This window comes from Bradyrhizobium sp. WYCCWR15520 (assembly GCF_056174665.1).
The window spans coordinates 1-42,437 of the sequence record NZ_JBWBWM010000053.1 but is presented as its reverse complement, the minus strand read 5'-3'; the positions used below and the strand labels follow the sequence as shown (position 1 = coordinate 42,437).

Genomic DNA, 42,437 nt, shown 5'->3' with positions numbered 1-42,437 from the left:
GGCGCGTGAAGTCAGTCCCATAGAGCACCTCTTCTCGAATCAGGTGCCCATCAAAGAATCACAAGCGATTCTAGCGACTCAAGTTTTTCGGCTCAGTGCACCTCAAAAAAATGTGGGTAATCGTAAGACGACGAAGCCCCCGTCGGATGCGTACGCTCCATATCGTCGAGCATGCCGACCATTAGCCGGTTTAGCTCGCCACCAGCATTTGCGACTTCGATCAAGCGGGCGATTTCGCGAGGAGGTGTAGGCTTCGGGAAAGATTCAAGATGTGCCCGTGAGGGAACGAGCAAGGCAAGCGAACATATCTCCCGCGGCCCGATCCTGATGTTCGCGGCGGTCGTCTCAAGTCTATCTACTACTATCCGTTCGCGGTCGGGATCTTTAAGAGCGCTGGCCAGAGCGAGTAGCCCCTCCCGCCACGACGGAAAGGGAAGCGAAAGCGTCTCCGCAGCCACAACCGTCCCTCCTGTCCCCGGATTACGGTAGTTGAGACCCGATACTCGTTTGTAGCCGCACAGGTTCGAGGCCCATTCGATCATTGTGAGATCGCGCGCCGCGACGGCCGTCACTCAGGCCGTCCCGCTCTGCGGAGATCGTCGATAAATATCTGAGCCTACTAATGACGCTTCGGCACGAAATATTTAGGTATACGAAAAAGGGGTCAACATCGTGCCGACCTGGCATGACATGATCGGGCATGGAGCCGTAAGGACTGAAAATCATGAGTCCCGTAGATGGAATACACTCAACCCAGCGACCAGTATTTCTCCCGGGTCGGACCGATATGCAGCGCGGCGCGGTCATCGGTGAAGGCTGCTGGCCGTACTTCTCTCAATGAGACATATTGCTAGACTGAGACGTCGGTGGCTTTCCGAAAATGACTCCAATTGCGTCGACAAGCCGATTGATGATGGTCAATACGAGGGTCGTACTAAACCCAAAGACAAACGGCATCAGTAGAGTTGCGGCCGTCTTGGCATCAGTTGCGGCATCACTTGGTGTGTTATTACGAAGCGTCCGAATGAAGGATTCGAAATTCCCAAACCCGAATGGCAATGCCAAAATGAGGCCGAACATCGCGCCCAACAATATCCGGATTACAAGAAGCCTTTTGTTTCCAATATCGAATGTGATGTCCTTTTGAAGCGATAGCGCGTTCATGGAAATGTATGCAATTGAGCCGAGAGCGCCCAGTGCCATGAGCCACGCGATGTAACAATACAAGTGCCATCGCTCATCTATGAAACTGGTTGCGAAGAGAGATGCCACGGCTCCTACCATAATGACTAGCGGCATCCAAATTAACAGGCGTTTGCTCTGGCTGATATAAAACCCGCGCCTGCACGGCTCGCCCAGTAAGGAGTGCAGTTCTTGAAGACGGGTCTCCAATGCACCCCACTCCGCTTCTGTTGGAACACGACCTGTCTCGCGCGACCAGAAGCGCGGTTTTCGTAGTCGGCCGATCTTGCCTACTACAAGCAAGTGCGCCTTTTCAGGCGGAATACTGACACCTTCGCGCTGCATGAAATGACAGAGGTCAGTCAGTGTCGATTGCAACTGATTGAACTTTCGATCATTGATCACGTAGTTTCCATTGACCAGCGTTTCGCTGGGCCTTTGGATTGGATCAGGCTGCATCTGTACGACTACATCGGACATGGACGCCTCCTTTCGCTATTGCCCACAATAATGCCAAACTTCTCATTCAGAAATGTGATCCACCTCACATCCTATTCACCAATCTTTTCACAAACGAGCGAAATCAAGCATCGGGAGCGAATTGTCTTTCCCGCGAAGAGGATCTATGGGCCTTTTTTTCATGGAGCGGCGAACGCCCAGCCTATTAGAGAGCGGTGAACTGGGCGCTGTTCGGCTCATGCGGTTGGAGATGCCGCCGGTATAGCTGATCGCCAGCAACAACTGCGTCCGTGTTTGGGGTGGGCAAGATTAGATACGAAACTTGGGCTTACGACCCTCCGTCTCTCCGTATGGATGCTGGGGCCCAAGGAGATCTCATAACGCAAATCGCGGTTGGTGCCGCGAGCTTGACGAACCGATGGAGCCGCCAGACTCCTGTATGATGCCTGCTTCTTCCATCAGACACGGATGTCTGAAGCAAACCTTCCTTGCTTCCGACGCCCGTCATCTAATTCGCCATGCGCCTTGTCAACAGTACGCTGCCTTAGCCAACTGGTCTCGAGACATCCACACCTCTCTAGCTATACCTACTGTTTCCGTTGTCACGTTGGATTAGCGCTCGTCTTCATTCGTTTTTAACTGGCCGGACCACTCGCAGAACGCCCTGCAGCCAAGGAGATAAAGGATGAGAATGAGCGCAGCTATGATGGGAGTACCGAGCATACCCAAGGCTGGCACCAGTTGAACGAGATAGGCCCCGAGTGTCAGGCCCCCGGCGCCTACGACGGTTTCAGGCGTGGGCGCTTTACCGAGCTTGCTGACTTTCTTGAAGGCGTCATCAACCAGCTTCCGAATTTGGCGTTCGCCGCAGATGTAGTCTCGCAATACCTTCATCAACAATGCGAAGAACCCGCTCTCATGCTGTGCCTCCAGCGCGAGCTGATAGGGATCCGACATTGTCATCCCGCGCTCCGATAACTGATCGACCAGCCATTCGAGCCGTTTCCTCGCTTCCGGGTTCATCTCACCAGCCTCACTGAACTCCCTCGGCGGCTTGAGCTGCCACTCACGGTATGCCGATGTGCGGCGAGATCTCGCCTTCAGCTCTGAAGATACCGCAAAGGGCTCCTTAAGCAGCACGCCAATGAGCCGTCCCAAACGGCGGGCTGCCTTCTCCTTGTCCTTTTCCACGATAATTTCTTCCAGGCTCTGGTGGTACTCTTCCCTGGCAAGCTCATCCAGCTGCGCAGAGCCCGAAATCGAAGTAGCGCCTTGACCAGGAACGGTGAGGGCCTCAGTTAGACCCTCGCGACGGGCAACAGGCGCGACGGCTGCCGAATGATCTGTCGTAGGCTCGGCCGAATGGATCACGACGTCCGACACACGTGTGATCTCAATTTCTTCGTCATCCAGGCTCTCCCGTGCGTCGCGCTGCGGCATCTGATCCCACTCGGTGACCGGGCCGAAGCTGATGTCGAGATCGCGTTCGATCTGGCTGATGCGCTTTTGTCTTATCGAGAACCGCCCCGGATCGATGGCCTCCTCTCGCAAATTCTCGATCAGGTCACGCTGGCTGAGGACGAAGCCGATTGCGCCAGGCGACTCGTTCCGGTCGCGCCAGATTACGATTTTGAAGAATGCCCAGGGTATGAGGGCGTCGTCCAACTTCTTGTCTCGATGGCCAAAAATCGGACCATTGAAGATGGACAGGCGCCTCTGTTGGCCGCCTTGCTCCGATATGAAATTCTCCAAGTCTCCCCACAGATCAAGGTCTGCGCCGGTGAATTCAGTTGATTGATTGAGCAGATAGTGTTGCGGAGCGGCATTAGTGTAGTGAAACGTATCCCAGTTCGCCGCCAAGGCATCATCCTTGTCGCGCCCCCATGCGGCGTCGTCACGTCGCGTAAGGTGCCCTTTGTCGTAGTCATTGTTTAAGTAGTAGGGCGCGCCCAGCTGATTCTCCGAGTCGATGCGAGCATCAAGGCGCCAAGACTTGCTGCCTTCGTCACGCCCGACTGTTTCTGGCGCGTTGAAATTCACATTGCAGGCCGAGAAGTAGGCAAGCCGGCGCTCTTCGTTCATGATTATGCTGAAGCGATGATAGCGAAGCTCGAACGTATCCCGCGGGCGCGCCGGCCGCGGAATTTGCAGGGCGTGTCCGAAGCGCGGACGCGGCTTCATGACAGGAAGCGGGACAGTGGTGCCGAGAAACCGCCGGTCATAGCCGTCGCGGTCAGCATATTCTTCCGGCTCAAGCCTCTCCTCGAGGATTTCGGCCCGCAGACCTGAGCTTCGGATAGGCGCCTGCGACGCCTCTAGGCGTCCAGCCAGCCGGCGCGGCTCGCCAATCGAGACCGATATTCGAAGTGGAACCTCGAGTTCAGCCATTGGTACGATGGCCGGCTGGTCAATGAATGTGGGCCGCCTTTCTTGAGAAAGAGCAGGAAGGCGGCGGCCGACCGGCTCGGCAACCTCGTGGGGCTCGATCGCTTCTTTGCCAACCTCACGGGCTGCCGGCGGTGTCTTCGCCAATACCGGATCTAGCAGCGCCTTCTGCTGTGGCGGCAGCTGCAGCTGGCTAAGGGCTGCGACAAGGGACGAGACCCGGACCCCCTCGTTGGCGCGCCAGGCAATTTCGGAAAGAGACTGGGTGCGTTCGTCCCAAACATGGCCTTCCTTATCCAGCCAGCGCCCGTCGGCGTCCTCGACCGGCACGCCCGTGTGATGAAGAGCGACGACTTCCCACTGGTCATTGAGGACCGGGGAGCCCGACGAACCCTTCTCGGTGTCGGCCTCGTAATGCGGAAACGGGCCAAGCGAGTTCGCTTCCTGGCTGCTGGTTGCGAGGTCGAGCAGCTTGTTATCCCGGACAACGACCTCTTTCTCGCGGCCGAGAGGATGCTGGACGATATTGACGAAGTCCTCCGGGTTGACGGCGATCTTTCCCTGGGCATCGTTGAGCGTAAACCAGCCATACTGCTCGATCGCCGCGCCATGATTGCTCTTCGGAGCAGCGGCGACGATCGCGAAGTCAAGGTTGCGATTATTCAGAAACAGCCGATCCGGCTCGAACGCGAATAGCTGCGGTTGGGGATTAGGCGCATAGCGATTCTGTTCATAATCCATTTGAATGAAGCAGGCTGCGGCCTGCTCCTTCGAACGAAGCACATGCTCATTTGTCAGAAGATGCCGCGCCCGATCAGAAAACCGGTCCCGCGGGCTCGCAGGCCCTGACCCGCGTCAATCAGAATCCGGCCGACGCGACGGCTGGCCTGAATGCCGCGGGCCAAGAACTCGACAGACAGGAAGTTACGAACACCGAGAACGACCTCTTGCACGAGTTGTTCATTGATGTCTTCCGCCGCCAAAGGCGTTGGACGCTTGATCAGCTCTTGCAGGATGGGGTTGTCAGGAGGCCGGCCTTCGCCGGTTGTCTTGCGCACTTCTTCGATGAGCCTGTTCAAACGGAGCGCCAGCCTTGGCGGCGTATCCGCTGCGAGTGCGTCGCCCTCCTCGACCGCCTTGGCCTTCTGGTTTCGGATTTCCGTTCGCTCGCGCCAACGCTTGGCCGCTTCGGATGCCCTCTCTCGCAGGCCGGCATCAAAGTCAGTGTCATTGTCCATTTCTGCTGCCATCATCGTCGCTCCCAGATAGGCTTTCTACGGATCGCTGGAGCAATGCTAAGGAGTTTCGCGCGACTGCTGGCGGTGGCGACGGGTGCTCGATAATCGAGATCGAGGCAGTCCAGGGCCACTGCTGCAGACCGTGAAGCGTTCAGACTGGGCTACCACCGGCGTCGCTGATCACCTGTCGAACCTCGGCCGGCGTCTCGGTAACGTATTGACGGTAACCCATGATCTTGATTGACGATTTTCCGCCACTCTTTCTTTGCCCAGCAGTAATTGGCAGCGGCCCTACGGCGCCAAGCGCATCAAACCAGATCTTTGAGCCGTCCATGGTGGTTAGGCTGGTGAACGGGGAGAGGCCCGTTTTCACAAGGGATGCCACTCGGTCAATGGGCTCCAAGACGAGTTGCATGATCTCCCAATCCACTCGTGTTTGAGGATTGCCGCCTTCATCTCCCTTTTCGCCGGAAGTAGTCCGGCGCGCACGAACAACACGCTTGGGTCAATGCTGACGGCCGTGCCGTCAGGCGCAGTCAGTGTAATCATCGTCCCGTTCCAAAATGCATTAAAAACTGGTTGTGAAAACCAGTATTCGATGTATCCTGCAAAAATACAACCATTACATATTTCCGACCTGAGGATTGCCGGTGACGCGCTCTTTGTCAGCTGCGCCCTTGATGGCGGCAGCCCTGTTTTGCCTTGCTGAGTTGTTCTTCGCGAATTTATCCGCGGCGAAAGAGCAGGAAAGCTGGTCGGCAAAGCACTGGCTTCTGGGCAAGCAGGACAAGAAATCAAAGGACGTAAGCGGCCTTTGCCGTCAGATGGGCCTTCTCGCGACGGCGAGCGTCGCCATCGATGGCAGCAAGTTCAAAGCCGTGAACAACCGGGACAAGAACTTCACACGGGCGAAGGTGGAACGGCGGCGTGCCCAGCTTGAGGAGAGCGTCGCGCGCTATCTGAGCCAACTTGACACGGCCGACAGGCAGGGGCCGACGGAGGCGCTGGCCGCGAAGGTGACGAGGCTCCACGAGAAGCTCACAAAACTGAAGGAGGAGATGGGCAAGCTTGCCGTCTACGAGAGGCAGATGCTTGCGTCACCTGACCAGCAAATCTCGCTGACCGATCCCGACAGCCGTTCGATGGCGACGAGCGGCCGCGGTTCCGGCGTCGTCGGCTACAACGTGCAGGTCGCCGTCGATACCGAGCATCATCTGATTGTGGCGCACGAGGTAACGAACAGCGGTTCAGATCGGGCGCAATTTGCCAATATGGCCAAGCAGGCCAAGGCTGTTCTCGAAACCGAGACGCTCGAGGCCGTTGCCGATCGCGGCTACTTCAGCAGCCTGGAGATCCTCGCGTGTCACGAGGCTGGCATCACGGTAACTCTGCCCAAGCCACAAACGTCGGGTGCCAAGTCAGATGGCCGCTTCGGCAAGCAGGACTTTGTCTATTTGCCAGAGGAGGACGCCTATCGCTGTCCAGCCGGGGAACGACTGCCATATCGCTTTACGAGCGAGGAGGACGGCAAGCGGCTAAGGCGCTACTGGACCACAGCTTGCCAAGCTTGTTCGCTCAAATCGCAGTGCACGACAGGGCCAGAGCGGCGGATTCCACGATGGGAGCATGAGCATCTGCTCGACGCTGTGCAGCGCCTCGATGCAAACCCACAAGCCATGCGCCAGCGTCGAGAGACAGTCGAGCATCCGTTCGGCACGATCAAGGCCCGCATGGGAGCGACACACTTCCTCACCAAAACGCTTCCAAAAGTAGCCGCAGAGATGGCTCTCTCGGTCCTGGCCTACAATCTGACACGGGTCATGAACATCATCGGGACCAAGCCGCTGATGGCTGCGATCGTGGCCTGAGACCGAGCCGGTCCTGCCTGCTCATCGTCTCCCCTCGGAGGGAGTTTTTACACAACCAAGACCAGCCGCCGACGGGACAAAAAGGACGTGACTTCGAGCGATCGACCAGGCTCAGGGAGGTCTTTGCGTCGCGCCCTTTGTCGACCAGCGGCTCGAAGAGAACGGCTTGACGATCGAGGGAATTGCGATCAGGGACGAGCGTCTGTCTGCCGGACTCCGCGGGCCCGTGCTGGATGGCAATCGCGCCGTTGTGGTCGCCGTCGACATCGATGTATTGTTCGGGGGTACGGGGACCGCTCACCGCCTTTTCCGGCTTTCCCTTGGCGACGGACGCGGCGTTCGTAATCTTGCAAGCTTTGGCGAGTGGATCCTGATCCTAGCGGGACCGGCTGCGGATGGCCCAGGCAGCTACGCGGTCTATGCGTAGGATGGCGATAGCGAAAACGTCACGCTCCTGTATGAGCTATCCTTTAGTCCTGCTCGAAAGCCGGAAGCTCTGCTGCCTCTGGAAAAACGTGGCTCCAAGCTACGCGTTCTGATCATGTTCGATGGCGACAAGGAAGGCGCTCCGACCCCGGTCAGTGTCTCGGCGCCATGACGTATCACGCGTAGAGGACTCACATGAGACTGCTTTATTTCATCGCAGCCGCACTCCTGGTTCAGGTCGAAGCCGCACTCGCATGGGGCCAGGAAGGCCACTGGATCGTCGCCGAGATCGCGGCGCGTCGTCTAGTACCGAGAGCTAAAGAAGTTGCAAGAAAAGGTCCGTCAAAGGGAAGCAAGGAATAAGTCCCGGCGGTCGATTGAAAGGCACTCGGTGAAGCTTCCCGAATTGCAAAAGGGCATGAGGTCGATTGGTGGATCGATCGTGCAGACATCGGCACGCGCTTTTGGTTTGAAGATGCAAAAGCAAAAAAGGCCTTCGCGGGTACCTGCGACAACTTCAGCGTTCGATGCCGAGACGACTAGCCCAAACCCCGGCGCTCGCGCGGAGACCTGGGGACGTTGGTCCGCGTTCAGGCCATGCTCGTACGAGCAATGTTCGAGCTGATGCTTGCTTGCTCATATACGGCCAAACAGATCCCGCTAATAGCGCGTAACGAGTGGGGCTTCCGCACGCCCAAGAAGAAACGGTCGGGAGGCACGGCGCTCGCACTTCGCTCGGTCGACCGTCTTCTGACTAACCCATTCTGTGCGGCTATCATAGTCTGGGGCGGACAGACGTATCCGGGCTAGCACGAGCCGATCGTTACAATCGACGAGTTCGAGCACCTGCGGCTGCTGTTGCAGCGAGCGGGTCGAGCTCGAGCGGCGCGGTAAAGACGGGCAGTGCCCGGCAACCGAACGCCGATACGCAGCCAAGCTTCCATGGCGATGGTCAGGGCTCTAGGAAGAAAAATTTGGATCGTGGGATTATGGGGCGAGGTTCTGCGATCTTCCAGATGTGCGATACACAGGCAACCAGCATCACTCCAAAATTTGGTAGGTTGAAATTAGTTGGTCTGAGACCTTTAATAACTAGTAATCAAGCGACGTGCAGTTGGAAGCAGGTTCGAAGGCTGAGATCAAACGTGCCGAAAGAACTGTCCGAACCCCGAGGTCTGTCGCTAACCTAAAATCGCATTGCTATCCATGATCTGAGACAGTTTCGGCCTGGCCATGAGTCTTCCCATTATTGTTGGCATAAGCGGCGCTTCCGGCATTTTTTACGGCATCCGACTTCTAGAAGTTCTGAAGCATAATGGGATTTCTACACATCTAATCATCTCTAGATCTGCGATGCAGACGCTGAAACAAGAGCTCGATGTTTCTATCGCGGACGTAGTAGCGTTGGCCGAAACCACCTACCAAAACCCTGACCTTGGCGCAGCAGTCTCGTCGGGCTCGTTTAAGGCCCGCGGAATGGTGATCATTCCGTGTTCAATCCGGACGTTGTCCGATATAGCGCACGGTACTACGGGTACTTTACTCAGTCGTGCAGCCGATGTTACCCTAAAGGAACGGCGCCGGCTCGTACTCGTCGTGCGAGAAGCGCCACTGCACTCCGGGCACCTGCGCAGCATGTTGGCAGCTACCGAGAACGGTGCAATCATTTTTCCACCTGTTCCAGCGTTTTACTCGCGTCCCAAGACAATTGATGATGTTGTCAATCACACAGTGGGGCGCTGCCTAGATCTTTTCGATATCGATGTTGGACTCGTGAGGCGCTGGCGCGGGACGTCTGATGCTTTATCAGCGCTGTGAAGGAAGACGACTGGACTTCTCATGAATGAAAATTGAGATCCGGGTGTTCCGCAGGAGCGTTGGATATGGGTCAAGTAAATCCCTGTTGCTTATTTGTATATTCACCAGGCCATTGGCGGCGAGATCAAGCGATGAAGGGGCCGCTTGACACGTGGTGCGTGCGATACACGGACAGGGCGGAGATCGAGTGCCGCTGCCGCGACCACGATCATCGTGTCGCTGCAAACGCAGCAATCGCTTGTAGTTAGAGACTAGCCACAACGCACCTTATACCCTGCCCGATTTGGGTGCAGGATAGAGCGAGAGCAGCATCCCTCGTTCAACAGAGGCTCAAGGCGGGGACCCGGGACGAATGACAAGATCCGCATGGATGCCTCGTCGGTCATTACATAACGGACTAGGCGGGCCGCTCCACAGAAGTGTCAGTGCTCGCGTTCCCGCGGCCGTCCCTCCGTTATGGTTGTAGACTTGGATCACTGATTGAGAAGGGGCCTCCAACTTGTCTACGACTCGTGATATCCACGCCTTCCTCACGATCTTGAACCGTCCCGAGCTCGTGCAAGAGGAATGCCTGCTGCAGCGGATCGTCGCTCCCAATGCAGACTGCCGCTACGGGCGCAGATACCGGTTCGGCAAAATCGTGACGGTCGGGGACTATCGCCGCAACGTTCCCATTGTGACCTACACGAATGTCGAGCCGTGGATCGCACGGATAGCAGCGGGAGAGCCCCGCGTCTTGACCCGTGAGCCGGTGCGCCTGTTCTTCAAAACGAGCGGCTCGACGGGCACGGCCAAGATCGTCCCGGTAACCGCAAGTTTCATTACCGACAAGTCGCGCGCTTTCGGACTGTACTGGAGCGCATTGTTTCACGGCCATCCGGCGGCTGCGATTGGGCGCGTCGTCGGCAATTTCTCCGACAGCGGCGGCGCCACGGGGACGCCTTGCGGGCTGCCGGTCACGTCGGAAGGCGCGTTCTGGAATGGAGTGGGGGCGGTAGCGCAACGGCGCGGCCGCTCACCGATTCCGCAATGTGTCAGCGCCATCAGCGATCCGGACGCCCGATACTACACAGTCGCGCGCATTCTGCTCGAAGAGAACATATCGTTACTGATGGCGCTCAATCCCAGTACGTTGCTCATCCTTTTCCGCAAGCTCCATCTGTTTGCCGATGACTTGCTGAGGGACATCGCGCGCGGCGGATTGAATGCCGGATTCCGGGTCGGCGCCGAGGTGCACGCGCATGTGAGCGAGACCTATCGGGGCTGCACGGCCCGCGCCGAGCAACTTCGTGAGCTTCTGAGCCGGCCCGAACCGCGCGCGACCGCACGCGAGATCTGGCCTTCGCTACAGCTCGTGGTTTCATGGCGGAGCCCGATGCAGCTGCCTTATCTGCAGCTGCTCGCCGACTATCTCGGCCCCGTGCCCCAGCGCGACTATCTCCTTATGGCCTCCGAGGGCGTCATTGCTGTTCCCATCGAGGACGAGATGAGTGGTGGTGTGCTCGCCACGCCCATTCATTTCTATGAGTTCATTGCAGAGGAGGATATTAGCCGCGCGGATCCGCCAACGCGGCTTGCGACGGAACTCGAAGTCGGCCGAAGCTATGTGGTGGTGCTCAGCACTAGCGCCGGCCTTTATCGGTATAATATCGGCGACGTTGTCCGGGTGCGCGCCATACAGGACCGCACGCCGGTCATCGAGTTCCTGCATCGTAGCGGCGCGACTTGCTCGCTTACCGGCGAAAAGCTGACCGAACACCAGGTTGTGGCGGCAATGAGAGCCGCAACCGATTTGCACGGAATCACGCTCGAGGATTTCACGCTGCATCCCTCAGTCGGTGGTTTTCCGCGATACATTCTGCTCATCGAGCCATCGGCTGGCAGCGATTGGATCCCGCCGGCGTTCCTAGCCGCGTTCGAACGCGAGCTTTGCGCGCGCAACATCGAGTATGACGCGAAGCGTCGCTCGATGCGCCTCGCTGCGCCCGAGTTGTGGGTGACCGACCCAGGAGCCTATGCCGAATTGCGGCGGCGGCGCATCAGCGCGGGCGCCAATGATGCCCAAATCAAGCCCGTCCATCTGACGCGGGATCCCTCCTTTTCGGCCGGCCTCGCCATTCGTCAGACGTTCGTCACATCCTGATGCCATGCCTTCTATGCGCCGTCGCACGCAGTGCGAAACGCGCGCTCAAAGCTAGGCAATGCACGAACGATGACATCGCTGTCGACCGCCAGTGAAATTCGTATGTGGCCCGGCATGCCAAACCCGGTACCCGGGACGGTGAGCACACCTTCGCGAGCGAGCAATCCGACAAAGGCGACGTCGTCGGGGATTGGTGTCCGCGGGAATACGTAGAAGGTGCCCTGCGGTTTTAGGCATTCGTAGCCGATCCGTCTCAGTGCCTCGTACATCAAGTCGCGCTTGTCGCGATAGGGCGCGACGTCGACTGAGAGATTGCCCACATCGGCGACGACCCACTGCCACAAGGCTGGAGCATTCACGAACCCGAGTACGCGATTGGTGAAGCTGCAGGCCTCGAACAGCGCCGGGGTCTCCGGCATACGCGGCGAGAACGCGACATAGCCGATGCGCTCGCCTGCGAGCGCCAAGGACTTGGACCAGGATGTCACCACAATCGCGCGCGTCACCAGTGTGGCGACTTCAGGCACCACCACGCCATCGAATACCAGCGTCTTATACGGCTCGTCGCTGATCACCACGATGGGCCGGCCAACGCGCTCGAGCATCGTCTCGAGATCGCGGAAGGTGGAGGCTGGATAGATGACGCCGCTGGGATTGTTCGGAGAGTTAATCAGAATAGCCTTAGTACGCGGGGTGATCGCTGCCGCGATCCGGCCGACATCTAGTGTCAGATCGTCGCGAGGTGCAACGACGACGAGGCGCCCTCGGTAATTCTCCACGTAATAGAGGTAGTCGAAAAAGAAAGGCGCAGTGACGATCACCTCATCACCTTCATCCAGCAACGCCCTCAGCACGACATTGAGGGCGGCGCCGGCACCAGCGGTCATGATGACGTGATCGGCTGTATAGACCAGGCCTGTTGCCGCACTCAAACGCCGCGCCACCGCCGCGCGCACAGCATCGTGACCTGCATTTGGCGTATAGGCATGCCGGTGTAGCTCGGTGCTGTCGAGCGCCCGCCGCGCCGCCGCCATCACCGAGGGCGGTGGCTCGATTTCGGGATTGCCCAGTGCGAAGTCGAAGACTTGGCCAAGCCCGCGCTCCCGCTTGAGCCGAGCCCCGTCCTCGAACATGCGCCTGATCCAGGAGGCCTTGCTGAGATTGTCGGCGACGGACCGGCAGATCATGGCCAAACCTGTGCGGCTTCGGCCGGTCTTTCTTGTGAGGCGCGGCCATCGCAAAGGTTCGGCGCGAGGAAGCGCTCAGTAGATGGTCTCATGGTGTCACCTCCGTGACAAACAACGTCAACTCTGGCAAGCTGCATGGCGGCGGCACAGCGACGCTGGTTAAAGAATCCACCGGCCCGGCGTCACCACCGATCTGCACTTTTCCCATCTCAGCGGCGAGTCGGTGCCGATCGATGGCTCTGTGGCATCCAGCGAGCTGACACTAGCACTGCCGAAGTCACGCTGACCGGCGAGTCCATTGCGATCGCTCGCGGACAGATTGGGAAGTGTTTCAGTCCGGCTTCGAGAGAGGACGCGTCCCCCGTGCGGTAGAGCAGCACGGCCAATGGCCGGCGGCCGAAGCAAAGCCGCGATCAGCCATACCAAGGGGTCCATCAACGGGACACGCTCAGGGGCACCGCCTAGCCAAGCGGCTAATCCCGGCCGACCAGGCTTCCGCGCTTTATCTAGTTGGGCCATGATTTTCACCCAGCATGGTGAACCTGGAAATGCGGTCACGCGAGACACGTACCCCGAGCCCGGATGCCGAGATCGGAGCGTGCACCGCCGCGTGCGGTTCCTCTAGAACGTCGTTGGCGAGAAGCCATGCATTCTGTCCCTTGCCGTCGAGCCAGTCGAAACCATGTACGAAGCGGCCGAACAGCTCGGCGAGACGTGTGAGGATACCGCTCTCCCCTACCATCGTTCCAAGATGGCAGCGCAGCCCATTCGCCTGCGCGCGCTCGACGAGACGCAACGCGCCGAGGAGGCCTCCGCATTTGGCCAGCCGGATGTTGAAGATGTCCGCGGCACGCTCCTCGATCAACCGATCCGCGTCCTCCCCTGTGCACAGCCCTTCGTCTGCGACCACCGGAATGCCGGTCTCCTGTCGGATGCGTCGAGCGCCGACGAAATCGTACGGCGCCAGCGGCTGCTCAACCGACGCGAGCGGGATCGCCCTCATGGAACGCAAACGACGGACTGCCTCGGCAGCCGATTCCCACGCGGCATTGGCATCGATTCGCAGCGGCGCGCCGAGCGCCTCGGCTACGATGGTGAGCCGCTCGACATCATCGACCAGGCCGACCTTCATTTTAACGTGCCGCGTATGGCGCAGCCGCATTACCGCAGCGTGTCGCGGCAGGGCCTCGGTCGTCACGTCAAAGCCAATCACCGTCCCGGCCGGCAGCGGCGGCCCGGCTTTTCTGCCAAGGACCTTACCGAGAGCGAACCCAAAGGCGTGTCCTGCCAGGTCGAGGAGCGCGGTCTCGAACCCGCAGAAGGTCGCCAGGTGACGACCCGCATGATCGAGCTCGCGATGAAGATGGGTGACCACACTGGTGCGATCGTCGAAGTGCCGTCCGGTAAAGCGCGCACCCATGGCCGGGCCGAGCGTGGTCAGCACGCTCTCGACGGTCTCGCCGGTCACATAGTCGCGGGGAAGGATTTCGCCAAAGCCCGCAAGTCCGGTTTGACAGCGCAGCACGACAATGATTGCGTGCGACTCTCTTCGCCGGTAGCGCGCATGGCTAAATGGTGCTCTCAGCGGCAGTCGAACAGGATGGAGCTCGAATCGCTCAACCTGCATGACGTACATCCGCCGGGTCGCCGACGATCGCGGTGAACGACGCAACTGCGTCGGCAAGCTGGTCCGGTGCCTCGAACTGCAACCCATGCGAGCCGCAGATCTCCTTGATCGTGACCGCGGATCGCCTGAGCGCAGCGAAAGTTCGGCGCGTATGGAAATTGTCAGTCGCCTCATCCGTGCCAGCGAGCACCAGCAGCATCGGCAGATCGAGTTGACCAAGGCGCAACTTGGCGCCGACCCCGAGTTTTCGCATAATGTTGTGGAACCTCGGCGTGATCAGCCGGCAGCGCAACTCGTCGGCCTCAATCGCCGCAAGATGGGGGCCGCGGGTGAACATGTCCTCGGTGATCGGGATCGCAAGGGCACCACAGTGCGGGTGACGCGCGATCGCATCCTGCCGTTTCATCGCTGCTGTAACTGCCTCAGAGGGATGAAGACCAGGCGCTATCAGGACCAAGCTTGCAAGCTCCTGCTGGCACGTGGCCGCCACGTTGACAGCTAGCACGGCGCCCCAGCACCAGCCGGCGAGATGCACCGGACGCCCCTCGCTCCGCTCGGCAGCAATGATGCGTCTCACATCGTCAACCAGCATCCTCGCGGATGGCGCATCGCCCCGGCCCTCCTCGTTGAGGCCCGAACCGCGGCGATCCGCACCGATGATCTTCAGGCCGGCCTCGCCGAGATGGTCTGCGAGCGGTTGAAACCAGCCGGAATGGCTCATCACACCGTGCAGGAGGATCAAGGTGGCGCGCAGGGCCTCGTCTGCCGGCCACACCCGATAGCGCAGCGAATAGCCGTCCGCGCCTACGACGGATCGCACGGAGGATCTCAACAACGTCGCGCGCATATCACCCCCATGGTAGGATACGCAAATCGCCTGCCTGCCCGAACCACGTCCGATCGGTGCGGCGTGTCTCCAGGCGGAGCTGGCCATCGTCAAGAGCGGCGAAGATATTCGTCAGCCAATCCGCATCATTCCTGTCCGGATAGTCCGCGCGATAATGTGAGCCGCGGCTCTCGGTGCGCAACATCGCAGCGCGGATGATGACCTCGGCTATATCGAGCAGGTTGCGGTGCTCCAGCGCGAGCATGCAATCCATCGGCTCGAACGTGCGAATGCCCGTGGCGAGCCGCTCGCGATCGTCGGCGACATACTGCAGGGCCCTTGCAAGACTCTCTTCGTCCTTCTCGACCAGCAGCTCCGCCCACATCTTTTGCTGAAGGGGGCGCAGCAGATCGCCCGGGCGCGCCGGCCCCTTGGCCTCAGCAAGACGCGCTAGCGGTTCGTGGAGCAACCGATCGAGCAGGCCCGAGTGGACACCGAGATCAGGCTCTTCGCGCGCCACTTCGGCGGCCTTACGGCCAGCGCGAAAACCGAACACCTGCGAGCCGCCGAGCATAGTGCCGCCGAGCCGATCCGCGCCCTGATAACCCATCGTCTCGCCGGCAGCGAACAGGCCGCGGACCCGTGTCTCTCCATGGGAGTCGACACGTGCGCCACCATTGCAGGTGTGGTGGTGATTCTGAACCTGCAACAGGTCCCGGTTGAGGTCGATATCAAACTGCGCCATGTAATTGACAAACATCTCGGGCAGGAAGGCGCGTCGCGCCAACGAAAGATCAAGGTACACGCCATCATGCGGGCCTGCACGCCCTGCGAGCGCCTCGCCGTGAATGGCACGGTCGAGGTGGATGGCGGCATCGCGGCAACTGACGGGCCAGTGCAGCGCCTTGCACCGCGATACCTCTTCGAGGGTGACACCGTCCAGCAGATACTGCTGGACGAAGGACTTGCCGTCACGATTGAACAGACGGAAGGGCTCCGGCATGTCGTAGAGCATCACCATCGCCTGGCTCGGCCAAGTCGTCGCTAGACCCTGCTGCATGAATTCCATATTAAACAGCTCGGCTCCGGCGCGCAGCACCATGGCGTAGCCGTCCCCGGTGTTGCCTGGCGGATTGAAGCTGTACCGGAAGAGCTGCCCGACCCCGCCCGTCGCAAGCACGACCGCACCGGCCCGGACCAGGAACGGCTCGCCCCAATCGTCAATGCCAACAGCGCCGAAACACCGGCCGGCCTCGACCAGCATGTCAATCACATTGGCATGCTCGAGCACGGTGGTCTTTGTATGCTCGATCACTGCCTTCTGAATAGCAACGATGTTGTTGGTGCCACTGGATGCCGCTACGGCCGGCATGACGGCCAGGACCTTGTTCTGGAACTGAACACCCATGGCGCGCAATCGCTTGATTGCTTCCGGCGCCTCGTCGACATAGATGCGACACAGCTCGGCATCGGCCATGCCCAAGCCTGCCTGGATCATGTCTTGATGGACCAGATCGGGTGGATTGAACAGCCCACCTTTTGGCCCGACCGTGCGGATGGTCCAGAAATCGGCCAGCGGGTTCGACGTCGCGCCCGCGCCACGCAACCCTGGTACGCCGAAGCGTCCCTTCACCGCTAGGATTGTCCGCGCGCCACTCTCATGGGCGCTGATGGCAGCCGCGGTCGCCGCCCCACCTCCGCCCACGATCAGAACATCGGTCGTGTAGGTTTTCACGATGCACATTCCCGAGCGCTGCGGACCGAGCGCAGGTGATGCACTGCCATGCCGTTGACCTCCCGCGGGTGGAGTTCGGTCGGCCGGCCGTACTGAACATATCCATAGGAGCGGGGAATGTAGTGAGCAGTCAGCGAGCTGCGTGAGTGCTGCGGGGCGTCGGGCTTCAGACTGCCGTGCAGCACCCGCGAGCTCCACAGCACCACGTCACCTTTTTGAAGGGCCGGCGAATAGAACGATACGCCCGCGAGACCTCGCGCCAACAACCGCGCGTGCTTGATGCGCAACGCCGCATTTGTTTCCTCGCTGTTATAGTTGAAGGTGCGCGCGGTGTGCTCCGATAGCTCCTCGTATTGCTTCCAGAAAGTGCGCAGAGGAGCAAAGCCTGGCGCGTCGGTACCGAGAAGCTGGCTCTGCGGCAAAAGATAGAAGCGGCCGGCGCCGGCATGAATGTCCTCAAGCGCGTACCAGCCTGCGATCATCGCACCGGGAATGGACGCATCCATGAAATGTCCGTCTGCATGGGTGATGGTCCCGCGCGCACTAGACTCGAAGTACATTGATTCAACGCAGGTGACCCGCTCGCCAGCGAGGATACGTAGGACGCGCTGAACGTTCTGGTGCGTCAGCACTGAGAGGCTGTCGCGACGGAACTTGGTGAACTGCTCATCGCTCAGATCCTGAACGCTGAGGATCGGATTGATCATATGACCATTGGCAGAGAAGCGATGTGCTTCCCTGCGCGTGGTGAGCTGGCGCAAGATCAGTCCGCGATACGGCTTGACCTCGGAGTGGAAGGCCGCAACGACGTCGTCGGCGCGCTCGGCAGGAATGAGGCCTCGTGCAATCACATAACCCTGATCTCGATAATGCGCGGCAAACGCCTCCTCGTCCCCCCAGTCTGCACCTCGGCCCGGCACCATTTCGATATCTACCGGCAAGCCTTCCTTTGTCTTCCCTATTGTAATCGTTTCCATGTGCAGCCTCGCTTTCTCTCATTCGAAATGCGCGGGCCCAGTTCAAGGCCTGCGTTTTAGAACGTCGCTGATGTCGACACTGGCCAGAACGTCCGAGGGCACCTGGTTAGGCTTGATCTGACGCGTCGGCGCGAGCCGACGGGTGGCATCGATTCCCATCTTCGACGTCCTTGCCGTCGGCGACGTGCAGGACGGATCGAGCAGCGTTCCCGATTCATCGGGATAGATATGGACGTCCCGCACTGGCTGCGTGTTCAGCCCAATCGCACGGAACACTCGGCGCGGATCGCGGATGTCGACATCAGCATCCACCACGATCAAATGCTTGGCTTGGATGTCGGTGGACAGCAGCGCGTCCATCACCCGCTTCGGCTCGTCCTCGGCCGTTTTCTCCAGCGCGACCACAGACGTGAACGGCGCGATAACCGCGAAGGCGGCGACGCTCGGGGCCGCTGCGCGGGCCCGAGCGAGCGTGCGGTGCTCGATCGCCGGGAGTTCGACGGTCAGATGCTCCATATGCCCGCTCACCACATCCTGGAAGATCGCGTCGCGCCTCATCGTCATGGCGCTGACCTGAAACAGCGGCGAACGCACGATCCCGGTGCTATAGCCGGACCACTCACCAAATGGCCCTTCTTCGACGAGTTGGTCAGGATCGATCACGCCCTCGAGCACGACCTCGGCGCGAGCAGGTACGAACAGACCTGTTTGAGTGACACACTCGACAATGGAGAGTGGCTCGCGTAGCAGACCGCCGATCACACCGTACTCCTCGAGTGGGCCCGAATAAACCGCGCCAAGAAGCCACGCCGGATGCGATCCAATAAAAAAAGCTATCGGCATGATGCGGCCGGCTCGACGGAAGGCCTGCAAGATGCCGTCCAGGTGCTTGCCGCGCTCAATAAAGACGGCTGCGCTCGTGCTATCGCGAACCATCAGACGATGCACGCTCAGATTCGTCCGGCCGCTATCCGGATCGCGAGCAACAGCGACGGCCGCGGTGATATAGGGCTTGTCGGCGTCATATTCGTGATAGACGAGTGCCGGAAGGCGCCCAAGGTCGATATCACGCCCGGTCGCACGTATCTCCTGGACCGGTGCATCGCGCGTCACCTTCGGCTGGATGGGAGCCGCCGCGGCAACAGCATAGCGTGCCGACACGTCCTTGATCGGACAGCTGAGTGCAAAAGCGATGCGGCCCATCGAGCCGCACACATTTGTCACCAGCGGTAGGGCCGCGCCGCGGACCGATCCGAACAGCAGGATAGGCGAACGCTGCTGCATCTCGAGCTTCGATAGAATCGCCGCGGTCTCAAACCGGCGATCTACCTCGCGCTTGATCTCGATAAAGTCCGACGGGCGCTGCGCCCTGACGAGGTCGAGGAAGCTCCGGAGATCACTCATTCCATCAGCGTCCCACCGCAAACATTGAGCGACTGCCCGGTTATCCCTGCGGCGAAATCGGACATCAAATAAACGGCCAGGCCGGCCACTTCGCGGGCTTCGATGAATCTCTTCATAGGACTCGCGGCAACGATCTCGTCCATATAGCTTTCCGCGGTCTTGCCGAACATTCTTGCGCGGTGCCCCATCGCCTGATCAACGAAATCGGTCTTGACGTGCCATGGGCAGATCGCGTTGGACGTGATGCCGAGGGCTGCAGTCTCGCGCGCGACAGAACGGGTGAAGCCCAGCACAGCAGCCTTCGAAGAGGCATAGGCACTGTTGTAGGCTGGCCCGTATTTCGCTGATACTGATGAGATATTGATGATGCGGCCCCAGCGCGACCGGATCATGTGCCGGAGTGCCGCTTGGGTGAGTGCGATCAGCGCGAAGACGTTGAGGTCGTAGATCGCCCGGAGATCGTCTCCCCTCTGCATGACTGTATTGGCGACGGCGGTGGCTCCGGCATTGTTGACGATGACGTCGATCCTGGCGAAGCGATCAAGCGTGGCCTTCACGAGATCAGCACTAGCGTGCACTTCTCGCAGATCGATTGGCATCGGGTGGGCAACCCCGCCGCTTGCAGCAATCGCTGAGGCAACCTGATCGAGTTGAGACTGCGTGCGCGCGGCCAGGACCACGGCGGCGTTAGCTGCGGCCGCCATCAGCGCGATCTCACGTCCAATCCCGCGTCCGGCACCGGTGACGATGATGACTTTGCCGCCGAGGTCGATCTTCATGGCATCACCTCATGCGCAACGTCGCCGCACGATGCCGCGGACCAGCCGCGCAGAGCCTCGCGCCGGACCTTGCCGGAGGCCGTCTTGGGTAATTCTGCGACGATATGGATCTCTTTGGGCACGCGCACATACGGAAGTGCGTTCAGGCAGTGCCGCTTGAGTTCTGCATGGCATGGGCGATGCCCTGTCTTGGTGACGATGTAGGCCACTACGCGCTCCCCAAGAAGCGGATCTGGCCGGCCAAGCACGGCCGCCTCCGCAATGCCCGGATGCGTCTGCAGTACCTGCTCGATCTCGCCTGGGAACAGGCGCTCGCCCGCCGTCTTGATCATTTCGCAGCTGCGGCCGGCAATGTACAGATAGCCGTCGGCGTCCAAATATCCGAGATCACCGGTTCTCAGCCGACCACGCCCATCAATCCGGCCGATCGTCCGTTCATCTCCCGACACATATCCTACCATGATTCCGGGACTGCTAGCGACCACCTCGCCAACTGTCCCAGGCGGCAGTGGCTCGTCTTTCGAACCGAGGATCTCGATAATAACGCCGGGAAGTGGGCGCCCGGACGATGCAGGCCGCGCCAGGACCTCGTGCGATGGGCCATGATAGGTCAGGCGCGGCGACGCCTCGGTCAGGCCGTAGTTGACATGGAGTGCGGCTTGGGGGACTGCCTCCTGGAGAGCACGCAAGGCGGACGGCGCCAATGCACCGCCAGTAATGATAAGGTGGCGCAGATCGGGCGGCGACATCTCTCGCAGCCGGCTGTGATTAAGCAGCATGGAGAAGTGATACGGCACTCCCGAGAGGGTTGTGATACGGTGCCGGACAAGATCATGCACGACGGCCTGGGCAAACCGAAAACCGCCCGAGAACACGGTCGTAGCGCCCAGCATCGTGAAGGTCAGGAGTTGGATGCGACCGTGGATGTAGTGCAGTGGAGCAACGAGCAGTAGGCGATCGTCGCTGGTCAGGCCCAGCCGGCTATTGAAGCTGGTGAGATTCGACAGCAGGTTCTTGTGGCTCAACATCACCCCCTTGGAACGTCCTGTGGTGCCTGAGGTATAGATGCACATAGCGACGCTCTCGGGATCCGATCGCGGCAATTCCACAACCGGGCCGCCCGCCTCACACGTCGTTTCGAACATGAGGAACAGGCAGCCGGCGGCATTCAGGGGCGCGGCGAGATCCGAGGCCTCAGCACCGCTTAGGACGATGGCCGGACACCAGTCGAGATCGTCGCTCATCATTCGCCGTAGCAATTGGGGCTGGATGACCATTGCGGCGGGCCGAGCCTCTGTAAGGGCCGCGAGCGCTGCCGGGCCCGCCACCGGCGCTATGTCGACGGTGGCGGCGCCGCTGCGCAGAACGGCCCAATAGCTGACGATCGCGGCAAGTGAACTCTCATGGAGGATTGCGACCCGGCTCGACGGGCCGATTCCCATGTGGGCAAGATGTTCCGCCAACGCAAGACTCATCCGGTCAAGCTGCGCAAAGGTCGCTGCTTCGCCGGGAAAGATGGCAGCAAGCTTGTCGGGCCAGCGCGCCGCGGCTTGCGTCAGCAGGTCGTGGAGCAGCATCAGCAGCCTTTGCGGTTTGTGTTTCTTGCGATCCAGCGGGCAAGCTGCCGGACGCTGCCGAAGTTGTCCGGGGTAATATCGTCAAGCTCGACAGTGAAACCAAAGACGCCCTCGATCCACACGACCAGCTCCATGATCGCCGTCGAGTCGACGACGCCTTCGAGACTGGTCTCCGGGTGCAGCTCGCATGCTGCGTCGGCGACGAAATCCGCCTTGATGTGCCCTAGGATCACGTGCTCGATCTCGTCCTCACTGTCGGCGGCTTGGCGTAGTCGGTCGGCGGAGTTTGACATGGTCAGGTCTCACCTTGGTTGCGCAGGCTGCGCGGCCGCATGTCGGTCCACACCTGCTCGATATGGGCGAGGCATGCCGCCCGGCTGCCCTTCTTGCCGGCGTCGGACCATCCTCGAGGAATTGCTTTCGTGACCGGCCAGATCGAATACTGTTCCTCGTGGTTAACCACCACGCGGTAGACCGTGCTGTCGTCAGGTCCGTCTAGGCTCATGACATCTCCTCCGCTTGGATCTCATCCAACCAGCGCGCCAGTTCGTCCGGATCCGCCTCGGCGGCTTGCATCTGAAGAATGACCACGGACAGCTCGGCCAAAGTCGGCGCCTCAAAAATGCGTTGAACCGGAAGATTGACGCCGAAACTGTCGCGGATGCGCGTGGCCAGCTGGACGGCGGTGAGCGAATGGCCGCCCAGAGCAAAGAAATTGTCGTGGACCCCGATCTTATTGCACAGCAGCAGATCGCACCAAAGCCGTGACAGCTCCTCCTCGAGGCGGTTTCGCGGCACTAGCTGGTGTTCGTCGTCGGCGTTGGAAAGAGAAGCTGGATCGGGAAGTCGGTAGCGATCGATCTTGCCGGTGCCGCCGAGTGGCAGGCTCGTCATCATAACGAACCGGGAAGGCACCATGTATTCGGGCAGCACCTCGAGCAACATCCGGCGCAGTTCGATCGTGCTCGGGGCGGCCCCCGGGATCGGCACGACATAGGCGACGAGATGGCGATTGCGCGCATCGGTCCCGCGGGCGCTGACGACGGCCGTTTGGACATCGGGATGCCGCGCGAGCGCGACCTCAATCTCACCGAGCTCAATGCGGAAACCGCGCACCTTAACTTGGTGATCGCCGCGGCCGAGAAGCTCGATCACGCCGTCTGAACGGAACCGAGCAAGATCGCCGGTCTGGTAGAGCCTGGCACCCGGGATTCCACTGAACGGATCGGGAATGAATCGCGCAGCGGTCATGCCTGGGTCGCCCACATAAGCCCGCGCCAAGCTCAGACCACCGGCGTAGAGATCGCCAACGACGCCGACCGGAACCGGCTCGAGTGTGGCGCTGAGAATATGGACGGTCGCATTGGCGATCGGTCGTCCCACTGGGGGCATGGTGGGCCACAAACGCGGATTCTCATCTAGCACGTGCTCGGTAACGAAATGAGTCTCGGTTGGCCCGTATTCATTATGAAGCTGACAGCCGGGCAACCCGGTAAAGAACCGGATGATATGCGTGTTGATCTGTAGCGGCTCGCCGGTCGATATCACCTGGCGCAAGCCGAGAGCGAGATCGGTTCGCGCAGCCGCATGCTCGGCAAGTTGCGCCAACGCCGTATAGGGCATGAAGAGTCGCCCGATGTGTTCCGCCGCCAGCAGATCAGCCAGCGCGGCGGCGTCTCGACGTATCCGCTCGGACGCGAGCACCAAGGTACCGGCAGTCGAGAGCGTCGAAAGCACCTCGAGTACGCTAACGTCGAAGCTGAACGAGTTGTATTGAACGGTACGCCCGCCGCGAGCTAACGGATTTATGCCGTTCTGCCACACGGTGAGATTGGTTAGGCTCCGATGACTCATGCCGACGCCCTTTGGACGCCCGGTCGAACCGGACGTGTAGATGATGTAGGCAAGATGATCGGGCCTGGTGATGCATGCCGGATCTTGTTCTGGTAGTCGATCGAGGACGCCTTTGGCATCGATACGGACCACGTTTCCAGCGTAGTTTGCAGGCAACACGCAGGTGAGTTGCTGTTGGGTGATCACAACCGGCGCCTGCGCGTTGGAGAGCATGTAGGCGAGCCGTTCGGCCGGATAGGTCGGATCGAGCGGCACATAGGGTCCACCCGCCTTCAGCACCGCCAGAAGAGCAACGATCATGTCGACCGAGCGCTCAAGACAAATGCCGACCGGCGACTCGGGGCCGACGCCGATGGCGCGCAGGTGATGAGCTAGCGAGTTGGCGCGACTGTTGAGTTCCAGGTACGAGAGATTCTCGTCGCCGCAGATCAGCGCGGTGTCATGCGGCGTAGCCCTGACCTGCGCCTCGACGAGTTGGTGAGCGCAGAGCTCTGCCGGGTACTCCAGTACAGTTGCATTCCAGGCCGTGCGCTGCTGGACCTCATCGGCGCTCAACAGCGGCAGATCAGCAAGGCGTGCGTCGGGGTTCGCCGCGATGCCTCGCAGCAGCGTCTGGAGATGACCGGTAAGCCGCGCGATCGTGCTCGCTTCGAACAGGTCGCAGGCATATTCCCAGCAGCCGACAATCTCTCCAGCGGTATCGGTCAGATGTAGGCTGAGGTCAAACTTGGCCGTGCCCGTCGAAATTGCGGCGCCGTCTGCGGCCGGCGCGGCCGCCTGAGCTGTCTCCATGACGAAAAACACTTGGAACAGCGGATTGACGTTCAGAGTTCGGTTGGGCTGTAGGTCCTCGACAAGTTTCTCGAACGGCAGATCCTGGTGCTCGTAAGCCTCGAGCGTGATGGTGCGCACGCGTGCGAGGAGCTCGCGGAAGGTGATGTTCAGGGTTATCTCCGTGCGCAGGACCAACGTGTTGAGAAACAAGCCGATCAGGCCTTCGAGCTCGGAGCGATTGCGGTTTGCCACCGGCGTACCGACGACGAGATCCCTCTGCCCGGTGTAGCGATGAAGCAGCGACTTGAACACGGCAAGCATCACGATGAACATGGTCGCCTGCGCACCCCGGCCGAGTTCGCGAAGAGCGTCGCTCGGCGCCCGCGGAATGACGAATGAATGCAGGGCGCCGCGAAAACTCGGCAGCGGAGGCCGCGGCCTGTCGATGGGCAGCTCAAGTACCGCGGGCGCGCGCTCAAGCCTGGTCCGCCAATAAGCGAGCAGACGGGCCTCCGGCTCGCCGGTAAGCCATTCTCGCTGCCAACGCGCATAGTCGCCGTATTGCAGCGGCAATACCGGCAAATCTGCAGCGCGGCCCCTGCAGTGGGCTTCGTAGCAAGCTGTCAGTTCGTGCAAGAACCGTTGCAGCGACCATGCATCACACACGATGTGGTGGATGGTCACGACCAGCCAGTGCTCGCCATCATCGATCCTCAACAGCGTCGCCCGCAGCATCGGCCCGGCGGCCAAGTCAAAGGGCTTCACCACCTCGATGCCTGCGATCCGCACGGCTGCGGCTCGCCGCGCTGTCGCGTCGGCCCCCTCGCATTCCAAAACTGAGAGCGGTACCGCTGAGGCCGGCTGAACTCGCTGCACCGGCCGACCGCCCTCGACGATGAAGATCGTCCGGAGCGCCTCGTGGCGCGCGACGACATCGCTCAGACTGTCGCGCAGAGCCGCAACTACGATCCGTCCTCGAAGCGGGATGACACAGGGAATGTGGTAGGCCGGGTTACCAGCCTGCAGCCGGTCGAGGAACCAGAAGCGCTCCTGGGCGAATGACAGCGGCGTGGCCGTTCCCTCGGCATGAGGCACGCGCCACCAAGCTTGCCGGACCGGTCGCTGGTGGTCCGGCAGGAGTGAATCGAGTAGCGCATAGCGGGCATCCGACAGCTCGAACTTGCTGGTCGCGCCACTCATCGGGAAGCCCCCTTCATTTCCAGCCGCGTGGTGCCGAGCATCACTTCGACTTCCTGGTCGGATAGATTCGCCACGGTCATGATCGCATGCGCCCGCGCCTGGACGGCCTGCTGATCGTCGGCGCGGCTGAGAATCTCGGCGGCCAGCAAAGTCGGTGTCGGCACATTGAAGAAATGCGATGCGGCAATGTCGACGCCGAGCATCGCGCGCAATCGCGATAGCACCCGCATCGCGAGGAGAGAATGACCCCCGAGGTCGAAGAAATTGTCTTCGGTGCCGACCGACTCGACGCGGAGAGTGTCAGCCCATAGCGAAATCAGGAACGCCTCCAGCGCATCGGCCGGTGCCGCCGCCTCGCTGTCCACCAAGCGTGATTTCCCTGGTTTCGGCAGCGCCCGAGGATTGAGCTTGCCATTCGCCGTGAGCGGCACGGCTTCGAGTTCAAGATAGACAGCCGGCACCATGGCGAGCGGCAGGATTTCGTGAAGTCGACGCCGCAGCTCCGTCGGCTGGACCTGCTGCCCGGGCCGGCGCACGTAATAGGCGATGAGCCGCTGATCCGCGGAGCCGTTCGGACCGTCGTTGACCACGACGGCGTCGGCAATTGCGGGATGGCGCAGCAGGGCGGTGCGGATCTCGCCGAGCTCGATCCGCACGCCCCTGAGCTTGACCTGGTCGTCGACGCGTCCCAAGAACTCAATTTCGCCGGCCGGCAGCCGTCGGCCCAGATCACCGGTGTGGTACATCCGCCCGCCCGGCTCGGCGCCGATCGGATCAGGAAGAAAGCGCTCCGCCGTCAATGCGGGGTGGCCCAGATAGCCGCGCGCCGGCGCCATGCCTGCAATATAGAGATCGCCCGCCACGTTCACGGGCAGCTCGTTGAGATGGCGATCGAGCACGTAGAGCCGGGTATTGGCGATGGCGTGCCCGATGGGCACCGAGTGGCGGTTCGGATCCGGCCTACACCGCCAGCGGGTCACATCGATGGCGGCCTCGGTCGGACCGTACAGATTCTCGAGCGTACAGTTACGGAGCCGGGCGAAGAACAGGTCCTGGAGTACGAGAGGCAGCGTTTCGCCGCTGGCAATCACGCATCGCAGGCTCGGGAGCGTTATCGGACCCACCTCGTTGAGGAAGGTCCACAACATCGAGGGCACGAAATGCACATGCGTAACGTTGAAACGAGCAATGGTCCGGGCGACATAATCGGCATCCCGGTGGCGGCCGGGCGCCGCAAGCACAACCGCAGCGCCGGTGATGACTGGCCACAGCAGCTCCCACACAGAGACATCGAAGCCAATCGAAGTCTTGTGTAGGACGCGATCGCCGTCCGCCAAATGAAAGGCCTGCTGCATCCACAGCAGCCGGTTGCTCAACGCGCCTTGCGTATTGACGACCCCTTTCGGAATACCCGTGGAACCCGAGGTATAGATTACATAGGCGGCATTGCGAGGCCCGGCGGCACGCTCAGGCAGTTGCGGCAGCCCCTCCCCGCTCAGGCCATCATCGACGCTCAGCAATCGCACGCCCAACCCTTGGAGGCGTGTCTTTTCTGTTTCGCCGGCGAGCACGATCATAGGATCGGCATCGCCAATGATCAGTCGCAGCCGCTCATCCGGATAATCAGGGTCGAGCGGGACGTAGACCGCGCCTGCCTTTAGCACGCCGAGGACGGCGACCATGAGGTCGAGCGAGCGAGGGAGGCAGACGCCGACGAGGCTCTCCTCGCGAATGCCGAGGGCGCGCAGGTGCTGGGCCAGCCTAGTCGATAGACGATCGAGCTCGGCATAGCTCAACCGAGCGTCCTCACAGATCGCCGCGATCTTGTCCGGTGTGAGCGCAGCGTGGGCAACGAACAGCTCGTACACCGGGACCGTGGTGTCCTCGTCCGTGGCGGTTTGGTGCCAACCGCTGAGCGCATTTTGCTCCGCCGGGCCGACCAGCGGCGCATCGGCAAGCGGCAGGTCGATATGCTCGACGACATGCGCGATGAAGCCTGCGAGATGCCCGGACATGCGCTCGATTGTCGCAGCCTCGAACAGCTCAGTGCGATACTCGAACACGCATCTAAAGACTCGATTGTCGTCGGAGACGTGAAGGGAAAGATCAAGCTTTGCGCCCTGACCCATCATTGGGGGGGACCAGTCCGGGCTCGATCCCACTTGATGCAGCGCGAACATCACCTGAAAGATAGGGTTCACGGTGGGATCACGCTCGGGCCGCAGTGCCTCGATCAAATTCTCGAACGGCAGTTCCTGATGCTCATGAGCGGTAATGACCGTCTCGCGGACCTGGCCGACGAGCCCGCGGAATGTCATGCCAGGGGACAAGTCGGCGCGGAGCACCAGCATGTTGACGAAAAGACCGATGAGCGCCTCGGTGTCCGACTCGTTCCGATTGGTCACGGGTGAACCGATCACCACGGTATCTTGTCGCGTATAGCGCCACAGGAAGGCCTGAAACGCGGCCAGCAAGACGATGAAGTTCGTCATGTGCTGCGCTTGGGCGAGGGCGCGGACCTCGCCAGCGACCGCATCGGGCAGATCGAAGACATATAACGCGCCGGGGCCATGGCCCGCCATGCGCTGACGCGGGTGATCAAGCGGCAACTCGATATGACCCGGAATCCCTTTGAGCCTCTCCGTCCAGAAATCCCGGTGCTGTTCAAGAAGAACGCCACGCAGCCGCGCCCTCTGACGCTCGGCGTATGTGCCGTATTGGATAGAAAGCGGCGCAAGGGGCGACGGCAGGTCGCGTAGCGTGGCGTCGTACAGCTTGGCGATCTCCCCATACAGAACACCGGCGGACCACCCATCGAAGATGATGTGATCGACGATGATGAGCAGCGAACATGCGCCCCCAGCGAAGCGCACCAAACTCGCGCATAGCAGCGGCCCGGTCTCGAGGTTGAAGCGGTGCGCCGCGGCGAGTGCGCGGATGCGCTGATAGTCGTCCTTCTGCGCGGCCGCGGTCTCTGCCGCCACCTCGACCACCGGCATGTCGAGATTGAGGGCCGGGGAGACGACCTGAACCGGGCCGTCCAGCTCGGCATGGAATGTGGTTCGCAGGATCTCGTGACGCTGAACGAGCGTATTTAGGCATTGGCGCAGCCGCTCCGGATCTACGTTCCAGAGAGGAAATTCGAGTGGGATGTTGTACGAGCGGTCCTCGGGGTCAAGTTGGCGGAGAAACCACAGGCGTTCCTGCGCAAATGACAGCGAGTATTTCTTGCGAATAGGCTCGACAGCATGATGCTCGGTGCGGTCGGGCGTCGGCACCGCAATGGGCACGGACTGCCGCCGCAGTTCCTCTTCGACGAGCGCGCTCAAATCGCCCACAGTCGGATGGTCGAAGACTGCTCGGATCGGCAGGTCAATACCAAACGCATCGCGCATGCGCGCGATAATTTGCGTGGCGAGAAGCGAATGGCCGCCGAGCTCGAAGAAATTGTCATCGATACCGACGCTGTCGCGGCCAAGCAGCGTGGCCCAGATACGGCATGTCGTCTGCTCCATGGAGGTCGTGGGCGCAACAAATGGTGTGTCCAGGGTCGGCCGCTCGCGCCGAGGCGCGGGGAGCGCCTGTCGATCGACCTTGGCGGCCTGGTTCAGCGGCAGAGAATCGAGGATGACGAAAACCGCGGGCACCATGTAGTCGGGTAACCGTCCGAGCAGGAAGCTGCGCAGCTCGCTCGTGCTCGGCGCCTCCGCGCCGGGCATCACATAGCCGACGAGGCCACGTCCCGACGGGAGATCGTCGCGGACCGCGACCGCCGCGGCTTGAACGCCTGGATGGCAAGAGAGCGCCGCTTCGATCTCACCAAGCTCGACCCTGAAGCCACGGACCTTAATCTGCAGGTCGAGCCGTCCGAGAAAGCAGATGTCGCCCTCCGGGGTGTAGGCCGCGAGATCACCTGTGCGGTAGAGCCGAGCACCCGGGGTGGCACTGAACGGATCCGGCACGAAGCGCTCCGCCGTCAGGGCAGGACGGCCGATATAGCCGCGGGTTACACACACGCCACCAATAAAGAGCTCGCCCGGCACGCCGACGGGAACTTGATACAGATGCTCATCGAGTAAATGGGCGCTGGTGTTCGCAATCGGCCGACCGATGGTCACAGGATGGTCGGGATGAAGGAAAGTCCCCGTCATCCACATCGAGGCCTCGGTCGGACCGTAGCAGTTGAAGAATTCGGGCACATGGCGCCACCGCGCGCGGAGCTCGGCAGGGCAATCCTCGCCCATGACAATGATCAACCGCAGCGTGGGCAGCGCGGCTACCGGTAGAACCGCCAGCGCGCTCGGCGGCATAGCTAAAACGGTCACACCGCGCGCCTCCACAAGGCGAACCAAATCGACTCCGGAGCGCGCCTCCTCGGCGGTCACCAGTTGCAGGATCGAGCCACCGCGCAGGCTCATAATGATCTCAAAGATCGACGCATCGAAATTCAGCGATGCGAATTGCAGGACCCGATCGCCTGGGCCGGTGCGATAGAGCCGATGCTCGACCTCTCCGGCATTGCATACGCCGCGATGGGGAACGAGCACGCCCTTCGGCTGGCCGGACGACCCCGACGTGTAGATCACGTAGGCGGCGTGATCGCCACAGATATGGCTGCGCGGGTCGTCCGATGATGCACGGCTGATAGCCGACCAATCGCGCACGAGATCGACCACCTGTCCGCCGAACTCCGGCAACTGGCCTGCGCAGGCGGTATGTGTGAGGACCACCTGCACCTTGGTATCAGCCAGCATGAACGCGAGGCGGCTGCCCGGGTATCTTGGATCGAGTGGCAGATACGCGCCGCCAGCTTTGAGGATGCCAAACAGCCCGACAATCATCTCAATTGACCGCTCGGTGAATATACCAACCACCACATCGGGACCAACCCCCAAGGTCAGCAGATGGTTGGCAAGTTGGTTGGCTTGGCGGTTCAACTCGCCATAGCTCAAAGTACGGCCCTCGAAATCCAGCGCTACCGCTTCAGGTCTCGCGGCGGCTGCGCGCTCAAGGATGTGATGAATGCATTCGGCCGCCCCGATCGACTGGGCGGTGTCATTCCAGCGCCGCAATTGATCGTGTTCTTCCGCCGATAGCTGCGCGATCTCGGACAGGCGCTTCTCTGGATGGTGGACAGCGTCATCGAGGCATGTGCGATAGTGCCCGCATAGGCGGGCTATGGTGCCGGGGTCAAACAAACTGGTGCTGTACTCGACGAATCCATCGATCCGTCCGCCGACCTCGCACAGTGACAGGGTCAGGTCGAAGCGTGACTTGCCGCTGGCAACCGACGGCGCCACGATGGCCTCAACGGTCGTGGTGCCCTGCTGGATAGCAGCCTGCATCACGAACATGACTTGGAAAAACGGATGAGTGGCTAGGTTGCGGTCCGGCTTGAGCGCATCGACAAGCATCTCAAAGGGCATATCCTGGTTGCGGAACGCCTCAAGGGTGCCGTCGCGCACCTGACAAAGGAATTCCGCGAAGGTCGGGTCGCCGGCAATCCGGGTCCGCAGCACCAGCGTGTTCAGAAAGAAGCCGATCAGGCTTTCGAGCTCAGAACTATTCCGGCTGGTCACCGGGGTACCGACCACGATATCACCACTACGCACATAGCGTGACAGAACGAGAATGAAGGCCGCCAGCGTCGTCATGAACGGGGTTGCCCCCAGCCGCTCGCCGAGTGCGCGAACCTTGGCGGCAATCGCCGCCGGAAGGCTGAAAGTGGAGACCGCGCCCTCGTCGCTGCGCCTCCCAGTCCGCGGACGGTCGGTCGGCAGATTCAGCACCTGTGGGGCGCCGTCGAGCCGCTCCTTCCAATAGCTGACAAGGGGCGCCAAGCAGCCGTCATCCAGCCGCCGCCGCTCGGCGATAGCAAAGTCCGCGTACTGAATCGGCAACTCCCCAAGCGGCGACGGCTGCCCAGCCCAATAGGCCTCGTAAAGACTACCGAGCTCTCGCAGCAACACCCCTATTGACCACGCATCCGAGACGATGTGGTGCATCACGCACAACAGCAGGTGGCTCGGCTCGCCCTCACGTGGAAGTAGGCGCAACAGTACAGCGCGGATCAGGGGGCCAGTCGAGAGATCGAAGGGGCGCCGGATCTCTGCGGTGATGATACGCTGCAGCTCGGCCTCATGCAGTTCGGCGGCCAAACCGTCGAGCTCAATGAGCGGCAGTCGGATCGGTTGAGCGGCGCCTGCGATCTGGACAAGACGACCGTCCCGCATCGCGAACGTTGTGCGCAGAATGTCGTGACGGCGAACGATTTCCTCGATACAACGCTGAAGCAGCGCAGCATTGACGGGGCCAAATAGAGGAACAGTCACCGGGACGTTGTAGGCTGGACTTCCGGGCTGAATCTGATCGATGAGCCAGAGTCGCTCCTGTCCGAACGACAGCGGCGCTGGCTGACCGGTGGCGTGTCGCTGGACGAGGCGCGACGGCTGCGGCGCTGAGGGCGCCGCCTTGCTGCCGAGCTTCTCCTGCAGCAGCGCCGCCTGCGCCGGAGATAATCCAGCAATGCGCGCCTTGATGTCAGTCATGGTCGGGATCTCACGTCCAGCGTTTCGATCAGATTGTTCCACGTTCATCTCAACGGCCACCTCCGGAGTACCAAGCGTGCCGCGCAACCTCCTCGTTGAGCTGGACGATATAGCGGAGCAGCGCGGCCGGGACCTGAGTGATGTCGACCGATTCCCAGGCCCGCTTCACCTCACCGAGATATTTGCGGTATTCTTCTTTTGAGCGTTGTGCATAGCTCTGCCGCAGCTGGGCGATCGTATTGCCGACCTCCTGGCTGCGCTCGTTCCATTTCTGCCAAGCCGTCAGCTGCGCTAGGTCCACATCCACTAGATAGCGACTGAAGTCGCTGGCGGCGGCGCGGCGCCGTTCGTCGGCCTCTGCCTGCGACAAGGCGCGCAGATTTTCGTGGTATCGGTTCGCCGCGTGGTTGAGGTCCTGCCTCAGTTCGTTGACCAGCGACTCGCGCGTCCTCGCGTGCACACAACAACTCTCCTTGAAGCTGCGCTGAGCGCCCTGCCACTGGTCGTTCAACTGGCTGAAATAGGCGTTGCGCGCTTCGAGGAATGGGCGCACGACTACGGCGATGTCGCTCGCTGGCTGCCCCGCGGCCATATCTTGCGTGTTATCCGCACTCGGCATGGCCTATCTCCTTGTGTGCTTCTTCGCCCTGAACATCGCGCGAGCTAAGGCGGCTCGCGGCGATGGCACGATCGCGCTCGCAGCGGTAGAGAACGAGCCGATCCTGCAGTGGAATCGGAACGAGCGGCCTCAGTCCGACGCAAGCGAGCCGCTCCCGTAACTCGTCGTCGTTGATGGCTGTTCGCGCCAGCCTGCACTTGTCTTCCTGCGAATAGATGCTGAGGAGCCGCAGATCGCGGCAGGCCTGTTCGGACCAAACCGTGAAGAATAGCAGGCCATTCGGCGCGAGCAGATCGGCGAACTTCCCGAGCGCCCGCTGGAAGGCGTCGTTGTAGGGCGGACGGTCGCCCCCGTTGCGCTGGAAATGTAGGATCGTGCCCAGCATGCAGGTAATAAGATCGAAGCTGTGCGACGATGGAGCCTCTGGGAGGCAGAAATCGTGGCGCTCAACGCGAAACCGGCGCTCGTCAGCCGCCTCACGACGAAGCTTCGCCTGCGTGAACCGCACGCAGTCGACATCGTTGTCGACTCCGAGAATGATGCCGCCCGGAACGACGGCGTCACGCAAGGCTACGAGATAACGCCCGGTACACGTACCCACGTCAAGGAACCGCCGCACGTGGCCCCAGCGTCCTAGACGAAGGAGCTCGATCCTGACCGAGCTTAGTTCCTCGATCTTCAGCGCCTCGTCCTCGCGTGGCAGCGCGTCATCGTAGCGTACCAGCCAGCTCACCGGATAATCAATACGGCAGGAGGAATATTCGACTGTTGTGCGCAGTCGATTGAGAAATCCGTCGATTGGCCTCGACCGCCGCCACAAGCTTTCGAAATAGCGCGTCAGGCGATCGCGGTAGCTAGCGAAGCGCGCCATAGCGGGCGTGTAACACCGTACGCTCTGGATGGCTCCGAACAGCTCTCCCTGGAAGACATCGAAGCGCCAATCGTCATAGATGGCGAACTCGGTGTCGCGCGTCTCCGCGTTGAGCTCCTCCGGCAGCGCTCGATGAAGCCGCTCGGCATCGTGGACGATGCGCACATCACATCCATGATAAGACAGCTCCTCGATGCTACGCGCGAGATTGACAAATCGCCGATCGAAACGCGCCAAGCCATCAAGGTCCTCGCACTTGAGCAAGAGAATGCGCTGATCTTGAATGCGCTGTATTTCCTCTTCCGCTGGCAGGCTGAGAAGAAACAGGCGGCGAACTACGACGTCGAGGGCGCGGCAATTGTTCACCATCCGGATATTAGCGCTGACGATGTCGTCCTTAGCGTCACCCCAGAACCCAGATCCGAGAAAGCTCGTCGTCCAAAAGCGCTCCCTCACCCGCTCCATCGCGCCTTTGTAGGCAAGAACCGCAAGACGTTCAGAGTCAAAGGCGAACGGCGCCTCAGCACACGGAACGCTTGAGATCGCGTAGTCGCGAAGAATCCGCGTGCTCAGTTCAACCGAAGCGTTCTCAGCCGTGAGCGCATCAGCAAATCCAAAGCGATCGAAACTCCTTTCGATCAGCATCATGGGCGCGCCCCGATCAGAGCACTGCGCCAACGAGTCTCAGGACCGAATTCCTCCTCGTCAATCTCTCGTATCATGTTGTTGATACGATCAGCACGCTTTCTCTCGATAAGCACTGAAGACCGATCTGCTCGGCCCTCAGGAAGCAATGGCAAAATATAGTTGCGAACGTTGTTGAGACGGCACCAACGATGAAGAGACGCGACCTCGGCAAAATCCCCGTTAAACTGCGGCGTGACCACCGCATCGTTCGCTACTCGCGTTGGAATTGATCGGTTGAATCCCCGCTTGAGCAACGCCTGCAGGGCAGCATTGGATTTGGCGCCGTACCCTCGCGCCTCCATCTTATCCTGGACGGCCACATCGTGGGAGTTGTGCTTAATTAACACCGTTGCTCTCAGCTGAAATAGCCGCTCTACGGCCGCGCCATCTAAACGGTATCCGCTGGTGAACACTACGGGCACCATGTCGTGCTGTTGCACGCTCGCGACGATGTGCCAAAAGTCGCGATCGGCCATCGGCTCCCTTGCGCCTTGGAATTCTACTGTTATGGCTCCCATCGCATGCGCCTGTGCGATCAAGTCAAGTCGTTCAGCAGTGCTTAATTCAACGCGATCAGGCAGGTCGCTATATCGATCGGAAGTGCGATCGCAATAGCAGCATTTAAGTTCGCATTCGCCAGTCAAGTCCGTATCGAGATGCAGCAGGCGGCTATGCAAGCGCGCGCCTTCGACTAGATCCCGCGCGTAATCCGTACCTGCAGCCCAGAGGTTCTCAAGCCGCTCTCGCGCAGCCAGGATATGAGGAAGTCGTCGAGCAAACTCGATATCCGCGCCAACAGATGACATGCTCCCTCACAGAAGGTCCGAACGGATAGCTAGTCAGTCGTCAATAGAAACACCCGCCAATCAATCGACCAAAAATATCCCTAAGGCTGAGCCTCACCGCCCAGCCTTAGGGAGAGACGGGATGAAGGTACATGCGATCTAGACTTGGACAGCGCTAGCAACTGTGCGATTCGCGCCAGTTTCTCGTTCACGACCGCAAGCTGCGTCACTTTTTGAGCCTCAGCGACTTCAGAATTGCTTCCTTGCGGGCTTCAGCTTCCTGGGCCTGTCCATACGCCGGCTGTTGCGCCATGCTCATCTCCTTCACTTGGGTGTTAAGTACAACGTCCCCACGCTAGAGCTTATCAACCTGCCGCCAAATGTCTGCTTATCCTAAGCCCGCGTGAGTGGTAGACTCCGCCGAGACGCGCATTCTCGCCGAACGCTTATAAGGCGTTAGTGCCACACACAAAACGTGGTGTCGCCTCCTTGTTTTGGTAGGATGCAAGTCCTGGTCTCGACCCTCCAGCGCTACCTTCGCTCGCGGAGACGCTCGCGCTGTGGACTGTCTCCACCGTCTCGGGCTTGCCGCGCTCTATCACCAGCCGGTCCAGCTCTCGCGCCACGCGGGTGCCGGAGAGCGAGGTATCGACCACCAGCGCCAGGCCTCGCGGGTGGAATCAGCATCGACGACGGTGAGGATACGGAAGCGGCGGCCGTCGGTGAGCTGATCCGACACGAAGTCGAGCGACCAGCGGTCGTTCCGCGCATCGGCACCGTCATCGGCGCCCGGGTCCCGATCGCCGGCCTGTGGCCGCCACGGCGGCGCACCGCGAGCCTCTCTTCCCGCTAGAGCCGGAACAGCTTCTAGCCCTCCGGCTTTAGCAGCACGTGCAGGTGCCGACAGCCGAAGCGATGACGTTCCTGGGCGATTGCATGCGCTTGACTTGTGGCGACTTCAGGTTGAGGTTGGATGCTCCGCTTCAATTTTCGAAGCCGGACCGACAAGGACGTTAATCTCACCATGACGACCCACTTCGGAGGCTTAAGTTGAGCAAGCTTTCACCCGCAGAGCGGGCCATTCTTATTAACCAGTTCAAAATTCTCGGAGCGGTCCAGGGCAATGCCGATGCCGATCAGGACACGATGTGCTGAGCAAAGGCTATGAGCTTGACTATGACGAACACATTGACGGCCTCGGCGCTCCTCTGCCTGAGGACGAATGTTGAATTCCTTCGGCATACGTTATGAAAGGGCATCATTGCGCTGCTACCTGAAGACCAGGAGCATAACTTCCGACTATTTGTCCTTTCTCATTCCGATGCGTGACTGCGCGTACGTTGCGGGGAGGAGGTAGATATATCGTGAATTCAAATGAAATTTTGCGGACCTGGAGACGTTGGTCTGCGTTCAGGCCATGCCCACCGCTAGTTCTGAATTCGAGATGAACATGGGGATTGTTAACTCCGCGTAACAACCGAATCGCTCGGAGCTAAGACATATTCAACCGGTTTTCACGACGGAAGTCTGTGCCGGAATGGCATGTCGCGCCCTCTCGCATACTAGGGCCAACTTGGCACCATCTGTGGACATCTGACTCGCGTAAGCTCGATTTCGATTCTAGAATCGCGAGTCAGTGCCGCTTATGCGCTATTTTATCTACTGTCGCAATCGTCGGAAGCTGAAGATCGACAAGTCGCGTCAATCGAATCTCAGTTGGCAACGTTGCAGCGAACGTTCGCCGATAGAACTGACATCGAAATCGTCGGAATATACGAAGTCGTCCGTTAAGAAGCCGATTCAAGCGGCGCGCTGTCGCGGTCGGCTCTGCGATGAGGGCGGTCAGGAAGAGGCACCAAAGAACCCTCAGCCAAGCGAGGATGTGACGGAAGTTGTGGCCGATGGCGGAGAGGATGACGTTGGCGGCATCGCCGGCGCGGCCCTTGAGATAGCAGCGGCCGAGGTGGCCTTCGGCCTTCAGGTGTGGCCGATCACGGGCTCGACGGCGGATCGGCGTCGCAGCTCGCGCTTGATCACTCCGAAGACGCCGCGCTTCTGGCCGGAATGAAGATGCGGCGCGGATTTTGCGCATCATGGCCACGGTATCCCTTATCGACATAGGCCCGCTCGATCGCACATCCGGTCAGTGTCTCGGTATCGTCGATGACGTGGCGCAGGGTGTGACCGTCGTACGGGTTGTCTGGCAACGCCTTGGCGTGCAGCACGAACTGGCCGCCGGGGGCAGGCCGATTGTTGGTGACGATGGAGGCTTTGACGCCGAACTCGTACGGCGCGGCGGCCTTACCTTTGCCGATGCATTCGACCTCCGGGGCGTGGAAGGAATAAAGCTTCCAGCCGCGCTGACGCTGCTGCTGCGAGCGGATCTGAGCGGCCCGCCCGAGCGGAAGGGCGAACGCCTCCTCGAGGACTGGCCGACCTTCGATCTTGCGACGGATGTCACGGATGATCCGGCCCAGCCGGCTGCGCAGGATGCGCAACTGCCGCTGATGCCGCTTGAACTGTTTGGCATGGGCGCAGCGCGAAGCCATCATCGCCGCGGCCTTGGCGAGGCGAGAATAGGATTGCCGTAACCTGACCCCGTGCTTCTTCGCCAGGCGGTTCAGCCCCTTGATCGCCGCATGCAGCAGCTTGGCGGTCGGAAAGGTGATGGCCTTCGGCTGCACCGTGGTGTCGACCGTCACCCGCGCCAGATCTTGGCCGCGTAACGCGCCGACCTCGTGCGCCACCCGCAGGCTCTCGGCCAACAGCCGATCCAGCTTGTCGCCGAGCCGCTTGCGCCAGTGGCTCAGGTCCGATCGCTCGTGCGGGAACGCATGCTGGAAGAACTCTTCGCCGGTGAAGTACTGGAAATACGGGTCATGGACCCAGCGCTCGCACACCCCCTCATCGGACAGTCCGTAAATGTGCTTGAGCAGCAACAGCCCGAACATGAAGCAGGCCTCAATCCCCGGCCGGCCGTTCTCGCTGTAGAGCGGCGCGATCTCCCCCTCGATCCAGTCCCAGTCGACCTTGCCGGCGAGTTGAACCAGTTCGTGCTTCATTGATGACATGGTCCAGCCTGGCCCGGAACAGATCACCCGATCCCGTCGCTTTGGGCTTCTTCGGTCGCATCGCCCCCTCCGTCGATACGTCGACGAATCTCTTAACCGCTGGGCACGACGCAAATACAAAGGGCTGAAGAATGGAAAAGTCAGAGCCTCCACCTGGCTCAGATTGATCCGCTGCCGTAGGCCGAAGCTGTTCGCTCATTGGGCGATGTTGAGTTCTGCTTCGTTACTTGTTGAGAGCCGTATGACGTGAGAGCGTCACGTACGGTTCGGAGGGCGGCTCCGGGTGCGACCCCCGGGGCCGACTCACCATGGCCAAGGAGCATGCCTGTTCACAAAAAGACTCGAGAGAGGAAGGTTCATCTGGCCATTGGTTGCGGGCGAAGCAGTGACGATATCACCGGCGCAGATCAGCTACCTTTTGTCCGGAATCGATTGGCGCAACCCTCAAGAAACCCAGCGTCCGACGCGGGTCGGATAGTCGTTTTGGGTTTGAATCTGCTGCTTGATCTGATTCAATGGCTTCATGATATCGAAGCCGGACGACCTTCCATCGGATCTTGCGAGTGCCCTGGCGGCGCTGCAGGCCGAACGTGAGGCGCGGCTGCAAGCCGAGGCGATAGCTGCCAGTGCGCGGGCGGAGCTGTCGGCCAACGAGGCGCTGATCGCGCATCTTGAGCTGCGGATCGAGAAGCTCAAGCGCGAATTGTACGGACAGCGCTCTGAGCGCACGGCGCGGCTGATCGAGCAATTGGAATTGGAGCTCGAAGAACTCATTACCACGGCGAGTGAGGACGAGCTTGCCGCTCAGGCCGCAGCGACGAAAACCCAGGCCGTGCGTTCCTTCACGCGCAGGCGGCCGGTGCGCAAGCCGTGGCCGGACGACATCGAACGCGAGCATGTCGTCATCGAGGCCCCGACGAGCTGTGCCTGCTGCGGCGGATCGCGCCTGGCGAAGCTGGGCGAGGATGTGACCGAGACGCTGGAGGAGATCCCGCGCCGGTTCAAGCTGATCGAGACGGTGCGGGAAAAGTTCACCTGCCGCGATTGCGAGAAGATCAGCCAGCCACCGGCACCGTTCCATGCCACGCCGCGCGGCTTTTCGGTCCGCAATTGCTGGCGACGATCCTGTTCGACAGTAGGGTCGAGGGCTGGCGCGCCGCTCAACCAGTTTTCCCAGTTGTGCACGTTTCCAGCCCCCGCCTCTTCGCACGCAGCATGCGGATTTCCCGCACTACGCGCTCCCATTTGCTTCATGACAAGGCTTATTGGACCTATTTTGCTGGAGCAGCTTTCACCTCGCCGGCACCCGCCCTGTAGCCGTTGAACAACTTCAAGGTGTCGTACAGCTACGAATTACTCCACTGCTTCCAGCCGAAGCCTTTTTGTTTCCGTGCCTTCGCCAGATGACGTCTGACCTTCTTCTCTACCCAGCTCCTGACGTAGGCGACGTATTTGCTGGAATCGCCTATCCGGAAGTAGTTTACCCATCCTCGGAGCTTCGGATTGATCAAGCTTATCACCGGACTAATCGGTTGCGACCGATAGCTGCGAAACACTTCCTTAAGCCCCCGCAGTAACGCCGTCCGCTTTTTGAGCTTGGGCATGTAGTACGGCCGCATCACTCCGCGCAGACTGCGGAGATAGCGGAAGTCGAATCCCAGAAATCCGAAGCTCTCGCCTCGTTCCAGATTGACCGTGCGACTCTTCTCATCATTAACTTCAACCTGCAGTTTGGCGAACTCTTCACGCAATCGCTTTTCCACGGCACCGAGCAGCCCGTTATGTCGCTTATGGGCATCGATCAAGACCACGATATCGTCAGCAAATCGTGCATATTCGATATTGGTGTACTTGCCGCGGCGTGTCACCTCACGGGCTCGCTCCAGCATCTTGTCTACCTCGTTGAGGTAGAGATTACTGAGCAAGGGGGAGATTACACCGCCTTGCGGAACGCCCTTCTTGCCGGAAGCTTTCAGCATAAGCCGCAGAAGGTGCATGATTTCCTTGTCGTCAATTCGCAGAGCACCTTCTCTAGCATCCCGATCATGTCGGATGTTGTCGAAATAAGCGCGCAAATCAAGGTCAAGAATCCGCGTCTTCCGCTCGGCTATTGCCTGAGCAACTCGCTTGATCGCCTCAGGCGCCGAGAACGCCACTGCTGGCCCGAAGCACGATCCCCTCCACGGTTTGAACGCTTCGTTGATTCCGCCCAGCGCGATGACCTCGGCGTAGCGAGCAGGCCAGACCACCTCGCTCACGCAATTGCCCGCCGCGGCGAGCACGATGATGTTGTTACGAACAGCCTTTTGGACGGCAGCGTGGAGCGCGCGACTCGGGATGCCGCCAAGGCTCATTGTGATGACATGGGCGCCTTTCTCGACCGCGTGATTGACGGCCTGCGCGACAGGACTCTGGTCGAGCACCGAGACGCTTTCGATGCATCGGATCGGGACGAGGGTTGCAAGCGGTGCCGAACCGGTCATTGCACCCGGCTCAGGGCTTGCTACGACGCTCGCAGTACCCGTGCCGTGCCCCGGATTTAGACCAGTTCTCAGAGGATCGATCGGGCGTTCACCCACCTCAACGAAATTCGCAGAACGAGGGCCGGCGTCAAGGTTGGGTGGCAGTTCTGCATGCTGTGGCGCTACGCCGGTGTCGGGCTGAAACACCAGCACATCCTTGCCCTTGGCAAGGCGTCCTTCTGAAGTCGCAAACTCCCAAGCCTGCTTGACCAAGGACCTCTCGATCGCCCAGTTTCGGTCGGCCGGCTTGTCCTTCTCAGCATTGGCCCAGCACCAAAACGCCCAATCAGCGCTTTCCGGCGCACCCGGATCGGGAGGCTCACAGTCGCACTCAAAGTAGTCGGTCCCAAGATCGGGCTCGACCGTTTCCGCACCAAGCAGATCACGAAGGCTTGTCGCCGCTTCAAACAAGTCGGCACGGTCTGGACGCGTGACATGAGGAACGGAAAGCCGCCGAAACTGCTCCAAATCCGATGCATTCGGGAACAACGGAAAGACGCTGACCTGGATCGACAGAGCTTGTTGGACGGAATGGACGATGGCCTCGTCGCTGACCGGCTGACGCAGCTCGATCACGAAGCGAACCGGGCGCCCGCCTCCGTTCTGGCCGGCCTGCTCTTGACGCCAAGCCGTCAACAATGCCGCTAAGTCGGCATTCTCAACCGCCACTTCAGCCATGGTAATCTCACTAATCAGGCACTCCCAATATATTTCCACGAGTTTCACACAACTTCAAGATGCTCCGACAGGACGAAACTAAGTTGCGCTCCAGCTCCCAAACGCACGGGGCGACGGCAATCGTGATGATTTCCAGCAAATTTCAAAGAGAATGGCACATAAAACTGCGCCATTTCTTCGTGAGCCGCTGCTTGCCTGATTACGGGGTCCGGACCAGAAATGACGTTGCGAAGGCGCAGCCAACCAAACCGAAAGACGCTAAGAAATCGAGCTCGGTGAGCTCCCGGATGTGCTCAATCACCCACACGGTCGAGCTCATGGGGGTCCTGAGAACCTTCCGGCACGCCTGTCAAATCGATTGACACCGAACCGAACAACGCTTCGGGCTATGGCCCGAAGACCGGCCGCTGGATGCCGGTGTGATCGAGCTGGCGCAGTTTCATTGATGAGCGGCTGGATCAATTTGTACGCCATAGCACTCAAAAGCTTCCGAACGGACCGCATGCCTTTTGCTTGCATCAGGATCTCTGTTTCATGCTGTTCGAGATTCTCGGATCGGGAAAATCGATATCGCCTGGCCCCAGGGTTCAGCGATGCCAAGGCAGGCTGCGCTCCCGCCCTCCCTTGCCCCCCCCGACTCATCAGTCGCGAGGCTGCCGCCGCCTACATCTGCGTGGCGCCCAACACGTTTAACGAGATGGTGAAGAACGGCCAATTGCCTCGACCAAAATTGATCGGAGAGCGACGGCGAGCTCGGTATGTCCGTCAGCTTGACATCGCCATTGATCAATTGCCTTCCGATGGCAATGATACCCGCGTTGAAGAAACGTGGAATGATGTCGATGCCCCGAAAGCTGCCGCCTCACGTTGAGCGCAATCACATCAAGGGCCATACGTATCTATCGTTTCGTCGCGGCAAAGGACCTGGTGTTCCCTTGCCGAACGATCCCACAAGCGAAGAATTTATGGCGGCCTGCCAAGCCGCACTGCTAGTCCAGTCCGCACCAGTTCGAGATCGGTTTTTGCCGGCCGCACCAGGCACCATCGCTGCGCTCATTGTGTCCTAGATGGTCGTGCGTGAAGAACTTCCAAGCCATTGAGCGGGAGTCGAATTTTCTGGCGAGAGGCGTTTTGAGATTGCAAGCTTTCGGGCTTTGGGGGCCCAAAAGCTTGCAATTTTGCTTTTGAGGATTCCGT

General features: G+C 60.4%; 27 protein-coding genes and 4 pseudogenes. 8 read left to right on the top strand and 23 right to left on the bottom strand.

Annotated elements, in window-relative coordinates:
• Positions 1–92: 92 nt before the first annotated feature.
• The 5 genes from AC0QUY_RS37505 to AC0QUY_RS37485 form a co-directional block, all read right to left on the bottom strand.
• Positions 93–572, bottom strand: coding sequence for a hypothetical protein (locus tag AC0QUY_RS37505; protein ID WP_161855538.1), 480 nt, complete (start codon positions 570–572; stop codon positions 93–95).
• 262 nt (positions 573–834) lie between these two features.
• Positions 835–1,662 (bottom strand): hypothetical protein, encoded by an 828-nt coding sequence (locus tag AC0QUY_RS37500; protein ID WP_161855539.1) that lies wholly within the window; start codon positions 1,660–1,662, stop codon positions 835–837.
• 591 nt (positions 1,663–2,253) lie between these two features.
• On the bottom strand, positions 2,254–4,809 hold the full coding sequence (locus AC0QUY_RS37495) for a DNA/RNA non-specific endonuclease (RefSeq protein ID WP_161855540.1): 2,556 nt from the start codon (positions 4,807–4,809) through the stop codon (positions 2,254–2,256).
• Between the two features lie 11 nt (positions 4,810–4,820).
• Entirely contained in the window at positions 4,821–5,279 is a 459-nt protein-coding gene (locus tag AC0QUY_RS37490; RefSeq protein ID WP_161855541.1) for a hypothetical protein, read from the bottom strand.
• A 136-nt stretch (positions 5,280–5,415) separates the two neighbouring features.
• Positions 5,416–5,679, bottom strand: a complete 264-nt coding sequence (locus AC0QUY_RS37485; protein WP_161855542.1) for a hypothetical protein — start codon at positions 5,677–5,679, stop codon at positions 5,416–5,418.
• 93 nt (positions 5,680–5,772) lie between these two features.
• Between AC0QUY_RS37485 and AC0QUY_RS37480 the strand changes: the two genes are divergently transcribed.
• The 6 genes and pseudogenes from AC0QUY_RS37480 to AC0QUY_RS37455 all read left to right on the top strand — a co-directional run bounded on the left by AC0QUY_RS37480 (position 5,773) and on the right by AC0QUY_RS37455 (position 11,519).
• Entirely contained in the window at positions 5,773–5,973 is a 201-nt protein-coding gene (locus tag AC0QUY_RS37480; RefSeq protein WP_475391010.1) for a hypothetical protein, read from the top strand.
• A 103-nt stretch (positions 5,974–6,076) separates the two neighbouring features.
• Positions 6,077–7,132 (top strand): annotated as a pseudogene (locus AC0QUY_RS37475) (IS1182 family transposase); the annotation flags it as partial.
• Positions 7,133–7,232: 100 nt separating this feature from the next.
• On the top strand, positions 7,233–7,559 hold the full coding sequence (locus AC0QUY_RS37470; protein ID WP_474417056.1) for a DUF3616 domain-containing protein: 327 nt from the start codon (positions 7,233–7,235) through the stop codon (positions 7,557–7,559).
• A gap of 194 nt (positions 7,560–7,753) precedes the next feature.
• The gene (locus tag AC0QUY_RS37465; protein ID WP_161855544.1) at positions 7,754–7,921 is read left to right on the top strand and encodes a hypothetical protein; all 168 of its coding nucleotides are present in this window, start codon (positions 7,754–7,756) and stop codon (positions 7,919–7,921) included.
• A gap of 870 nt (positions 7,922–8,791) precedes the next feature.
• Positions 8,792–9,376 (top strand): UbiX family flavin prenyltransferase, encoded by a 585-nt coding sequence (locus tag AC0QUY_RS37460; RefSeq protein WP_161855545.1) that lies wholly within the window; start codon positions 8,792–8,794, stop codon positions 9,374–9,376.
• A 499-nt stretch (positions 9,377–9,875) separates the two neighbouring features.
• Entirely contained in the window at positions 9,876–11,519 is a 1,644-nt protein-coding gene (locus AC0QUY_RS37455) for a GH3 auxin-responsive promoter family protein (protein ID WP_161855546.1), read from the top strand.
• A gap of 11 nt (positions 11,520–11,530) precedes the next feature.
• Here AC0QUY_RS37455 and AC0QUY_RS37450 read toward each other — a convergent pair whose 3' ends face one another.
• The 17 genes and pseudogenes from AC0QUY_RS37450 to AC0QUY_RS37370 form a co-directional block, all read right to left on the bottom strand.
• Entirely contained in the window at positions 11,531–12,706 is a 1,176-nt protein-coding gene (locus AC0QUY_RS37450) for a pyridoxal phosphate-dependent aminotransferase (protein ID WP_475391008.1), read from the bottom strand.
• Positions 12,707–13,208: 502 nt separating this feature from the next.
• Positions 13,209–14,342, bottom strand: a complete 1,134-nt coding sequence (locus AC0QUY_RS37445; protein ID WP_475391006.1) for a mandelate racemase/muconate lactonizing enzyme family protein — start codon at positions 14,340–14,342, stop codon at positions 13,209–13,211.
• A complete protein-coding gene (locus AC0QUY_RS37440) occupies positions 14,323–15,153 on the bottom strand; it encodes an alpha/beta hydrolase (protein ID WP_161855549.1) in 831 nt (276 codons plus the stop codon). The genes AC0QUY_RS37445 and AC0QUY_RS37440 overlap by 20 nt, the downstream gene beginning before the upstream one ends.
• Positions 15,154–15,181: 28 nt before the next feature.
• The gene (locus tag AC0QUY_RS37435; RefSeq protein WP_161855550.1) at positions 15,182–16,894 is read right to left on the bottom strand and encodes an FAD-binding protein; all 1,713 of its coding nucleotides are present in this window, start codon (positions 16,892–16,894) and stop codon (positions 15,182–15,184) included.
• Complete coding sequence (locus AC0QUY_RS37430) at positions 16,891–17,817, bottom strand: phytanoyl-CoA dioxygenase family protein (RefSeq protein ID WP_475391004.1); 927 nt, start codon at positions 17,815–17,817, stop codon at positions 16,891–16,893. The genes AC0QUY_RS37435 and AC0QUY_RS37430 overlap by 4 nt, the downstream gene beginning before the upstream one ends.
• Positions 17,818–17,913: 96 nt before the next feature.
• Positions 17,914–19,275: a UbiD family decarboxylase gene (locus tag AC0QUY_RS37425; RefSeq protein WP_161855552.1), complete on the bottom strand. Its 1,362-nt coding sequence runs from the start codon at positions 19,273–19,275 to the stop codon at positions 17,914–17,916.
• On the bottom strand, positions 19,272–20,054 hold the full coding sequence (locus AC0QUY_RS37420; RefSeq protein WP_161855553.1) for an SDR family NAD(P)-dependent oxidoreductase: 783 nt from the start codon (positions 20,052–20,054) through the stop codon (positions 19,272–19,274). The genes AC0QUY_RS37425 and AC0QUY_RS37420 overlap by 4 nt, the downstream gene beginning before the upstream one ends.
• Positions 20,051–21,631 (bottom strand): class I adenylate-forming enzyme family protein, encoded by a 1,581-nt coding sequence (locus AC0QUY_RS37415; RefSeq protein WP_161855554.1) that lies wholly within the window; start codon positions 21,629–21,631, stop codon positions 20,051–20,053. Before AC0QUY_RS37415 ends, AC0QUY_RS37420 begins: the two co-directional genes overlap by 4 nt.
• The gene (locus AC0QUY_RS37410) at positions 21,631–21,924 is read right to left on the bottom strand and encodes a phosphopantetheine-binding protein (protein ID WP_161855555.1); all 294 of its coding nucleotides are present in this window, start codon (positions 21,922–21,924) and stop codon (positions 21,631–21,633) included. The genes AC0QUY_RS37415 and AC0QUY_RS37410 overlap by 1 nt, the downstream gene beginning before the upstream one ends.
• A gap of 2 nt (positions 21,925–21,926) precedes the next feature.
• Complete coding sequence (locus AC0QUY_RS37405) at positions 21,927–22,136, bottom strand: MbtH family protein (RefSeq protein WP_161855556.1); 210 nt, start codon at positions 22,134–22,136, stop codon at positions 21,927–21,929.
• Entirely contained in the window at positions 22,133–25,459 is a 3,327-nt protein-coding gene (locus AC0QUY_RS37400; RefSeq protein WP_161855557.1) for a non-ribosomal peptide synthetase, read from the bottom strand. The genes AC0QUY_RS37405 and AC0QUY_RS37400 overlap by 4 nt, the downstream gene beginning before the upstream one ends.
• On the bottom strand, positions 25,456–32,007 hold the full coding sequence (locus AC0QUY_RS37395) for a non-ribosomal peptide synthetase (RefSeq protein WP_161855558.1): 6,552 nt from the start codon (positions 32,005–32,007) through the stop codon (positions 25,456–25,458). Before AC0QUY_RS37395 ends, AC0QUY_RS37400 begins: the two co-directional genes overlap by 4 nt.
• A gap of 49 nt (positions 32,008–32,056) precedes the next feature.
• Entirely contained in the window at positions 32,057–32,626 is a 570-nt protein-coding gene (locus AC0QUY_RS37390) for a hypothetical protein (RefSeq protein ID WP_161855559.1), read from the bottom strand.
• On the bottom strand, positions 32,610–34,145 hold the full coding sequence (locus AC0QUY_RS37385; protein ID WP_161855560.1) for a class I SAM-dependent methyltransferase: 1,536 nt from the start codon (positions 34,143–34,145) through the stop codon (positions 32,610–32,612). Before AC0QUY_RS37385 ends, AC0QUY_RS37390 begins: the two co-directional genes overlap by 17 nt.
• A complete protein-coding gene (locus AC0QUY_RS37380; RefSeq protein WP_474417054.1) occupies positions 34,142–34,990 on the bottom strand; it encodes a radical SAM protein in 849 nt (282 codons plus the stop codon). Before AC0QUY_RS37380 ends, AC0QUY_RS37385 begins: the two co-directional genes overlap by 4 nt.
• 551 nt (positions 34,991–35,541) lie before the next feature.
• Positions 35,542–35,905, bottom strand: a pseudogene (locus AC0QUY_RS37375) (IS3 family transposase); the annotation flags it as partial.
• A gap of 898 nt (positions 35,906–36,803) precedes the next feature.
• A pseudogene (locus AC0QUY_RS37370) lies at positions 36,804–38,101 on the bottom strand (IS5 family transposase); the annotation flags it as partial.
• Between the two features lie 222 nt (positions 38,102–38,323).
• Here AC0QUY_RS37370 and tnpB point away from each other — a divergent pair.
• Both tnpB and AC0QUY_RS37360 read left to right on the top strand, forming a co-directional pair.
• Positions 38,324–38,518, top strand: coding sequence for an IS66 family insertion sequence element accessory protein TnpB (tnpB, locus tag AC0QUY_RS37365; protein WP_161855562.1), 195 nt, complete (start codon positions 38,324–38,326; stop codon positions 38,516–38,518).
• 45 nt (positions 38,519–38,563) lie between these two features.
• A pseudogene (locus tag AC0QUY_RS37360) lies at positions 38,564–39,174 on the top strand (transposase domain-containing protein); the annotation flags it as partial.
• 212 nt (positions 39,175–39,386) lie between these two features.
• On the opposite strand, the gene AC0QUY_RS37355 reads toward AC0QUY_RS37360, so the two are convergent.
• Positions 39,387–41,240, bottom strand: a complete 1,854-nt coding sequence (locus AC0QUY_RS37355) for a reverse transcriptase domain-containing protein (protein WP_202639124.1) — start codon at positions 41,238–41,240, stop codon at positions 39,387–39,389.
• Positions 41,241–42,437 lie beyond the last annotated feature (1,197 nt).

Excerpts from the sequence above, each read along its gene's own strand:
- AC0QUY_RS37500 (WP_161855539.1), bottom strand. The coding sequence starts at position 1,662 with ATGTCCGATGTAGTCGTACAGATGCAGCCTGATCCAATCCAAAGGCCC.
- AC0QUY_RS37490 (WP_161855541.1), bottom strand. The coding sequence starts at position 5,279 with ATGATGGCAGCAGAAATGGACAATGACACTGACTTTGATGCCGGCCTG.
- AC0QUY_RS37485 (WP_161855542.1), bottom strand. The coding sequence starts at position 5,679 with ATGCAACTCGTCTTGGAGCCCATTGACCGAGTGGCATCCCTTGTGAAA.
- AC0QUY_RS37480 (WP_475391010.1), top strand. The coding sequence starts at position 5,773 with ATGCTGACGGCCGTGCCGTCAGGCGCAGTCAGTGTAATCATCGTCCCG.
- AC0QUY_RS37465 (WP_161855544.1), top strand. The coding sequence starts at position 7,754 with ATGAGACTGCTTTATTTCATCGCAGCCGCACTCCTGGTTCAGGTCGAA.
- AC0QUY_RS37460 (WP_161855545.1), top strand. The coding sequence starts at position 8,792 with ATGAGTCTTCCCATTATTGTTGGCATAAGCGGCGCTTCCGGCATTTTT.
- AC0QUY_RS37450 (WP_475391008.1), bottom strand. The coding sequence starts at position 12,706 with ATGATCTGCCGGTCCGTCGCCGACAATCTCAGCAAGGCCTCCTGGATC.
- AC0QUY_RS37445 (WP_475391006.1), bottom strand. The coding sequence starts at position 14,342 with ATGTACGTCATGCAGGTTGAGCGATTCGAGCTCCATCCTGTTCGACTG.
- AC0QUY_RS37430 (WP_475391004.1), bottom strand. The coding sequence starts at position 17,817 with ATGGTGCCGGGCCGAGGTGCAGACTGGGGGGACGAGGAGGCGTTTGCC.
- AC0QUY_RS37425 (WP_161855552.1), bottom strand. The coding sequence starts at position 19,275 with ATGAGTGATCTCCGGAGCTTCCTCGACCTCGTCAGGGCGCAGCGCCCG.
- AC0QUY_RS37420 (WP_161855553.1), bottom strand. The coding sequence starts at position 20,054 with ATGAAGATCGACCTCGGCGGCAAAGTCATCATCGTCACCGGTGCCGGA.
- AC0QUY_RS37415 (WP_161855554.1), bottom strand. The coding sequence starts at position 21,631 with ATGCTGCTCCACGACCTGCTGACGCAAGCCGCGGCGCGCTGGCCCGAC.
- AC0QUY_RS37410 (WP_161855555.1), bottom strand. The coding sequence starts at position 21,924 with ATGTCAAACTCCGCCGACCGACTACGCCAAGCCGCCGACAGTGAGGAC.
- AC0QUY_RS37405 (WP_161855556.1), bottom strand. The coding sequence starts at position 22,136 with ATGAGCCTAGACGGACCTGACGACAGCACGGTCTACCGCGTGGTGGTT.
- AC0QUY_RS37400 (WP_161855557.1), bottom strand. The coding sequence starts at position 25,459 with ATGAGTGGCGCGACCAGCAAGTTCGAGCTGTCGGATGCCCGCTATGCG.
- AC0QUY_RS37395 (WP_161855558.1), bottom strand. The coding sequence starts at position 32,007 with ATGACTGACATCAAGGCGCGCATTGCTGGATTATCTCCGGCGCAGGCG.
- AC0QUY_RS37390 (WP_161855559.1), bottom strand. The coding sequence starts at position 32,626 with ATGCCGAGTGCGGATAACACGCAAGATATGGCCGCGGGGCAGCCAGCG.
- AC0QUY_RS37385 (WP_161855560.1), bottom strand. The coding sequence starts at position 34,145 with ATGATGCTGATCGAAAGGAGTTTCGATCGCTTTGGATTTGCTGATGCG.
- AC0QUY_RS37380 (WP_474417054.1), bottom strand. The coding sequence starts at position 34,990 with ATGTCATCTGTTGGCGCGGATATCGAGTTTGCTCGACGACTTCCTCAT.
- AC0QUY_RS37355 (WP_202639124.1), bottom strand. The coding sequence starts at position 41,240 with ATGGCTGAAGTGGCGGTTGAGAATGCCGACTTAGCGGCATTGTTGACG.